The sequence below is a fragment of the Streptococcus sp. CSL10205-OR2 genome (assembly GCF_025660655.1).
Classification (GTDB): domain Bacteria; phylum Bacillota; class Bacilli; order Lactobacillales; family Streptococcaceae; genus Streptococcus.
The window spans coordinates 1-57,671 of sequence record NZ_JAOTIN010000011.1; the positions used below are offsets into that span (position 1 = coordinate 1).

55 protein-coding genes, 2 tRNA genes, 1 other RNA gene, 1 pseudogene and 1 riboswitch (1 of these 60 running past the window's edge) are annotated in these 57,671 nt (G+C 35.4%); of the genes and pseudogenes, 34 read left to right on the forward strand and 25 right to left on the reverse strand.

Features of this window, described 5'->3' with window-relative positions; all coding sequences use genetic code 11:
- The first annotated feature begins 285 nt into the window (after positions 1–285).
- The 8 genes from N7659_RS06025 to N7659_RS06060 all read left to right on the forward strand — a co-directional run bounded on the left by N7659_RS06025 (position 286) and on the right by N7659_RS06060 (position 6,224).
- Entirely contained in the window at positions 286–561 is a 276-nt protein-coding gene (locus N7659_RS06025; protein WP_263276288.1) for a TIGR04197 family type VII secretion effector, read from the forward strand.
- On the forward strand, positions 561–920 hold the full coding sequence (locus N7659_RS06030; protein ID WP_263276289.1) for a hypothetical protein: 360 nt from the start codon (positions 561–563) through the stop codon (positions 918–920). Before N7659_RS06025 ends, N7659_RS06030 begins: the two co-directional genes overlap by 1 nt.
- Positions 910–2,520 (forward strand): LXG domain-containing protein, encoded by a 1,611-nt coding sequence (locus N7659_RS06035; RefSeq protein WP_263276290.1) that lies wholly within the window; start codon positions 910–912, stop codon positions 2,518–2,520. Before N7659_RS06030 ends, N7659_RS06035 begins: the two co-directional genes overlap by 11 nt.
- Before the next feature lie 13 nt (positions 2,521–2,533).
- The gene (locus tag N7659_RS06040; RefSeq protein WP_263276291.1) at positions 2,534–3,217 is read left to right on the forward strand and encodes a TipC family immunity protein; all 684 of its coding nucleotides are present in this window, start codon (positions 2,534–2,536) and stop codon (positions 3,215–3,217) included.
- A gap of 92 nt (positions 3,218–3,309) precedes the next feature.
- A complete protein-coding gene (locus tag N7659_RS06045; protein ID WP_263276292.1) occupies positions 3,310–3,990 on the forward strand; it encodes a TipC family immunity protein in 681 nt (226 codons plus the stop codon).
- A 120-nt stretch (positions 3,991–4,110) separates the two neighbouring features.
- On the forward strand, positions 4,111–4,752 hold the full coding sequence (locus tag N7659_RS06050) for a TipC family immunity protein (RefSeq protein WP_263276293.1): 642 nt from the start codon (positions 4,111–4,113) through the stop codon (positions 4,750–4,752).
- Positions 4,753–4,857: 105 nt separating this feature from the next.
- On the forward strand, positions 4,858–5,511 hold the full coding sequence (locus N7659_RS06055) for a TipC family immunity protein (RefSeq protein WP_263276294.1): 654 nt from the start codon (positions 4,858–4,860) through the stop codon (positions 5,509–5,511).
- A gap of 32 nt (positions 5,512–5,543) precedes the next feature.
- The gene (locus tag N7659_RS06060) at positions 5,544–6,224 is read left to right on the forward strand and encodes a TipC family immunity protein (protein ID WP_263276295.1); all 681 of its coding nucleotides are present in this window, start codon (positions 5,544–5,546) and stop codon (positions 6,222–6,224) included.
- Between the two features lie 74 nt (positions 6,225–6,298).
- Here the strand turns inward: N7659_RS06060 and N7659_RS06065 are convergent, their stop codons facing one another.
- The gene (locus N7659_RS06065) at positions 6,299–7,363 is read right to left on the reverse strand and encodes an FUSC family protein (RefSeq protein ID WP_263276296.1); all 1,065 of its coding nucleotides are present in this window, start codon (positions 7,361–7,363) and stop codon (positions 6,299–6,301) included.
- Between the two features lie 76 nt (positions 7,364–7,439).
- On the reverse strand, positions 7,440–8,732 hold the full coding sequence (locus N7659_RS06070; RefSeq protein WP_263276297.1) for an adenylosuccinate synthase: 1,293 nt from the start codon (positions 8,730–8,732) through the stop codon (positions 7,440–7,442).
- A 261-nt stretch (positions 8,733–8,993) separates the two neighbouring features.
- On the opposite strand from N7659_RS06070, the gene N7659_RS06075 reads away from it, so the two are divergent.
- From N7659_RS06075 to N7659_RS06095, 5 genes are all read left to right on the forward strand, one after another.
- Entirely contained in the window at positions 8,994–9,800 is an 807-nt protein-coding gene (locus N7659_RS06075) for a hypothetical protein (RefSeq protein ID WP_263276298.1), read from the forward strand.
- 11 nt (positions 9,801–9,811) lie between these two features.
- A complete protein-coding gene (locus N7659_RS06080; RefSeq protein WP_263276299.1) occupies positions 9,812–11,077 on the forward strand; it encodes a toxic anion resistance protein in 1,266 nt (421 codons plus the stop codon).
- A gap of 122 nt (positions 11,078–11,199) precedes the next feature.
- Positions 11,200–12,072 carry an Hsp33 family molecular chaperone HslO gene (hslO, locus tag N7659_RS06085; RefSeq protein ID WP_263276300.1) on the forward strand — a complete coding sequence of 291 codons (873 nt, stop codon included), beginning with the start codon at positions 11,200–11,202 and terminating at the stop codon, positions 12,070–12,072.
- Positions 12,059–13,045: a tRNA dihydrouridine synthase DusB gene (gene dusB / locus N7659_RS06090; protein ID WP_263276301.1), complete on the forward strand. Its 987-nt coding sequence runs from the start codon at positions 12,059–12,061 to the stop codon at positions 13,043–13,045. Before hslO ends, dusB begins: the two co-directional genes overlap by 14 nt.
- Before the next feature lie 73 nt (positions 13,046–13,118).
- Entirely contained in the window at positions 13,119–13,763 is a 645-nt protein-coding gene (locus N7659_RS06095; protein ID WP_263276302.1) for a deoxynucleoside kinase, read from the forward strand.
- Between the two features lie 38 nt (positions 13,764–13,801).
- On the opposite strand, the gene N7659_RS06100 is transcribed toward N7659_RS06095, so the two are convergent.
- From N7659_RS06100 to rpsB, 4 genes are all read right to left on the reverse strand, one after another.
- A complete protein-coding gene (locus N7659_RS06100; RefSeq protein WP_263276303.1) occupies positions 13,802–16,252 on the reverse strand; it encodes an ATP-dependent Clp protease ATP-binding subunit in 2,451 nt (816 codons plus the stop codon).
- Complete coding sequence (locus tag N7659_RS06105; protein WP_199568223.1) at positions 16,249–16,713, reverse strand: CtsR family transcriptional regulator; 465 nt, start codon at positions 16,711–16,713, stop codon at positions 16,249–16,251. Before N7659_RS06105 ends, N7659_RS06100 begins: the two co-directional genes overlap by 4 nt.
- Before the next feature lie 135 nt (positions 16,714–16,848).
- Entirely contained in the window at positions 16,849–17,886 is a 1,038-nt protein-coding gene (tsf, locus tag N7659_RS06110; protein WP_263276304.1) for a translation elongation factor Ts, read from the reverse strand.
- Between the two features lie 100 nt (positions 17,887–17,986).
- On the reverse strand, positions 17,987–18,781 hold the full coding sequence (gene rpsB / locus N7659_RS06115) for a 30S ribosomal protein S2 (RefSeq protein ID WP_263276305.1): 795 nt from the start codon (positions 18,779–18,781) through the stop codon (positions 17,987–17,989).
- Positions 18,782–19,080: 299 nt separating this feature from the next.
- Between rpsB and N7659_RS06120 the strand changes: the two genes are divergently transcribed.
- Positions 19,081–19,151, forward strand: a tRNA-Cys gene (locus tag N7659_RS06120).
- Between the two features lie 380 nt (positions 19,152–19,531).
- Here N7659_RS06120 and N7659_RS06125 read toward each other — a convergent pair.
- The 3 genes from N7659_RS06125 to N7659_RS06135 form a co-directional block, all read right to left on the reverse strand.
- The gene (locus tag N7659_RS06125; protein WP_263276306.1) at positions 19,532–22,051 is read right to left on the reverse strand and encodes a Spy0128 family protein; all 2,520 of its coding nucleotides are present in this window, start codon (positions 22,049–22,051) and stop codon (positions 19,532–19,534) included.
- Positions 22,052–22,283: 232 nt separating this feature from the next.
- Positions 22,284–23,174, reverse strand: coding sequence for a diacylglycerol/lipid kinase family protein (locus N7659_RS06130; RefSeq protein WP_263276307.1), 891 nt, complete (start codon positions 23,172–23,174; stop codon positions 22,284–22,286).
- Positions 23,175–23,188: 14 nt separating this feature from the next.
- On the reverse strand, positions 23,189–25,084 hold the full coding sequence (locus tag N7659_RS06135) for a M13 family metallopeptidase (protein ID WP_263276308.1): 1,896 nt from the start codon (positions 25,082–25,084) through the stop codon (positions 23,189–23,191).
- Between the two features lie 133 nt (positions 25,085–25,217).
- Here N7659_RS06135 and N7659_RS06140 point away from each other — a divergent pair, with 133 nt between their 5' ends.
- From N7659_RS06140 to N7659_RS06155, 4 genes are all read left to right on the forward strand, one after another.
- Positions 25,218–25,751: a class IV adenylate cyclase gene (locus N7659_RS06140; RefSeq protein WP_263276309.1), complete on the forward strand. Its 534-nt coding sequence runs from the start codon at positions 25,218–25,220 to the stop codon at positions 25,749–25,751.
- A complete protein-coding gene (locus tag N7659_RS06145) occupies positions 25,735–26,088 on the forward strand; it encodes a tRNA-binding protein (RefSeq protein ID WP_263276310.1) in 354 nt (117 codons plus the stop codon). The genes N7659_RS06140 and N7659_RS06145 overlap by 17 nt, the downstream gene beginning before the upstream one ends.
- A gap of 217 nt (positions 26,089–26,305) precedes the next feature.
- Positions 26,306–29,449 carry an LPXTG cell wall anchor domain-containing protein gene (locus N7659_RS06150; protein WP_263276311.1) on the forward strand — a complete coding sequence of 1,048 codons (3,144 nt, stop codon included), beginning with the start codon at positions 26,306–26,308 and terminating at the stop codon, positions 29,447–29,449.
- A 423-nt stretch (positions 29,450–29,872) separates the two neighbouring features.
- A complete protein-coding gene (locus tag N7659_RS06155; RefSeq protein WP_263276312.1) occupies positions 29,873–30,358 on the forward strand; it encodes a DUF4190 domain-containing protein in 486 nt (161 codons plus the stop codon).
- Positions 30,359–30,491: 133 nt separating this feature from the next.
- On the opposite strand, the gene N7659_RS06160 is transcribed toward N7659_RS06155, so the two are convergent.
- Positions 30,492–30,719, reverse strand: a complete 228-nt coding sequence (locus N7659_RS06160) for a PF20097 family protein (RefSeq protein WP_263276313.1) — start codon at positions 30,717–30,719, stop codon at positions 30,492–30,494.
- A gap of 206 nt (positions 30,720–30,925) precedes the next feature.
- Here N7659_RS06160 and N7659_RS06165 point away from each other — a divergent pair, with 206 nt between their 5' ends.
- Positions 30,926–31,759 (forward strand): M48 family metalloprotease, encoded by an 834-nt coding sequence (locus N7659_RS06165; RefSeq protein WP_263276314.1) that lies wholly within the window; start codon positions 30,926–30,928, stop codon positions 31,757–31,759.
- A gap of 202 nt (positions 31,760–31,961) precedes the next feature.
- Positions 31,962–34,214, forward strand: coding sequence for a heavy metal translocating P-type ATPase (locus N7659_RS06170; RefSeq protein WP_317629568.1), 2,253 nt, complete (start codon positions 31,962–31,964; stop codon positions 34,212–34,214).
- A gap of 113 nt (positions 34,215–34,327) precedes the next feature.
- Here the strand turns inward: N7659_RS06170 and N7659_RS06175 are convergent, their stop codons facing one another.
- The 6 genes from N7659_RS06175 to N7659_RS06200 all read right to left on the reverse strand — a co-directional run bounded on the left by N7659_RS06175 (position 34,328) and on the right by N7659_RS06200 (position 39,528).
- Positions 34,328–35,098: a hypothetical protein gene (locus tag N7659_RS06175; RefSeq protein ID WP_263276315.1), complete on the reverse strand. Its 771-nt coding sequence runs from the start codon at positions 35,096–35,098 to the stop codon at positions 34,328–34,330.
- Between the two features lie 3 nt (positions 35,099–35,101).
- A complete protein-coding gene (locus N7659_RS06180; RefSeq protein WP_263276316.1) occupies positions 35,102–35,974 on the reverse strand; it encodes an ABC transporter ATP-binding protein in 873 nt (290 codons plus the stop codon).
- Between the two features lie 175 nt (positions 35,975–36,149).
- Entirely contained in the window at positions 36,150–36,794 is a 645-nt protein-coding gene (locus N7659_RS06185) for an amino acid transporter (protein WP_263276317.1), read from the reverse strand.
- Positions 36,795–37,105: 311 nt separating this feature from the next.
- Complete coding sequence (locus tag N7659_RS06190; RefSeq protein ID WP_263276318.1) at positions 37,106–38,437, reverse strand: GHKL domain-containing protein; 1,332 nt, start codon at positions 38,435–38,437, stop codon at positions 37,106–37,108.
- A complete protein-coding gene (locus N7659_RS06195) occupies positions 38,434–39,171 on the reverse strand; it encodes a response regulator transcription factor (RefSeq protein ID WP_263276319.1) in 738 nt (245 codons plus the stop codon). The genes N7659_RS06190 and N7659_RS06195 overlap by 4 nt, the downstream gene beginning before the upstream one ends.
- 24 nt (positions 39,172–39,195) lie before the next feature.
- Positions 39,196–39,528, reverse strand: coding sequence for a LytTR family DNA-binding domain-containing protein (locus N7659_RS06200; RefSeq protein WP_263276320.1), 333 nt, complete (start codon positions 39,526–39,528; stop codon positions 39,196–39,198).
- A gap of 201 nt (positions 39,529–39,729) precedes the next feature.
- Here N7659_RS06200 and N7659_RS06205 point away from each other — a divergent pair, with 201 nt between their 5' ends.
- The gene (locus tag N7659_RS06205) at positions 39,730–40,113 is read left to right on the forward strand and encodes a hypothetical protein (protein ID WP_263276321.1); all 384 of its coding nucleotides are present in this window, start codon (positions 39,730–39,732) and stop codon (positions 40,111–40,113) included.
- A 37-nt stretch (positions 40,114–40,150) separates the two neighbouring features.
- Here the strand turns inward: N7659_RS06205 and N7659_RS06210 are convergent, their stop codons facing one another.
- A complete protein-coding gene (locus tag N7659_RS06210; RefSeq protein ID WP_263276322.1) occupies positions 40,151–41,479 on the reverse strand; it encodes an alanine/glycine:cation symporter family protein in 1,329 nt (442 codons plus the stop codon).
- Positions 41,480–41,630: 151 nt separating this feature from the next.
- Positions 41,631–41,737: riboswitch (glycine riboswitch) on the reverse strand.
- Between the two features lie 281 nt (positions 41,738–42,018).
- Between N7659_RS06210 and N7659_RS06215 the strand changes: the two genes are divergently transcribed.
- From N7659_RS06215 to N7659_RS06260, 10 genes are all read left to right on the forward strand, one after another.
- The gene (locus tag N7659_RS06215; protein ID WP_263276323.1) at positions 42,019–43,056 is read left to right on the forward strand and encodes a S66 peptidase family protein; all 1,038 of its coding nucleotides are present in this window, start codon (positions 42,019–42,021) and stop codon (positions 43,054–43,056) included.
- Between the two features lie 73 nt (positions 43,057–43,129).
- Positions 43,130–43,579 carry an ASCH domain-containing protein gene (locus tag N7659_RS06220; protein WP_263276324.1) on the forward strand — a complete coding sequence of 150 codons (450 nt, stop codon included), beginning with the start codon at positions 43,130–43,132 and terminating at the stop codon, positions 43,577–43,579.
- Between the two features lie 329 nt (positions 43,580–43,908).
- The gene (locus N7659_RS06225) at positions 43,909–44,388 is read left to right on the forward strand and encodes a hypothetical protein (RefSeq protein ID WP_263276325.1); all 480 of its coding nucleotides are present in this window, start codon (positions 43,909–43,911) and stop codon (positions 44,386–44,388) included.
- A gap of 36 nt (positions 44,389–44,424) precedes the next feature.
- Complete coding sequence (locus tag N7659_RS06230; RefSeq protein WP_018370396.1) at positions 44,425–44,901, forward strand: DUF2975 domain-containing protein; 477 nt, start codon at positions 44,425–44,427, stop codon at positions 44,899–44,901.
- Positions 44,902–44,914: 13 nt separating this feature from the next.
- The gene (locus N7659_RS06235) at positions 44,915–45,121 is read left to right on the forward strand and encodes a helix-turn-helix domain-containing protein (RefSeq protein WP_018370397.1); all 207 of its coding nucleotides are present in this window, start codon (positions 44,915–44,917) and stop codon (positions 45,119–45,121) included.
- Positions 45,122–45,388: 267 nt separating this feature from the next.
- Entirely contained in the window at positions 45,389–45,697 is a 309-nt protein-coding gene (locus tag N7659_RS06240; RefSeq protein WP_263276326.1) for a DUF6110 family protein, read from the forward strand.
- A 9-nt stretch (positions 45,698–45,706) separates the two neighbouring features.
- The gene (locus N7659_RS06245) at positions 45,707–47,776 is read left to right on the forward strand and encodes a heavy metal translocating P-type ATPase (protein ID WP_263276327.1); all 2,070 of its coding nucleotides are present in this window, start codon (positions 45,707–45,709) and stop codon (positions 47,774–47,776) included.
- Between the two features lie 181 nt (positions 47,777–47,957).
- On the forward strand, positions 47,958–48,713 hold the full coding sequence (locus N7659_RS06250; RefSeq protein ID WP_263276328.1) for a class I SAM-dependent methyltransferase: 756 nt from the start codon (positions 47,958–47,960) through the stop codon (positions 48,711–48,713).
- Between the two features lie 14 nt (positions 48,714–48,727).
- Positions 48,728–49,066 (forward strand): cupin domain-containing protein, encoded by a 339-nt coding sequence (locus N7659_RS06255; RefSeq protein ID WP_199568206.1) that lies wholly within the window; start codon positions 48,728–48,730, stop codon positions 49,064–49,066.
- Between the two features lies 1 nt (position 49,067).
- Positions 49,068–49,382 carry a cupin domain-containing protein gene (locus N7659_RS06260; RefSeq protein ID WP_263276329.1) on the forward strand — a complete coding sequence of 105 codons (315 nt, stop codon included), beginning with the start codon at positions 49,068–49,070 and terminating at the stop codon, positions 49,380–49,382.
- A gap of 48 nt (positions 49,383–49,430) precedes the next feature.
- Here the strand turns inward: N7659_RS06260 and N7659_RS06265 are convergent, their stop codons facing one another.
- From N7659_RS06265 to N7659_RS06280, 4 genes are all read right to left on the reverse strand, one after another.
- Positions 49,431–50,300 (reverse strand): CPBP family intramembrane glutamic endopeptidase, encoded by an 870-nt coding sequence (locus N7659_RS06265; protein ID WP_263276330.1) that lies wholly within the window; start codon positions 50,298–50,300, stop codon positions 49,431–49,433.
- A gap of 74 nt (positions 50,301–50,374) precedes the next feature.
- Entirely contained in the window at positions 50,375–50,890 is a 516-nt protein-coding gene (locus N7659_RS06270; protein WP_263276331.1) for a hypothetical protein, read from the reverse strand.
- A gap of 21 nt (positions 50,891–50,911) precedes the next feature.
- Positions 50,912–52,735 (reverse strand): glycerophosphodiester phosphodiesterase family protein, encoded by a 1,824-nt coding sequence (locus N7659_RS06275; protein WP_263276332.1) that lies wholly within the window; start codon positions 52,733–52,735, stop codon positions 50,912–50,914.
- A 615-nt stretch (positions 52,736–53,350) separates the two neighbouring features.
- Positions 53,351–54,190 carry a C39 family peptidase gene (locus tag N7659_RS06280; RefSeq protein WP_263276333.1) on the reverse strand — a complete coding sequence of 280 codons (840 nt, stop codon included), beginning with the start codon at positions 54,188–54,190 and terminating at the stop codon, positions 53,351–53,353.
- A 268-nt stretch (positions 54,191–54,458) separates the two neighbouring features.
- On the opposite strand from N7659_RS06280, the gene N7659_RS06285 reads away from it, so the two are divergent.
- From N7659_RS06285 to N7659_RS08230, 3 genes and pseudogenes are all read left to right on the forward strand, one after another.
- Complete coding sequence (locus N7659_RS06285) at positions 54,459–54,803, forward strand: DUF4440 domain-containing protein (RefSeq protein ID WP_263276334.1); 345 nt, start codon at positions 54,459–54,461, stop codon at positions 54,801–54,803.
- Positions 54,804–54,827: 24 nt separating this feature from the next.
- A complete protein-coding gene (locus N7659_RS06290) occupies positions 54,828–55,223 on the forward strand; it encodes a bleomycin resistance protein (RefSeq protein WP_263276335.1) in 396 nt (131 codons plus the stop codon).
- Positions 55,224–55,362: 139 nt separating this feature from the next.
- A pseudogene (locus tag N7659_RS08230) lies at positions 55,363–55,474 on the forward strand (antitoxin).
- Positions 55,475–55,613: 139 nt separating this feature from the next.
- Here N7659_RS08230 and N7659_RS06295 read toward each other — a convergent pair.
- The 4 genes from N7659_RS06295 to N7659_RS06310 form a co-directional block, all read right to left on the reverse strand.
- Positions 55,614–56,213, reverse strand: coding sequence for a Type 1 glutamine amidotransferase-like domain-containing protein (locus N7659_RS06295; protein WP_263276336.1), 600 nt, complete (start codon positions 56,211–56,213; stop codon positions 55,614–55,616).
- 182 nt (positions 56,214–56,395) lie between these two features.
- Positions 56,396–56,468: transfer RNA gene (locus tag N7659_RS06300), tRNA-Lys, on the reverse strand.
- A 1-nt stretch (position 56,469) separates the two neighbouring features.
- A non-coding RNA gene (ssrS, locus tag N7659_RS06305) (6S RNA) lies at positions 56,470–56,664 on the reverse strand.
- 198 nt (positions 56,665–56,862) lie between these two features.
- Positions 56,863–57,671, reverse strand: the 3' portion of a protein-coding gene (locus N7659_RS06310) for a replication-associated recombination protein A (RefSeq protein WP_263276337.1). The gene runs 475 nt beyond the window's last position; the window shows 809 of its 1,284 coding nt (coding positions 476–1,284); the start codon falls outside the window, past its right edge; it ends in the stop codon at positions 56,863–56,865.

The following is a 57,671-nucleotide window of genomic DNA, read 5'->3' on the forward strand; positions in this document are numbered from 1 at the left end:
CATATGATTCTTTCTAATGAGTGGTTTTGTCGCTTTTCATTATAAGTCATGTGGGACTTTTTGTCTGCATTGAAAAAGCCCTATAACTTCTGTGGCGGAGTTACCCACTACAGATATTATAGAGCCAGAATTTGGGCTTTTGTTTTGACATTTTTTTCATAGATATTAATATCAAGAGTCACTACTATTGGTACTATGAAAACATTACTCATCGGTTTAATCGGTACAATTTAAGGGTTCTTATGTTATAATAAAAATAATAATATTACCTTTGGAGAATATAAAATGACGCAAATCATTAGTCATCAAGAAAGAGTGGAAGAACACCAGCATACAATTGGTAATGCTCTTTCTCAATTATCTACGACGAGTTCGCCTGTTAAAGATACTCTCTCTACCGTTAAGGGAAATGAAAAAGCACACGTTGTCATAGATAAAGCACAAAATCTAGCCAAGGAAGTGCAGTCAGCGATTACTGGTGCGACTGACCAGTTGCAATTTATGGCTAATCAGTTTAAAGAAAACGACGATAAAAATGCGAGACGGTTTGGAGAAAACTAATGGAAAACCTAGAAAAGCTAAAACAAGAAGAAAAACAAGTTCTTGCTCAGATGGCAGAAAATGATGGCCACCAACAGTCCCTCAAAAAAATATTTGCTAGCTATGAAACCTATGACGATATGACCTATGGATTAGAACAGGCTGTTGGGGAAATCAGTTACCGTAGCCGTTATGCACATCAATTAAGAGATACAGCTCATTTCCTTAGGAAACAAAGCCGACAAACCATGGACAAACTCTTTGACGAGACCATCCGCCTAAGACAATTAGGTCATCAGTTGGAATTAAAGCAAGAAGAACTACGATACCTCACTTTAAAAGAAACCAATAAACTAAAAGAGGACAATCATGAGTATTAACATGTTTTTAGAACAGTCCCACCAGCAGGCAACCAGTGTCAATGACCTCTGTCAAAATCAGTTGACTGCCTATCAAGCTATCCAAAAAGCCATTGAAGGATTTGTTCAAGACACATCAAGTTTAAAAGGGGAGGCTTACACTGCAGCAAGGAACTACTTTGCTAATGTCTTATTGCCTCTGTCACAAGGGGGAGAACTTTACGCCCAAGTACTCTCTCAAACAATCTTCAAACTTCCCAATGAGTATATCGAACGCGTTGACAGTAAGAGCTGGACTGAAGATGAACTTCTTCGAGCGATTGAACAAGAAAATAGACAAATAGCTCAAATTGAAATGAGTAACACCTTGTTGATAAACGCCACGCTCCCAAATACCATTAAACAATACTTGCGTTACAACAATTTGGAACTCCTACGTGGGCATCAAGCTAACAAAAGAACCTATGAAACGATTTTAAATGATCTTCGTTCCTATCATCAATACTCAGCTAGTTTATTTGATGAAATGGCTGACATTGAAGCACTAATGACCAAAGGCTTAAAAGCACTAAGTGCCTCAAGCGATAAAAACAGTCACTTCCAACCATTAACTGATAACATCTGGGCAAGAGAACTCACCAGTCGTTTTGAGACTAGAGCATTGGCCATGACCAAAAAAGATAAACTCTACTTACAACAACTGATGGTCCAATATGGGTTTGATGTGGAAACGGCGGAACAAATCGTTATAGTTAAAAATAATATCGCTGAAAAATTCCCTAACTTTAGCCAGAAGAAAAAAGACTACATTTTTCTCAGATTAATGGGAAATGCAACCTATGATGACTGGAAATGGAGTGAGACCGCTGGTTCTTTAGATCAGTACTTCTATAGTCCAGAACAGATACTATTAGGAAACAATGACACATCAACGATTGGTTTGTTCGAAAAACTCGGACTTTCACCTGACCAAGCTAAAAAGCTTCGATATAATCTAAGACTACAAAATCAATTGGTTATAGGAAATAAACCTATCTCTACAATCTTAAAAGAGCAACAAAAAAAAGATTATAAAGATTATAAACAAAGATATCAAAATATATATGGTAGCGATGCGAACTTCGACCAGTTCTGGGATGACAGGGTAAAAGCCTTTTCAAATCACTCCGACTTTACCCACCAATCTATCACTATGGCTACTCATTTAAATACTATTTTTGGGATACCACATCTTTGGGGACGTGAAACGGTTGAAGATTTATCAGGATGGCGAGGTGATGCAACAGATGATGCCGATGTTAAACCAAGTATGGGGATTGATGACTACCAAGCTGATATAGATGCAGTTAATATTATTGAACGGATGAATAATGGTATTTCATATCAACAAGCTATGACTAGTTATTACCAAGAACTTAATCAACACTCGCCTTCAGCTTACTTCAGAGAAAAAGAGTTTTTAAATCATAAAGACTTAGATGAAGTTAAAAAAACTATTTTCAGTAGTTTGGTGCCGGGAATTGTTTCCAATGATAAAAAACTTGACTATATTGCTAACAACTATAAAGATTCCGGAGTTAAATTCTTTATCGAACAATTAGAGGCAGCCAGTCAAAATTAAGGAGGAAAAAAGATTGCCAAAAACAAATCGCATAGTCATTATTCTTATAAGCCTTTTGGCGACTATTGCCTTAACCGTTACTGGTCTTTATTATTATAATAATCGGATTCAAAATATTTTTGATGAGATGTATTACGATACCGGTGGCACAGGAGAAATCAGTTATGACTTATTTGGGAAGCGTTATGAAGAGGGAAGCTATGTCTTTGGACAGTTTAATGATGTGACGGTTAACTATTCAAATGTTTTTGATGAAGAAATGAATGATACACGAAATAGAGAGCCTCATGTCTATTACCGTGATGAGGTTTTGCCACCACATTACATAGAAACTCAAATTGATTTTAATTTTTTCCATAAAGATATTACTGGAATTGACTTTATTTTTAAAAAAGAAATTGTTCCTGGAGTAAGAGTTCTGATATTTGTTAGATACGATAAAAAAATAAATATACTAAACAGTAAGATTATCGCTCTCTCTTTCGAACAAGGACTAACCTATGATTACCTTGAAGAAGAATCTGCGATTAAAACCTATCTCAAAGAACATGACATTAGTGCAAAAGAGCTAGACAATATCTACGATGAGTTGATGAATGACAAGATTTTAACTGACTGGACAAACCTCTATGACAGTCAGTACTCTCCTAATGATTATGGCAATGTCAAAGTGGTTACCCAGTGGGAAAATTGGTAAAAAATTCAAAATGTAAGCTAAGGTTTCTTTTCAAAGAACCTTAGCTTTTATGCTATAATGAATTAACTTGTGTGACAATAAAAAGGAGTCCTATGACAGAAAATTTTCAAAAAACAAAAGCGGTTAAAAAAGATCTCATGATTGTTTTAGGAACACTGTTGAGCTTAGCTGCTATCATTACTTTTTTTGTCCTTTTAAATTCTGATAAAATTGAAGCCACAAGGGTTCAAAATATTTTTGATGAAATGTATTATGAGGTAAAGGTAGGTAATAGAAAAAGTGTCTTTCATTCCTTTAATGATGTAGCGGTTGATTATTTGCATGCTCATGATGAAGAAATGAATGATACACGAAATAAAGAACCTTATGTCACTTATTATCAAGAAATTTTACCTCATCAGTACACTTATGCTAGAATTTATTTTCAATTTTTTCATAAAACAAACAATGGTGTTGGGTTTTCATTTCAAAAAGAGCTGACTGATGGCACAATCATTTCTATCTATGCTAAATATAACAAAAAGGCAAGTATTCTTAAAAAAGATGTTATCATCATTCTTGAACAAGGACAGGATAATACTCATCTTAGAGAAGAATCTGCGATTAAAGCCTATCTCAAAGAACATGACATTAGTGCAAAAGAGCTAGACAATATCTACGATGAGTTGATGAATGACAAAATATTAACTGACTGGACAAAGCTCTATGACAGTCAGTATTCTCCTAGTGATTATGGCAATGTCAAAGTGGTTACCCAGTGGGAAGATTGGTAAAAAGAATGACAACTTAAGCTAAGGTTTCTTTTCAAAGAACCTTAGCTTTTATGCTATAATGAATTAACTTGTATGACAATAATATTAAGAATAAAAAACAATACGAGAAAGGAAAAGAAATTGCCAAAAACAAATCGCATAGTCATTATTCTTATCAGTCTTTTGGCAACTATTGCCTTAACCGTTACTGGTCTTTATTATTACAATAATCGTATTCAAAATATTTTTGATGAAATGTATTATGAAATAAAGATAAAACATGGTAATAGTGTCTTTACTTCTTTTGATGATGTAACGGTTAACTATTCAAATGTTTTTGATGAAGAAATGAATGATACTAGAGAAACAGAACCCTATGTCATTTATCATGAAGATTCCCTGCCTCCACAATACACTTATAATAGAATTTATTTTGATTTTTTTTATAATGAAGAAAATGGCATTACATTTTTTTTCGAAAAAGAAATTACTACTGGTGATAGAGTTTCTATGTATGTCAAGTACAATAAAAAAGAAAACACTCTAAGAAAAGAGGTTGATATTGCTTTTGAAAAAGGGTTGACCGATGACTACCTTGAAGAAGAATCAAAAATTAAAGCCTATCTCAAAGAACATGACATTAGTGCAAAAGAGCTAGATAGGATCTACGATGAGTTGATGAATGACAAGATTTTAACTGACTGGACAAAGCTCTATGACAGTCAGTATTCTCCTAGTGATTATGGCAATGTCAAAGTGGTTACCCAATGGGAAAATTGGTAAAAAATTCAAAATGTAAGCTAAGGTTTCTTTTCAAAGAACCTTAGCTTTTATGCTATAATGAATTAACTTGTGTGACAATAATATTAAGAATATTAGGAAAACTCTATGACCAAAAGAAAATTTTACCGCCTTCTCTTTATTGGACTACTAGCACCATTTATTATCCTGATTGGCTTATTCTTCTATCATTCGTCTTATAGCAATATTTTTGAACAAATGTACTTCGATGAATACCACAGTGCCACTGGTGTTTTTAGACATTATTCTACCTTAAGAGGATTGCCGGATGTCAAAAACGCAAGAGTACCAGGACCCTTAGAACCGGGGTTAAACATGGACATCATTTCTGAAGAATATGATGAAACCAAACTTCCCCAAGATATCAAACACATTGGCGTATCTTTTTACTATCCTGATTATAAAACAGAAAATGGTAATTTAATAATTGGTATTAGTAAAATCTTAGACAACAATCATTTTTTAACCGCTTTATATCATTATAATCATAAACAAAAAACATTAACCCACGAATTAATACTTGAATCAGATGGCGAAGAGAGCTATGATAAAGAAGAAATAGCCAGTCAATTAGCTTCTTACCATATGACCTTAGAAGACGCTTATAAGGCCACCGACACTATCTTAAAAGAAAAACTATTGAAAGACTGGACACAAAATTATTGGAGCTGGTACTCTCCTGATAACTGGGGTGACGTCAAAAGAATCCAAAAGCAAAGAGAACCAGAGGACATTCCTTAAGAACAAAAAACAATACGAGAAAGGAAAAAAGATTGCCAAAAACAAATCGCATAGTCATTATTCTTATAAGCCTTTTGGCAACTATTGCCTTAACCGTTACTGGTCTTTATTATTACAATAATCGTATTCAAAATATTTTTGATGAGATGTATTATGATACCGGTGGCGCAGGAGAAATCAGTTATGACTTATTTGGGAAGCGTTATGAAGAGGGAAGCTATGTCTTTGGACAATTTAATGATGTAACGGTTAACTATAAAAATGTTTTAAACGTAGAAATGAATGATACTGGAGAAACAGAACCCTATGTCACTTATTATCAAGAAATTTTACCTCATCAGTACACTTATGCTAGAATTTATTTTCATTTTTTTGATAAAACAAATAAAGGCGTTGGGTTTTCATTTCAAAAAGAACTGACTGATGGCACAATCATTTCTATCTATGCTGAATATAACAAAAAGACAACTATTCTTAAAAAAGATGTTATCATCATTCTTGAACAAGGACAGGATAATACTCATCTTAGAGAAGAATCTGCGATTAAAGCCTATCTCAAAGAACATGACATTAGTGCAAAAGAGCTAGACAATATCTATGATGAGTTGATGAATGACAAGATTTTAACTGACTGGGCAACACTCTATGACAGTCAGTATTCTCCTAATGATTATGGGAACATTAAAGTTGTTACCCAGTGGGATGATTGGTAAACAGATCCCTTCTCACCTTTTTTGACAATCATTCAAAAACACACAAAAAAGTGCCACACTTATGGCGCTTTTTATTATTGATTCTTTTCTTCTCTTTTAAAATCATTATTATCTTTAGTAACTGCTAGGTAATGATCAAGCATCAACCACATTAACCAAGCTGTGCCAAAACCGATAAAACTACCTAACAGAACACCAATAAAGCGAGATTGAAACAAGTGAAGCGATAAATCACTGTGATTGGTAACAGATAGTAAAAGAACCATCGGCGTGATAAAAATGTTGGCAACCGCATAATTTCTAGGAACATAGTATTGTGCTAGAGCATAAAAGACAGTAATCAAGGTAATCAAAAGTACTCTAGATAAAGGGAGTATCAATAAAAGACTGGCTCCAACTAATCCAACAAAAGTACCTGCTAAGTATTGTAAGTGCCGGTGTTTCAATGCTTCTAAGTTTTCAGCCAGTAAAATAGACGCACAGGCAAGCGTCACCCAGTAAGGATTACCTAGATGTAAACCATGACTCAGATAAACAGACATAAACAAGGCACTGCTATAAAATATAGCATCAACAAGTGCCAAAGGATCTTTGAAAAACCTTTCTTTAAAAGTATTGTGAGGTATAGCTACTTCTGCTCTGGTTTCCGTTTTTTTGATGATGAAAGCACCAACAAGGCTAATCACAATCCCCAAGAGAAAAAATAAAATAACTTCGGCTAATTTTTTCTCAGGAATCATTATGGTCGTTCCCATGGCTGCCACCATAACAAAAAAGATACCTCCAGGTTTATGTACATTGAATAATCTGGTTAACAATCGACTGATAAAAGCAATAATTCCGACGACTAAAGGTGAAAACCAAGGAGAGTAGGATGATAAAAATCCCAAAAGAAAGACCAGTAACAAAGACCCACCGATAATGCTAAGATTTCTAAGCAAATAAGGCATAGGAAGATTTTGATAGTAAAAAAGAGTAAATAACCCTAATGAGGCAAAATTAGAAATTAAAAAATCGTTTCTCACATAGCCGACCATCAAAACGATAAAAATAGCAAAACCAATCATGACAACACGGTAAGGGTTATCTACCATTGGCTTTAGTTCAAAAAGGGATTTCAATTGTTTAAAAATAGTCATAACCCTATTATAGCACTTTTTTTGAAGGCTCAATAAAAACCATCTCCTTTGTTAGAGATGGTTTCACTAAATCACATTAAATACTTCCCCAAACACTTTCAAGGATATTGGTTTGCTCACGATCAGGGCCAACAGAGAAAGTAGAAATACGAACACCTACTAACTCGCTAATGCGACGGATATAGTTTCTAGCATTTTCTGGTAAATCCTCTAAACGTCTAACACCTGTAATATCTTCTGACCAACCTGGTAGCTCTTCATAAATTGGTTGGCAACGTTTTAACTTATCAAGACTAGCTGGATAATAATCAATACGTTCTCCGTCTAAGTCATAAGCAACACAAATCTTAACAGTATCAAGACCTGATAGGACATCAATCGAATTTAATGAAAGATTGGTAATCCCTGATACACGACGACTATGTCTCATAACCACTGAGTCGAACCAACCGACACGACGCGGACGACCTGTAGTCGTACCATATTCATGACCGATTTCACGGATGCGTTCACCTGTGGCATCAAACAACTCTGTTGGAAACGGTCCATCACCAACACGGCTAGTGTAGGCCTTACAAACCCCTACAACCTTGTTGATTTTACTTGGACCAACACCAGAACCAATGGTAACACCGCCAGCTACTGGATTAGAAGAGGTTACAAAAGGATAAGTTCCTTGGTCAATATCAAGCATGACACCTTGGGCCCCTTCAAATAAGACACGTTTGCCTTTATCAAGGGCATCATTTAAAATGACAGATGTATCGGTAACATATTGTTTAATTTGTTGCCCATATGCATAATACTCTTCAAAAATGTCATCAAACGATGATAACTCACACTCATACATTTTTTCAAAGAGGCGATTTTTTTCTTCAAGATTAACACGAAGACGCTCAGCAAAAATATCTTTATCAAGCAAGTCAGCAATACGAATACCCACGCGCGCGGCCTTATCCATATAAGCAGGGCCAATTCCTTTATTGGTTGTCCCAATCTTATTAGCCCCTTTAGACGTTTCTTGTAGTTGGTCCAACTTGATATGATAAGGTAAAATCACATGTGCTCTATCTGAGATACGAAGATTGTCTGTTGTCACCCCTTCTTCGTGAAGATATTTCAATTCTTCCACTAATGATTTGGGATTAACCACCATGCCATTACCAATCACAGAAATTTTTTCAGGGAAGAAAATGCCTGATGGAATCAGGTGAAGTTTAAATTTCTTACCATCAATAACGATGGTATGACCAGCATTATCACCACCTTGATAACGTGCAATTACTTCTGCATCTGATGATAGGAAATCTGTAATTTTGCCTTTTCCTTCATCTCCCCACTGGGTACCTACTACTACTACTGATGTCATAATAATGAATCCTAGCACGAAATACTCGTGTGCTAAATCCTTTCTTGATAATCATGGTAGGAGTTTCACCTACAAGCGTATCACCTTAACTATTATATGAAATTATGGTTTATTTTTCAACAGACAATAGGAGAATCTTCTGTTTTCTTATCTTTTTATTTTCTAACAAAAAACATGGGCATTTTTCATGCTTTTCATTGTCATAACCATGATATTGCGTTACAATAATAGCAACTATTAAATGTTAGTAAAGGATAAATCATGAGAAAGTCAAGTTTATTTGGAAAAATTATTTTTCTGATTTTATTAGTTTATTTTATACAAATAACGTTACCATTTGTTGTGGCTGGAGGTATTGGTTTTTTAATCTTTCAATGGTGGAAGAAAAGTCAAAAAACACCCATCCAACATAAAAAAGTTGAACAGATTAGTGATAGCTTAGAAATTCAGGAATTGAAAGCCTATATCAAACTTACTGATAAAAAACTTAAAAAACTAGAAGACTATCGCGAAAAAGAAAAATGGGAGGACTACATTGATTTAGTGAGACAAATCATGCCTCAATTAACCCATATTAATGATGAAGCGGATCGCTTAAAAAAAGAAATTGAGCCACTCGTTCATAAAAGAATCATTAAAAAAGTGCATACCACTAGACTAGATATTCAAGAACAGTTGGAAAAACTTGGATTGTCACCTGATTTACCAGAAACAGATGAAGAAAAAAATATCCTTAAGCTTGCACCAGAACTCAGCGAAGCCTACCACAATATTCAAAAAGATAACTTATCTATCCTGGAAAAGATTAAACAAGCAGATAATGAGGAGGAATTAATCGCCATCCACCAAAGCAATATGAAACGCTTTGAAGATATTTTATCTGGCTACCTTAAAATCAAGGCTAATCCCAAAGATTATTACAATGCAGAGGATCGTTTAGCGCAGGCCAAAAAAGCCATTGAAAAATTTGATTTAGATTTAGATGAAACCCTGCGTAAACTCAATGAAAGTGAACTAAAAGATTTTGAGATTAGTCTACGAATGATGCAACATGACAAAACAAACTAAAGGAGATAGTAATGTCAGATACATTTAATTTTGATATTGATAAAATTGCAAATAATCAATTGGTAAAAACAGACAAAACAACTGATATTATTCTGGATGAAAAAGAAAAAACAGGGCAAATATCATTTTTAGAAAAATTAAGCACTAAACAACAAGAAGCCATCAAGGAAAGAACACCTCAATTGGTTGATGGTTTTATCGCTGATCAAAACGCTCTGTTAGACTTTGGTCAATCAGCTGTTGAAGAGGTTAATGCTACCGTTAATCATATTTTATCTGAGCAAAAGAAATTGGAAATTCCTCAGGTTGATGAACTTTTACAAAATACCAACCGTGAACTCAATGGCTTTATTGTTAAATATAAGGATGTCACACCTGCAGAGTTAGAGAAAAAACCAAACTTTATTCAAAAACTCTTCAAACAAAGCCGAAATACCCTCCAAGAGTTTTACTTTGATGCTCAAAATGTTGAACAAAAAATGAACAGTATGGCCGCAACCATTGTTAAACAAGAAGAGGTGCTAGCAAGAAATATTGTTTCTGCAGAGATGCTCATTGAAGACAATACCAAATCCATTGAAAACCTTGTTGGTGTGATTGCTTTTATCGAGTCTAGTCAACAAGAAAGTGCCAATCGTGCTAAAACACTCCAAGAGGCTCTTGCTAAACTAGATAGTGCAACACCAGAATATCATCTTAAATCTGAAGAGTTGGCAAGAATGACCGAGGTTATTAACACCTTGGAACAACAACACACCGAATACATGAGTCGTCTCTATGTGGCATGGGCAACAACGCCTCAAATGAGAAATCTTGTTAAAGTCTCTTCTGATATGCGCCAAAAACTGGGCATGCTTCGTCGCAATACCATCCCAACCATGAAATTATCCATCGCTCAGTTAGGTGTTTTACAACAATCTGTTAAATCAGGAGCAACGGCCGATGCGATCATCAACGCTAATAATGCTGCTCTTCAAATGCTTGCTGAAACTAGTAAAGAAGCCATTCCAGCAATTGAGCGGACAGCTCAAAGCCCAACACTTTCTATCACTTCTGTGACCAGTTTGGCAGAAAGTTTGGTGGCTCAAAACAATGGGATTATAGCCGCTATTGACAATGGTAGAAAACAACGTGCACAACTTGAAACAGCTATCATCAAATCAGCTGAAACGATTAATGACACCACAAAACTACGTGATGAAAAAATTGTTCAAGCCCTTTTAAATGAAGGAAAAGAAACGCAAGAACAAGTTGACAACCATCCTGAAAACGAATAACTATTAAAAAACAAGTCACAATCGTGGCTTGTTTTTTGTCGCTTAAGCTAACCAACGTCATTTCTACTTTTTCAAGAATCATAACCTGCTAAATCAAGAAATATTATGTTATAATATAGGTTATGGATAAATTAATTAAGACAATTTCAGCTTCTGGTTATTTTCGTGCCTATGTACTAGATAGTACCCAAACCGTTAAAGAAGCTCAAGAAAAACATCAAACGCTAGCAAGTTCTACAGTAGCTTTAGGGCGAACTTTAATTGCCACTCAAATATTGGCTGCTAATCAAAAAGGAGACAGTAAAATTACTGTTAAAGTGATTGGTGATAGTTCTTTTGGCCATATTATTTCTGTTGCTGATACCAAAGGGCATGTCAAAGGCTACATCCAAAACAAAGGGATTGACATCAAAAAAACCGCAACTGGTGAAGTCATTGTTGGCCCACTCATGGGAAATGGCCACTTTGTCGTTATTACAGATTATGGCATTGGTAAACCTTATACGTCAACAACGCCTCTTATCACTGGAGAAATCGGTGAAGATTTTGCTTATTATCTCACAGAGAGTGAACAGACACCATCTGCTGTCGGTTTAAATGTCTTACTGGATGAGAATGATCAGGTAAAAGTAGCCGGTGGTTTCATGTTACAAGTCTTACCTGGAGCCCCAGAAGAAGCGATTGCACGCTATGAAAAACGCATTCAAGAAATGCCAGCCATCTCTAGTCTCTTAGCATCAAAAAATCATATTGAAGCCCTTTTAGAAGCTATTTATGGTGAGGAAGCATTTAAAAGACTCTCAGAAGACACCTTAGCTTTTCAGTGCGATTGTTCGAAAGAACGTTTTCAAAATGCCCTAGCAACACTTGGAAAAACTGACTTGCAAGCAATGAAAGACGAAGACCATGGTGCTGAAATTATCTGCCAATTTTGTGGCACTGTCTATACCTTTAATGAAGAAGAATTGGAGACAATAATCAATGACAAATCTTAATAGCCCTTTTATGATTGGAGACATCCATGTCCCACACAGAACTGTTTTAGCACCAATGGCTGGAGTAACAAACTCCGCTTTTAGAACGATTGCAAAAGAATTTGGTTCTGGACTTGTTGTTATGGAGATGGTCTCAGATAAAGGCATTCAATATAACAATGAAAAAACACTACACATGCTTCATATTGATGGCGAAGAACATCCTGTTTCTATTCAGTTATTTGGTAGTGATGGTGATAGCTTAGCAAGAGCTGCTGAATTTATTCAAGAAAATACCAAAGCTGACCTTGTTGATATCAACATGGGCTGTCCGGTTAATAAAGTGGTCAAAAATGAAGCTGGTGCCAAATGGTTAAAGGACCCTGAAAAAATATACTCAGTTGTTAAAACCGTTAAATCTGTTCTTGATATTCCCTTAACGGTGAAGATGAGAACGGGCTGGGCTGATAGCTCACTAGCTGTTGAAAATGCCTTAGCAGCTGAATCAGCCGGTGTTTCTGCCTTAGCCATGCATGGTAGAACCAGAGAACAAATGTACACTGGTCATTGCGACCATGAGACCTTGAAAAGAGTCGCAAAAGCTGTCACAAAAGTCCCATTTATCGGTAATGGTGATATCAAAACGGTTGAAGATGCAGCTTATATGATTGATGAAATTGGAACAGATGCTGTTATGATTGGACGTGCAGCCATGAACAACCCTTATATCTTTACTCAAATTAATCATTACTTTGAAACAGGTGACATTTTACCTGATTTGCCATTTGAGAAAAAATTAGACATTGCTTTTGATCATTTGACACGCCTTGCCTCTCTTAAAGGAGAGCATATCGCTGTTCGTGAGTTTAGAGGACTTGCCCCTCACTACTTACGTGGAACATCTGGCGCTGCTAAAATTCGTGGGGCTGTCTCAAGAGCAGAAACCATTGAAGAAATTGAAAACCTATTTGCTCAAGCTCGCATGAGTCGATAGGAAAATCGTTACCCTCTTGAAAAAATAAGCATTTTTTTATAAAATAAGAACGTCATATAAAGTTAGGAGAAGTATGTTGATTGTATTAGCAGGAACCATTGGAGCTGGGAAAAGCTCCCTCGCAGCAGCACTTGGTGAACATTTGGGAACAGAAGTCTTTTATGAGGCCGTTGATAATAATCCCGTTTTAGATCTCTATTATAAAGACCCCAAAAAATATGCCTTTTTATTACAAATCTTTTTCTTAAACAAACGTTTCAAATCCATCAAAGAAGCCTATAAAGAAGATAATAATATTTTGGATCGTTCGATTTTTGAAGATGAGTTGTTTCTAACGATTAATTATAAAAATGGTAATGTCACAGAGACTGAATTAAATATTTATAAAGAATTGTTAGAAAACATGCTAGAAGAATTAGAAGGCATGCCTAAAAAGAGACCAGATTTACTCATTTATATTGATGTCTCATTTGAAAAAATGCTAGAACGTATTAAAAAACGTGGTCGTGATTTTGAACAGATTGCAGATAATCCTGAATTATACAATTATTACAAACAAGTTCACGGTGAATACCCTGAATGGTATGAAAATTATAATGCCTCACCAAAAATTAAAATCAGTGGGGATGAGTTTGATTTCATTGAAAATCCTGAAGATTTACAAACTATCTTTGATATGGTTGATAGCCAATTAAGAGAACTTGATTTATTAGACTAAACTAAAAAAGCTTGAGAGCCTAATGCTCTCAAGCTTTTTTAGTTATCTGGATGAACAATTGTAAAGCTCAACTGTTTTTTTCTTGTTCCAATTTTCAAAGTATCATGAGAAGCTAATTCTCCTGATAAAATCAATTCTGATAAATGGTCTTCCACTTTTTCTTGAAGGGTTCGACGTAGTGGTCTTGCTCCCATTTCACTATCATAACCTTCTTTAGCTAAATAATCTAAAGCAGATGGTTGGAATTTAAGAGTGATATCTTTTTCTGCCAGTGTTTTAATGAGAGGGGCTACCATAATCTTAACAATAGCACGCATGTGTTCTGGTGTTAAACTATGGAAGACAATTTTTTCATCAATACGGTTGATAAATTCTGGTCGGTAAGCTCTTTTTAATTCTTCCATGATACGTTTTTGCATAGCTTCGTAATCATTAGAATAATCTTTCGCACCAAATCCAACTGTCTTATCATCACGAAGAGCTGTAGCACCTAGGTTACTTGTCATAATGATAATGGTGTTTGAAAAGTCAACCTTTCGCCCCCTACTATCAGTTAACACCCCGTCATCAAGAACCTGTAGTAAAACATTAAAGATGTCTGGATGCGCTTTTTCTACCTCATCAAAAAGAAGAACTGAATAGGGTTTATTGCGAACTTTCTCGGTCAATTCCCCGCCCTCATCGTAACCGACATATCCTGGAGGCGCACCATTTAAACGACTAGCTGAGAATTTCTCCATGTACTCACTCATATCAAAACGAATAAGTGCTGATTCATCATCAAATAAAATTTCAGCAAGCGCTTTTGCCAATTCTGTCTTACCAACTCCAGTCGGCCCAAGAAACATGAAAGAACCAATCGGACGTTTGCCGGTTCTAATACCAGATTGATTACGTCTGATGGCACGACTAATGCTTGATACCGCTGCATCTTGACCGATGACACGTTTATGGAGTTCTTTTTCCAAGTTGAGATAACGCTGAGCATCTGTCTGAGTAAGTTTTGTGACCGGTATCCCTGAGAGCTGACTAAGGGTTTTCTTGATATGATCCTCATCAACAGGAATCGGAGCTAGATTTGTTTTTTCATCTTCTTTAGCTAGCCATTTAGAAACTTGACTTAATTTCCCAGCCATTAAAGCCTTGTCAGCTTTCGTTAGGACTTCTGGATCTGTCTTTTTCACTAAAGATTGCACTGTCGCACTCGCTTCATCTAGTAAATCAATAGCTGAATCAGGTAAATTTTTATTAGTGAGGTAGCGATGAGCTAATTGAACAGCTGTTTTAACAGCAAGATCACTAATAGTAACGTTATGATATAATTCATAACTTTTCTTTAGACCTAACAAAATCTGATAAGCATCATCAACACTTGGTTCATCAACTAAAATTTTAGCAAAACGGCGAGAAAGAGCTGCATCTTTTTCAATGTGCTTTTGATACTCTTCTTGAGTTGTCGCTCCAACTGCTCTTAGAGTGCCTCTTGCAAGAGCTGGTTTTAAAATATTGGCAGCATCAAGTGTGCTATCAATCCCACTACCTGAGCCCATAATGGTGTGAAGTTCATCAATAAAGAGAATAATGTGACCATCTGCCTCAATATCTTCAATAATTTGATTCATTCGCTCTTCAAAATCACCACGAAAACGGGTTCCTGCCACAACACTCATCATGTCAAGCTCTAACACTCTCATATCAGCAATTTCATACGGTACATCACTTGTTACAATACGCTGAGCAAGCCCATAAGCAAGAGCCGTTTTACCAACACCAGAATCACCAACCAAAACAGGATTATTTTTCGTTTTTCGACTTAAAATTTGAATCATTCGTGTGATTTCTTTATCACGTCCAATCACAGGATCAAGATCACCTAAACGTGCCATTTCTGTCAGGTCTCTTGTGAATTCAGATAATTCTCCAACTGATGATGGTGGCTTCATTAAATCAGAAAAATGACTATTTTTATTTTTTTGTGGTTTTAATAATTGTTGAATATTTTTTAAATCTTCTTTTGAAAAACCGGCATGTCGCTCAAGTGATTTGCGAAGATCAATAAGACGTAATTTGGCATCACTATCTTTCATCTTAAAACCAGCCAACTCTAAGATACGAGTTGACAGTAAATCAAGATGTAACAACATGGCAAATAAGACATGTTCTGTCCCAACTTCTTCATCACCCGTCACTTGACTAATGGCCTCAGCAAACCTTAGTGTGTGGGCTAAAGCTTTTGATTGTTCAAAAAAAGTTAATCCTTTAACTCTTTCTTTTGGTGTTTTATTAACAGCTAATCTAGCAGCCTCTTCATAGGCTCTTTCTGGAACAAGATTATCAAACTCTAAAAAAACGTGACCAGCAATCGAATCAGGCACATAAACCATGGCTAGTAAAACATGCCAACTTTCTAAATAAAGGCTATCGTATCTAGCCGCTTGATACTGTGCATGTTTAAAAACATCATGCATTTTAGGAGAATATTGAATCATAAATGAGGTCCTTTTCTATCTAATTGTTGTAAAATTTTTCGAAGCATACGAGCACGAATTTGAGGAGCAAAATTTCCCAGCACCTCATCCATCGAAGTGGCAAGTACCAGGTTACCTTCTCGCTCACTAATAATGCCCTCATCAAATAAAACTTGAATCAAATCTGTGAAGACTTGCTCACTAATGCGCTCACCAATTGTTTCTGATAACTCTCTTAGCATCTGATGATTATCAGAATAACGAACTTTGGCGATTCTGATATAACCACCTCCACCACGTTTACTTTCAACAATGTAACCTTTACTTTCAGGGAAACGGGTTTTAATCACATAATTAATCTGACTAGGAACAACTTGAAAGGTATCAGCCAAGCTAGAACGTCTGATTTCAGCAATACCAGATTGTGCTAATATCTGTTTAATATACTCTTCTATAATATCAGATATATTTTTAGAACTCATTTCAAACTCCTCTCTATCATCTTTGACTATCTCTGACTATTATACCGAAAATACTGTCATTTGAAAACCAAAAAAGCTAGACAGAAAAATGCTGCACGAAACAAAAAAGATGGGAAGTTCCCATCTTTCGTAATATTACTTGTTAAGTGCTGCAGCCATTGTTGCTTGAACTTCACTTTCAAAGTCATTAGCTGCTTTTTCGATACCTTCACCCACTTCAAAGCGTGTAAATGTAACAACAGTTGCATTTTGAGACTCAAGGAATTGTTCTACTGTTTTGCTGTCGTCCATAATATAAACTTGAGCAAGTAATGTGTATTGTTGATCCACTTGAGTGTTGTCAAGTAAGAAGCGATCCATCTTACCAGGGATAATTTTGTCCCAGATTTTTTCTGGTTTCCCTTCTGCTTTAAGTTCTTCTTTGATAGCTGCTTCAGCTTCAGCAAGAACACTGTCAGTTAATTGTGCTTTTGAACCATATTTAAGGAATGGTAAAGCTGGTTTATCAACCATAGCACGACTTTCATTATCAAGTTCAATCTTGTGGTTTAATTGTGCCAATTCATCGTGAACAAACTCTTCACTAAGATCTTTATATGATAAAACAGTTGGTTTCATCGCAGCAACATGCATTGCGACTGATTTAGCAAGAGCACCATCTTCGCCTTCAAGAACAGTGATAACACCAATACGGCCACCATTATGTTGGTAAGCACCAAAAACTTGGTTATCTTCTTTTTCAACAAGTGCAAAGCGACGGAATGAAATTTTTTCACCGATAGTTGCTGTTGCTTTAATGTAAGCTTCTTCTAACGTTTCACCAGAAGCAACAGTTAATTTAAGTGCTTCTTCATTGTTAGCTGGCTTATTGTCACCAATAATTTGAGCAGTTTCATTAACAAGTGAAACAAATTGCTCGTTTTTAGCAACAAAGTCTGTTTCAGAGTTCACTTCAACCAATGCTGCAACATTACCATTAACATAAACACCAGTTAAACCTTCAGCGGCAACACGGCTTGCTTTTTTAGCAGCTTTAGCCATCCCTTTTTCACGAAGAAACTCGATTGCTTTTTCCATGTCACCATCTGTTTCTACTAATGCTTTTTTAGCATCCATAACACCGGCACCAGTTTTTTCACGTAATTCTTTTACTTGAGCTGCAGTAATTGCCATTTTAAATTTCCTCCATGTTATATTAGTTTCTATTGAAAAACGAGACAGAGCGGTTTGCTATTTCTGCCCCGTTTATAGACGTCATCATCAAAGGTAATGATTATTCGTTTGTACCTTCAACAACTTCAACAAGTTTTTCGATTGATTCAGCTGATGCTTCTTCGTTTACTTCTTCAGTTGCCATTTCATCAGCAACAGCTTCCATTGAGTCTTCGCCTTGACGACCTTCAATAACAGCATCTGCTAATTTACCAGTGATTAGTTTAACAGCGCGAATAGCGTCATCGTTTGCTGGAATGATGATATCAATATCATCTGGATCAGCATTTGTGTCAACCATAGCGACTACTGGAATACCTAATTTTTTAGCTTCTTTAACAGCGATTTGTTCTTTATGTGGGTCAACAACATAAATCACATCTGGAATGCGAGGCATATCAGCGATACCACCCAAGAATTTTTCTAAGCGATCACGTTGTTTGTTAAGAAGTGATACTTCTTTTTTAGGAAGAACTTCAAATGTGCCATCTTCTTCCATTTTGTTAATTTCTTTAAGGCGTTTGATACGTTTTTGGATAGTTCCCCAGTTAGTCAATGTACCACCTAACCAACGATGGTTAATGTAGTATTGACCTGCACGAAGAGCTTCTTCTTTAACAGCATCTGCTGCTTGTTTTTTTGTTCCTACAAACAAGATAACAGCATCATTAGCTGCAGCATCACGAACGAATTCGTAAGCTTGTTCTGCTAATTTAACCGTTTGTTGAAGGTCAATAACATGAATACCGTTACGTTCTGTGAAGATGTACTTAGCCATCTTAGGGTTCCAGCGACGAGTTTGGTGACCAAAGTGAACACCAGCCTCAAGAAGTTGTTTCATTGAAATTACTGCCATGAGTATTTCTCCTTTTTTGTTTTTTTCCTCTCTTGGACTTCAACTTGCCATCCCACTCTATCGAGCAACAAGATCACAATTCATCCAAGATGAGTATTTGCCACAATAAATGACCCTACTATAATATCAAAAAAAAACCAAATAAACAAGCCTTTTGTCCTATCTTTTCATCAAATAAACCATCATTTTTCTTATCGTAAAACGAATTATTTTGGATGTTTAAGCAGAAAAGATAACAAAAAATCTTCCTATATTTCTACTTGACGAAATCTTATTTTTGCGTTAAAATAATTACTTGTGGCGGTATAGCCAAGTGGTAAGGCACGGCTCTGCAAAAGCTTGATCGTCGGTTCGAATCCGATTACCGCCTTACAAAACATTTTCATTCATTTTCATAGACAGTAAAAAGCGCTCTGTTGAGCGTTTTTTATTTTTTCTATTCATACTCATTCACACTGATTTATAAAAAATTTAGGTCGGATTTGGGGTGATTCCGGTAAAAATTATTAATCTCTTTTCAATAGAAAGAAAATCCTTCAAGGGTTTATTCCTATTACCAGGATGGCAATCTTGCTTCATAGATGGAAATTAGCTTAAATGAATTTTATTTGTGACAAACTAAGATTGTAAATTACTTTTTTTCATGTAACCATCATCACTATCTGTCAGTGATAAAATAGTCATTCTGAGCCAACAAATTAAAAAAGAGCGTCAATGCTCTCTTTTAATAATTTATCGTGTTAATAGCTATTAACCTTTATTTTTTCTATAAACGTAAAATCCAACTAGACCCAGAATTATAATACCAAAAATGATAAACAGACTATTATTACTTTCTCCTGTTTGAGGAAGTTTTGTTTTTTCAGTTGTTTTTGGGGTTTTTGGCTTAGATGTTGATGATTGTGCTTCCGTAGTCATAGTGGTAGAAGTTGTTGGTACTTCTGTGATTGTAGAAGCCGTTGTTGGTTCTTCTGATGTTGTAGAGGTCGTCGTTGTTGGTGCTTCTGTGGTTGTAGTAGTCATCGTTGTTGGCGCTTCTGTGGTTGTAGAAGTTGTCGTTGGTTCTTCTGTGGTTGTAGTAGTCGTCGTTGTTGGTGCTTCTGTGGTTGTAGTAGTTGTCGTTGGTTTTTCTGTGGTTGTAGAAGTTGTCGTTGTTGGTGCTTCTGTGGTTGTAGTAGTCGTCGTTGTTGGCACTTCTGTGGTTGTAGTAGTTGTAGTCTCAAAAGTATTTTCAAATGGAAGATTTTCAACTGAATCCACAACTGCTAACAGATTCCCTTTGCCATCGTCTGTTACTGTAATAGTAACTGGATAAACAGTATTATCGTAAGTAACACCTTCAGCATTTCCTTGTATTTCTGAAACAGTATAATGAAATACACCTGTTTCATTAAATATTAAATCATTGAAGGTTACTGTACCATTTGCTTTATTTTTAGCCGTAGAAATAACTTGGCCATTTTGATCTTTCAGTTCAAAGGTGAATTCTTCTTCTTTTAAGTCTCGACCGACTAAAGATTTACTTGCCTTAATGACTACTTTTGTTTCTATAGGAGTATAGGTATTTGCGAAAGTAGGTTTTTCAGAAGTGATTTTAGCTACCAATTTCCCATCAAAGTTAGCATCATCTCCTGCTTCATTAGGCATTTTTGTTACTTCTACTGTCACTGATTTACTTGTTTTGTCATAAACCACTCCGCCAAGATTGCCAGCTTTTTCTTCGATGGTATATTGATACGTGCCTTCTTTATTAAAAGTTAAATCAGCAAAAATAATTTTACCATCTGCATCATTAGTGGCTGTTGCAACAACTGTTCCAGCGTCATCTTTAAGATCAAACTCAAATTCATCAGCGTTCAAAAGACGTCCTGTTAGACTTTTTGTTGCTTCAATAGATAACGTCACTGGCTTTGGTTCTTTCTTTTTATTAGTGATAGTGCGAATAGCACCTTTGTCAGACACACTCACTTTAATTGGAGTATCAGAAAGAAGGTAACCGTCTGGTGCTGTCACTTCTGTGATGGTAAATTCTCCAGCAGTGAATTCTTCTTCTGTAAAAATAGGTGACTGTGCTAATCCGTTTTCACTGTCTGTTGGATCAAGTGTTATTTCTGAACCATCTGGTTTTGTGATTTTAAAAACAGCACCACCTAAACGTTCTCCAGTTTTTTCATCAGTCTTATAGATTGTAATACGATTTCCTGTTTCAATAATCACAGTACCGCCAGATGTGATCTTGCTAAGACGTGATGTTGTTCTAACGGTTTCTTCTTTATCGTCAACAATTTTAACAACACCTTCATTTGACGTCAAAGTTGCTGTATTAATGACAGTTGAACCATCTCCTGGTGCTGTTGTATCATAATTAATATAGTGCGGCTTTGTTGGATCTGTAAAAGTAATATCAAAAGCAGTTAAATTATCATTATAAACAATAGTATAACCGTCACCTTCAGTGAGTACCTCTGAATTAGTAAGAGCCCACGATTGTGTTAAGCCATCACCTCTTGTCACAACTAATGATTCTGGGATGAATTGCATTGGAGCACCATTTTCATCTATCTGATCATGCATTACAAGAGAAGTATAAGGTTTTTGAGAAGCATTAACACGCGCTCTCCATGAGTGAACAAATTGACCATTTTTTTCATTTAAAAAGCCACTATATTTAGCAAGATTTTCTTTGGCTACCGCTGCTGAATTATCTTCTCTAGGAAAGGGATTGCGACTAGAAATAATGACGTCAAGTGTCCCTTGTTCTTTAATATTATTAAAAGTAACTTTCTCTTCGGTCAACAATTCTTGAACTCGCATAGAGACAAAAAAGGTTCCCTTAATTTTGATAATATCGGTTCTTTTTTTAACATTTTTATACTCTTCTAAGTTTTTAAGAGTAACGGTGGCTTTGCCTCCTACTTTTTCAACAACAATCTCTCCGATTTCAATACCAGTATCAGAATCGATTAGAGCTATTGTTTCATCTTTTACTTCTATTGGCGATGGGATATCAAGAACAAAGAAATCACCATCTGCTACTTTATTACCATAATCAGATAAATCAAATTCTATTTGTAATTGATAATCAGTATTTCTTGTTAATGTGTATATGCCGTTTGCATTTTTTGGTTCTTGATCATTGTAGCTATTCCAAATGATGATATCTGAAACGACTTTGGTCAGTTCTTTTGCTTCCACAGTACTAGCAGATACAAACATGACACTTAAAAATGTCACTAAAGCTACAATAGCTGTTTTTATAAAATTTTTCATTGTGTTGCCTTTCTAACGCAAACTGTCTATCAGACCTTGAATGACAAAACTCTGATTTTAAGGTGATTCAATTAAGAATGCTTTATCGTAATAGTTTCTAGCAAATATATTGAACCTATTTAAGTTCTATTTACTAAATATCATTTGATTAACGACTAATCGTAATTGGTTTTCTAGTGTTGCAATCATTTTGTTGCAATCTTTCTACCAAACCAGCATTTTCCCGTCAATCTTATGGTCTGTATACTTTTAAGTGTGATGGTAAAACTTTGATAGCTACCGGTAGAGCATCGCCTTCATCACCATCGACATTAACGGTTAACTCCTCATTTGTTTCTTCTAATTTAATCACCAATTCTTTTGGTTTTTCATAGCCAATACGTTGATTAGAATTATCAACACCAAATAAAAGACTTGGGACAGATTGTAGTGTTTCTAATAAATTAGAGTCTTTCAAATAAACAAAGTGCAACAAACCATCATTAACTTCAGCTTCTGGCAAGAGGTGTTCAAAACCACCAATGGAATTGGTTAATCCAATTAGTAAAGTACTGCTTTTAATCTCTTTTTCACTACCATCTACTGTCACTTTAAAGTCATAAGATTGATGGTCGAGTAAACTTTTAAACCCTGACACAAAGTAAGCCATTTTACCTAGTTTGGTTTTATCTTCTGATTCTACATCATTGATAGCTTCAGGAATAGTCCCAATTGCAACAACGTTCATAAAATAGGAATCATTGATTTTACCAATATCTAATGGATGTAAATTGTCAAAGTCAATGGAATCGATAGCTTCTTTTGGATCGAGTGGAATATTAAGGGCACGAGCCAAGTCATTAACGGTTCCTAATGGGAAAAAGCCAAAATTAGGACGGTGGTCTTCTTCTGCTAAACCACTAATGCCTTCATTAACGGTTCCATCCCCACCCATGACAAAAACACTATGGAATTTTTCTTTTGCTGCTTCTTTCGCAAAATCTCTAGCGTCGCCACCTTTTTTGGTGTGTTTGACCACAACATCATCAAAATAGCTAGCCAACTTGTCTTTAGCCATATCTTCAAATGCTTTAGCTTTTTCGCCTCCTGAACTTGGATTGACCACTAATAATACACGTTTCATTTTTCTCTCCTTTATTACCAAATGATTAAACGATCTTCTTTTTTGCGCCACATTTTATCTGTTTCTTTCACATCAAAAGTTGTAAAGAAATCATCAAAATTAGCCACTTGAATATTGGTTCTAAGATGACCTGGGGCATGAACATCAATAGCTACTATCATTTGCATGTATTCTTCACGCGCTTTCATGCGCCAAATTTTAGCAAAATTGATAAAATAATCTTCTGCTGAAAAGTCTGCCTCTTTTTTCGCAGCTTCTAAAGCACAAGCTAGACCACCTAAGTCGGCCACGTTTTCAGAAACGGTTAATTTACCATTAACCTTGGCACCATGAGACTCTTGACCATCAAATTGGGCCACTACTTTGTCTGTTCTTTCTTTAAATGCTGCATAGTCTTCTTTTGTCCACCAATCTTTTAAGCTACCATTTTCATCAAAGGAAGCACCATTGGTATCAAAAGCATGCGAAATTTCATGGGCAATCACTGCACCAATACCACCATAGTTAGCTGAAGAACTTTGTTCTAATGAATAAAACGGTGCTTGAAGGATGGCTGCTGGAAAGACAATTTGGTTTTGTTGTGGATCATAGTAAGCGTTAACCATGTAAGCTGGCATATGCCATTCTTTACGATTCACCGGTTGATTCCACTTACTCCAAGAATAAGCAATCGAAATTTCAGCTAGTTTTTGCGCATTATCAATCAAACTAAGTTTGTCATCAATCATTTTTTTAGCATAGGTTTCTGGCAATTCTTCTGGATACCCGATATGTGGTGTAATCACATTGAGTTTAGTGATGGCTTTTTGGCGTGTCTCTTCTTGTAGCCAGTCATTTTTTTCTAAACGATCCTTATAAACTTGAATCATCGTTGCCACTTTTTTCTCGACATCAGCCTTAGCTTCTGGTGAGAATTTCTCACCTGCATACCATAAACCAAGCGCTTGATTGTAAGGGCCTTGTGCCAGATAAAAGGCTGCTTTTTTCTTATCCATGGCTTGAGGTGTTCCTGAAATGGCACGTTGGTATTCGCCAGACAAGACACGAATCTCATCAGTTAAGTATGATGTCCAATTGAGTGCTGCTGCAGAAAGTAGGATTGCCTTTAAAGCAGGCCAATTTTTTTCTGAATAAAATTCTTTAGCGAATTCTGTCCAAAAACGCCTTTCAGGCACAATGACTTTATCTGGAAGCTGTCCTAAGATTTCTTTAAAGAAGTCATCAAGTGGCAACTCTGGCACTAATTTTGTAAATTCTGACCATTCATAAGGATGGTATAGCTTAGCGTATTCTGAAGATTCTTCACTTGATAAAACGTATTTTGCCAGTTTGGCATCAAGCGCAATCATCTTATCTAGTATATCTTTCACTTCTTCTTCAGAAAAACCAAATAGAGGAAGCATTTTTTCCTTGTTAGCACGCCAAATCGCTAGTAATTCTTTCCCTCTTTCATTATCATCATCATAAAAAGTGGTATCCGGTAAAATAGTGCCTGGTGCATAGGCCCAAAGAACATTTGTTCTTGCATCCATAAAATCTGGTGAAGCACCAAATGGCATTAGGTTTGGTTTACCTTGCATCTCAAGACTTGCTAGCTTTTGGGTGAAATCTTTAAAGCTGTTCATTTCCTGATATTCTTTAATAAGAGGCATAGCAGGAGTAACCCCTAATTTTTCTCTTGTGTCAAAATCAGAGACGAGGTGATGGAATTTGACGAAGTTTTGTAAAATAGCATCATTAGGCACATCTTTACCTTCTAGCCAGCCATCAGTTGTCTTAAGCATGAGTTTTTCAATCTCATCGGCTAAATCATAAAATCCGCCAGTACTTGGCTTATCATCAGGAATAACGGCTGATGCAATCCAGTCACCATTAACTCCATTGTAAAAATCATCTTGTAATCGAACCATATATCGACCTCAATTTCTATTAATATTACTTTACATTTTAACAAAAAAAAGAATAAAACGCATATTAAACACCTCATTGACCGTAATAAAATAATCACTATGATATACTGATAACAACAAGGAGAAAACTTCTATGGCTAAAAACATTGAAATCAAAGCACGCATTAAAAATTATCAAAAAATAAAGCAGCTATTTCACCAATTAACTCAGGTAGAACCTGTCACTTTAAAGCAACGAGACACTTTTTATCATTTTTGGTTTGGCAGACTAAAACTCCGTCAGATTAATGAAAAAGATAGTCAATTGATTTTTTATCAAAGACCAAATCTTTCCAGATCAAAACTTTCCAACTACAAGATATGGACGATTAACAAACCTCAACGATTGGATAGGGTTTTAGGAATAGTTTTGGGGCGCGTTGGCGTTGTTGAAAAGACACGCTTATTGTTTTTAAAAGATAACGTACGCTTTCATTTAGATAGGGTCACAAACTTAGGTGATTTCATTGAATTAGAATACATGATTTTAGATAATGAACCACTCAAACAAGCTCAAGAAAAGGTAGATGCTGTCCTTGAAAAACTTAATGTTTCGGATACTGATTATATATCAGTGGCTTACATCGATTTATTAAACAAGGAGGACTCTTATGACAGCCGACATTAAACCAGAAATGACCTTGGATGACCTTGAAAAAATCGATATTCGTTGTGGCACCATCTTAAGGGTTGAAGATATTGAAGCATCAAAAACTCTCGTCAAATTAACCGTTGATTTGGGAGAAACAGAACCAAGAACAATCCTTTGTGGTCTTAAAGAAGAACGACAAAACCCTTATGAAATTGAAGGAAAACAAGCATTATTTGTTGTTAATTTAAAACCTCGAAAACTATTTGGTCACATCTCTCATGGCATGCTATTTGATATTGGCTATGAAGATGGCATCACACCAGTACTTGCTATCCCGGAAAAACAAATTCCAGACGGGTCTAGAGCTGGTTAAAAAGAAGCATCATTACTTCCAGAGACTGGGTTAAAAGACCCTGTCTCTTTTTTATCGTATCATCTGTAGTGACTGTCGTGAAAAGAGTCTTTATTTGTTTTTTTAATAACAAATAAGCTATCTGAGTGTTAATTCCATCACATTTTGAAAGCGCTTTTAATGTTAAAATACAAGTGAATTCAGCTTAAATTTAACTTAACTTAAAGGAGGATAATTCATGGTGAAAAAACGACGTTTACCTAAAAGTATTGTAGGCCTATCGGCATCATTTTTATTAGCCTTAATGGCAGAAGGAATCATTACCCCGGTTCATGCCAATGATGAGCAACTTTCTACCGTTACAACTACTCAGGTAGAAAATCAATCTGAACCAACTGAGAATCAAAATAATGTTGAACAAGCTGCTGAATTCAACACTCAAACAGAAGTCACTCCTCAAGAAGTGATAGCACCAACAGTTACTGAAGATAGTCATTTACCAAAAGAAACCGCTGTTGAGACAGATACTGCAGCAAATGAAGTTGCTATTGCAGAAACACCAATAGCAACACAACAAGCAGTAGCACCAATCACGTTAGAAAAACAAACGGTTTACCTTTCAGAAACAAATGAAGTTGCTATCTCTGTTGAAACTCCTGAGACTGACATTAATTGGCAAGTCAATGGTTTACCAGATAAAACTTTTATCATTGAAGATGGCACCTTTACAGGTGAACAACTCATTGCTATTTCTAATGTCCAAAACACTAATGGACAATACCAAGCGACTCTTACCATTAAACCTCTTCTAGGAGAAGACTTAGGTCTTCGCTGGCCAAACAATATTAGAAGAAGTTTTCGCGATTACATGGGTACCTACGTTTTAGAAGGTCGTAATGGTGCTGGAGAACTCATTGTTCAAAAACCATTAACCTTTAGACCATATGAGAGCTATCAAACCTATGAAGAAATGGTGGCTTTTGTTGATGACACCATGACTAATCATGCTAGCGACCGTTATGTTGGCTTAGAAATTATTGGTAAGAGTGCGCAAGGCCGAGACTTGAGAATGGGGATTGTTGCTGATAAAGAATCAGATATCTCAGATTACCTTGATCATTTTACACCTCAAATGTTACAAGACCCAGCTAGTCTTATCAAACAAATTGCTGATGGAAAACTTGATTATAAGGTTCCTATCATTATCAACAACACGCATGCTGATGAGCAACCAGGCATTGATATTATCGCCTTTCTCTTTAATGATTTTGCCACTAAAGACACCGTTGGTTACCAAACACTAGATGCTAATCAAAATCAAGTGAGTGTCTTACTAAACGTTAAAGATTTACTGAAACATGCTATTTTAATCTTTAACTTCACTGAAAATCCTGATGGTGATTTGTTAAACACTCGCTCCTTAGCTAATGGCATTGACCCTAATAGAGATGCTGGTTACCAAGCCAATCCAGAAACTCGTGCCATTGCAACTCAAATTTCTAAATGGAATCCTGCATCACTCTATGATGTTCATGGCTTTGTTAAAGAATTTTTAATTGAGCCTGCAACACCGCCACATGACCTTAACTTTGAGTATGACTTATTAGAAAAAACCATGCTGGAACAAGCAAAAGTCATGGGAACTGCTGGTATTACCAGCTCTAAATACACTAGCTTTATCATCCCAAGACTTGATTATGGTGCTGGTTGGGATGATGCCTTTTCAGGTTATACTGCCGTTTACTCAATGCACCATGGTGTGTTAGGTCATACTGTTGAAATTCCTGAAATGAACCAACAATCTTTCTATGCAGGTTATGCTGCTGTTTTAGCTGGTATCAACTATAATATCCAAAATAAAGATGAGATTACAATCAATCGTCTCAACTATTACTTCAGAGGTATTAATAAGATTGAAGATAAAAAGGCTGAAGATCAATTTATCGACCCTAATGGTAACGTTGTTGGTCGACCTAAAGGCGACAATCCTAAATTCTTCCCTGATTATTATGTGATCCCAATGGGACTGTCTACTGAAAGTGATAGTCAACAAGCATTTGAGATGATTGCTTATCTCAAACGTAACGGTGTTGTTGTCAATGAATTAACCAAAGATGTCGGCAACTACAAAAAAGGTGACCTCGTCATTGACATGGCGCAAGCAAAACGTGGTTATGCTAACCATGTTCTCTATAAAGGAAATGATGAGTCTGCTTGGCCAGAAATGTATGCCGAAGTGGTGATGAATTTCCCAGCAATGAGAGGCTTTAAAGCAGAAGCTATCTTTAGTGAAAATCTCTTTAAAGATGTACTAGGACAACCAACTCATCAAATGGCACCTAGAACTGTTGTTGATGAAAAAGCAAGCTACTATATGATACATAACAATTCTCTTAGTAGCATCCAAGCCGTTAATACCCTCTTAAAACAAGGAGGAAAAGTTTACCTAACAACTGATGGCTATGTGGTAAAAACACCTGATTTCAGTCAGCTCTTAATGGATTTTGCTTTATTAGGAACACCACTCTACAATAAAGAACCGATTGGTATACCACTAAAACCAATGAAAGTCTATGCTCCTGGTAATCCAAATAGAAATCTCGGCTATCCTTCTGTTTCTGAGGCAACCTTGTCTCTTACTCAAATGGGATTTGAAATTGTAAACAGTCTTGATGAGGCAGATGTGCTTGTTTTAGATAGCAATCAATTTGATGCAGATCTTCTTGGTAAAAAACCAACTCTTATCATTGGTGGCTCTGCTATGAGAAAACTAGAAAGACTTGGTGTCTTAGATGGCTTTGATGCTGAAACACTAGATAACGGCAACTCTTATGAGGGTCTTCTAAGAGCTCTCGTTAATAAAACCAACCCACTCTCTAGTGGTTATCGCGCTAATGACCTCGTTTATTCCAACTCAGGTAGCTGGATTAAATCACTACCACCAACGTTCAAACAATTACTATCAGTTTCTCCAGACAATGATTTTTACATTTCTGGTTGGTGGCCAGGGCATGACGCCGTTAAAGGTCAAATAATGGCTATTGATGGTACTTATATGGATCACCCACTATTTATCTATGCTGGCAATCCAATGAATAAGCTCCACACCCTCTACTTCTATCGCTGGGTAAGTAATGCCGTTTTACGTGGTGAACTGACTGACTTTAAAGTATTATCAGAAACTCCTGATAAAGATGTTATTGTTATCGATCACAATCACACCCAAATGGCAATCACGACTCAACCGATGGCAAGTCAACCAACAGCAACGACATTACCAAAAACAGGTGATGAAACAACTGTTGTTTGGGTATTAATCGGTCTAGCAGCAACAGCTAGCTCTGGAGTATTAGCTTTCAAGTGGAATAAAAAATACGACTGATATTTTGACATAAAAACAATCATCTGTTAGTTATTAAACCACTCAAAGCTTTTCAATAAAGTCGTCGATAGGGTAATCATTGTGATGAATGATTACCCTGTCTTTTATCCTATTTTATGAAGAAAAACACAACAAGAGTATTTCATATAATATTTTTTGAAAAATTGTTAAAATATTAGTGTATTTCATATTTTTTGTACTTTCAATCATTACAGATTTGGTCATTAAAATCACTACTGTTTATTTTAGAAATAGTATTAACTCTAATTGAGATAAAAAGCTAACAAGGAAATTGAAACAATGAAAAAAAATGAGAAAAAAGGGATTGCTATACTAACTCTAGCACTAGTTATAATAAGCATAGTATTAGTTGTTTTTGCCATGTTAAATATACTCAGTAGATGGGTTCCTAGAATAATTAATATGTCAATCATTATTACTCTAATAGCATTAATTGCAGCTATTATTGCTTTAGTACTCAATCGAAACAGAAAGAAAACCCTCTCTACATTAAGTTTATTATTTTCTGTTTTGACACTTATGATTGTCTTAGGCACTCAATGGTTTCAACAAAAATCTTTTCATGATCTGATTAATGAAAAAAATGAACAACTTAAGAATATTGAAAAAGAAACTGAAGAACATTTCAAGTGGACAAAAAAAGATTATGTTAATCTAGTTGTCGCAGAGGGCCAATCTGAAGTAACTGGTTCAAACTATGATGATATTGTAAAACAATTTGGAGAACCAACCTCTACGCATGAATTGTCTTCTGGAAATGTGACTTACTTAGAAGTTGTTTATGACAATATGAGCTCTAAAAACTATAAATACATCGAACTAAAATTCACTGAACAAGACGATGGCAATTGGTTGCTTACTTCTAAAAACGCCATTGGTTTTGAATAGACTATTTATCTCACTTTTTTATCCCTTAATATCATAGAAAAACACCTCAATCATTAGATTTTGTGTCTAACGGTTGAGGTGTTATTCATTTAGCAAAAAGTTTAAAATAGTTAATTAAATCGATTTAATATTATTAAGCGCGCTCTGTGTTTAAGTCAATAATCAGATGGTCACACGTCTCACAAGCAAAAGTAACCGTTTTAGGCCTTCCGAGTAATTGTTTGTTGGGTTTTAATTTGATGCCATCTGTTACCCAAATACCACCCAAAGCTTTTTTATCAGCTGGACTCCATTTTAAGGCATAACGATCACCATAAATGAAGCCTTGGGTCATTTCTTTGTGACATTTTGGACATTCCATATATATCTCCTCCTTTTTTATAATTAAAGAATATCATAAAAAGACAGCGCTAACAATACTTTTGTTTTGATATTTAGAGTATTTTATTATTTTTATCCGTTATGCACTATTTTGACAATACAAAAGGTGATTTCTTTGTTTTATCCCTAAAATCACGTTATAATAGCTTTAATCATAGATGCTCAAACTTAGAAATGAGGATTGCCATGTCCCAAACACCCCCTACGCCAGATCTTAAAAAACTACGTCACAAGATGGAAATCCCCTTACTAAGATTAGGTTACCTTGCGACTCTTTTAACAACCATTATCGCTATCATATTGCTTTTTTCAGGTATCCCTTTACGAGAATGGATACTGGGTGTTTTAGTGGTATTATTTGCTCCAATAACAGCCTTTATCATGGCAAGATATCTCTATTTTTCAAATGTTGCTAATGGTATTGAAGTGACAAAGAGACAATTTCCAGAACTACATACCACCTATCAAGAAATTGCTTCAAAAATGGGATTTACTAGAGAGTCACCAGCTCCTCCCCTCTATATCAAAAACGGTAATGGCCTTTTGAGTGCTTTTACAGGTAAATGTTCACTTTCAAAAACCTATATTGTCATTCATAGTGATATTATTGCTATTGCTTACCATAACAATGATTGGCGCATTGTTCGCTATACTATTGCACATGAACTAGGACATATCAAGTGCCAGCATTCTCAATTCAGGAGATTATTAGCACAACCTGTTTTAAAATTCTTTCTACTGGATAAAGCATTACATCGTGCCCAGGAATATTCAGCTGACCGAGTGGCCTGTTACTATGATTCAAAAGATGCCTTATCCGCTATCTACCTCTATGCTGGTAAACAATTAGGAAGTTATGTTAACATAAGTGAGTATTTTAATACCATCGCAAAACATGATGATGATTTTTCTTTAAAAATAGCTAATGCGATGAGCAATTATCCTGTTGGTTACCGAAGAATGCAAATCCTAAGACAAATGCAGAGTCAGGGTTATGATGTTCATGGAAAACTCTTATAAAATGACACGCCTAACGCCATCATTATTTACTAAGCCTGATAAACAGGCTTTTTTAATACTCTGATCATACTACATCAATTTTTTCTTTCTATTCTATCAACATTCAAAAACAAACAGTTGATAAATCTACAAATGTAGTCTATAATTAATGAACAGAATGTCATACCTACAAATACCACAACCCTATCAAAGGAGGAGAGTAATGACTAAACATGACGAGCACCACCACAACAATCATGATGATATGCCGATGATACATCATAAACATGAGCATATGGAACATAAACATATGAAACATGAACATATGGAACATGAACATATGGAACACGAGCATATGAAACACAAGCATATGGAACACGAGCATATGGAACACGAGCATATGGAACACGAGCATATGGAACATGGGCATATGGGGCATGGGCATATGGGGCATGGGCATATGGGGCACGAGCATATGGAACACGAGCATATGGGGCATGGGCATATGGGGCACGATCACTCTCACCACATCTTACAGTTTAAACAAAAATTTTGGGTGACTCTGGTGTTAGCCATTCCCGTTATCTTCTTATCACCTTTTATGGGATACCAGTTGCCTTTTCAGTTTCAATTTAGAGGCTCTGACTGGATCGTCGCATTACTTTCTACCATTATCTATTTTTATGGTGGAGAACCTTTTTTAACAGGTGGTAGAGATGAAATAAAAGCAAAGACACCAGGAATGATGCTACTTATTGCTATGGGGATTAGTGTTGCCTATCTTTATTCTATCTACGCCTTTTTCATAAACACCTTTAGTCATCAAGGGCATATCATGGACTTCTTCTGGGAATTGGCCAGTCTTGTTGTTATCATGCTTTTGGGGCATTGGATTGAAATGTCTGCCATCTCAAATGCCAGCTCATCACTCCAAAAACTTGCCGCCTTACTGCCTGATGATGTGATTCGACTTACCAATGGCCAAGAAGAAACCATTGCCATAACGGATGTTCAACGTGATGATGTACTTATTGTTAAAGCCGGTGCTAAAATACCTGCCGATGGTATTGTTATCGCTGGAGAAAGTCTCATTGACGAATCGGCTATTACCGGTGAATCAAAAGGAGTTGTTAAAAAAGAAAATGATCCGGTCATTGGTGGAGCAATAAATGGTGATAGTGTTCTCACCATTAGAGTTGCCGCGGCTGGAGATGACAGTTTCTTAGCACAAGTTATGACCCTTGTTCGTCAAGCACAAAATGATAAATCTCGCTTAGAAATCCTTTCTGACCGTGTGGCGAAATGGCTCTTTTATATTGCAACAAGTGTTGGCTTAATCACTTTTCTTATCTGGTCTCTTCTAACTGACCTACCAACAGCACTTCAATACACAGTGACTGTTTTGATTATTGCCTGTCCACACGCGCTTGGTCTTGCCATTCCCTTAGTCGTTTCTCGCTCAACAACACTTGCCGCTCAAAACGGTCTTTTACTCAAAAAAAGAATGGCTTTAGAAACAGCTAGCCATTTAGATGCTATCTTCCTTGATAAAACAGGAACTCTAACCAAAGGTGCCTTTGAAGTTGTAGCGGTTGAAGCACTTGAAGAAATGAGTGTGACAGACATTCTCGCCTATACTGGTGCCCTAGAAAAAAATTCAAACCATCCGATTGCCAAAAGCATTATGACTTACCTCAAGGAACAAAATATCACTAGCTTTTCTACAGATCACACTGATAATTTGTCTGGCAAAGGTATTTCTGGCACAGTTGAAGGAAAATCCGTTAAAATCATTAATCAAAAAGAGTTGGAAAACCTACAATATGTGATTTCTAACGACCGTTTAAGCAACTATCAAAAACAGGGCTACACCCTTAGTTTTGTGATTATTGATGACAAATTAGTTGGTCTCATTGCCCTTGGAGATACCATCAAACCAGAAGCACTACCTTTCATTCAATCCTTAAAACAAAGACAAATAACACCAATCATGCTAACAGGAGATAACCAAGAATCTGCCGCTAAAGTGGCTCAATATCTTGGGATTACCAACTACTTCTCAGAATTACTACCAACTGACAAGGAAAAACAGATTGCAGATTACGTTGCCAGTGGGAAAAAAGCTGCCATGGTTGGTGATGGGATTAACGACGCACCAAGCCTAGCAAGAGCAAGTGTCGGCATTGCTATTGGAGCAGGAACTGATATTGCCATAGATTCTGCAGATGTTGTTTTAACCAACAGCAACCCCGAAGATATCCTTCATTTTGTTGATTTAGCCAAACAAACACACCGCAAAATGATTCAAAATCTATGGTGGGGAGCTGGATACAATCTAATTACCATACCATTAGCGGCTGGCATTTTAGCCCCAATTGGCTTTACCTTAAATCCTGCTATTGGCGCCATTTTAATGTCCTTTTCAACAGTTATTGTGGCCATCAATGCTATGACACTAAAAATCAAAGAGAATTAAAGAAAAGCAGACGTTTAGAAAAAACGTCCGCTTTTTTTATTTTTTAAAGTAAGCCTTGTAATCTGAGACAATGATTTTCTAAAAATGATTAAGCTATCATCATTTTTTCATCATTAAAACTCCAAATGTTTAAATTTCTTGAGACTAAAAACACTGCCAAGTACTGCATAAAGCAATGTAATGACTAAGGAACCCACAAATCCTATCCACATATCAGGAACAGTTTCTATAAATTGCTTATAGCCACTTGGAAAGAGCATTGCCATTGGTCCGCCAATCATTGGCATAATCATCATCACTATTGTAAAGACAATGGCTGTTGTCATTGTAGCTCCCGTTCCAAAACGAAGAGACACTAAAGAGGCAACAGAAATAGAGACAATTCCTTTCAGAAACACTGTAAACAATCCAAGTAATTCTAACAAAGTGTAGTACAAAGTATCTGACATAAAACGAGTAGTCCCAAAGTCTAAATGAGCAACTCGAGTATAATGTACTAGCAATGATGAGAGAAAAAATAAAGCAAAATAGATGACTAAAATGATAATAAGGCTAAAATATTTAGAAAGATAAATATTTTTTCGATTAATATCTTTATATAAGAACATCGTGTGGTCATCAGTTTCTCTTCTAAAAACCGAAATCGTTAAGAAATAGAGGGCTAATGTCGGTAAAATCAGCATATCCATAGAATTCATCATCATATCTGCAAAATCAAGATAACCGACTTTTATACCATCTGCATTCGCAATTTGCATGAAATTAGATTGTCCAAAAAATGATGCAACAAAATAGATAAGAGGATATAAACTAAATGCTAAAAATAGTTTCGTTTCCTTACGTTTCCATACTGACTCAAACACAGCTGAAAAAATTTGCTTCATAATCTACCCTTTCATAAATACTTCCTTTAAGTGATTTTCTTTCACTTCAATAGAGACAATCAAATTGTTAGTTGCCAAAACACTAAAAATAGTGTTAAGAGCTATACTGTCATTAGCTGTTGAAATCTCTAGTTTGTCTTCATCCAATGTAATAGAATCACTTAAATAATTTAATAACAGTTCTTTATTGCTATGTGGAACCAAATGTACAACCACACTAGGCTGTTCTTTCCTTTCAAATGATTCAGCGAGTTGGCCTTTTTCAATATAAACATACCGATTACACAAGGCTTCTAATTCTCCCAACTGATGACTAGAGATTAACATTGAAATTTGACGTTCACTTGACCACTGCTTAAGGATATCAATTAATTTTTGTACACCAATAGGATCTAGACCAACAAATGGTTCGTCTAGGATAAGAAAATCTGGTTCAGCAACCAGGGCAATTGCTAGGGCGGTTCGTTGCTTCATACCAAACGAGAAGCCTTTAGGTTTTCTATTTCTCGCATCCCAAAGCTCTACTAATTTTAATGTTTTCTCAATATTAGGATATAAGTCTTGTTTACCATGTAATTTCAAGTAGAATTTCAAATTATCAATGACAGACATTTCTGGATAAAACACTGGATCAATCATAATCCCAAAATCTTCTAAAACATTATCTTGGCTGTTGATATCTGTACCCTTATAGATAATTTTTCCTGAAGTTGGTCTTTGCGATTTAGCCATCATTTTCATCAAAGTTGACTTTCCCGCACCATTTTTACCAATTAATCCTACAATTTCTCCTTTGTCAATTTCAAGAGAAACATCTGAGAGAGAATAAAAATCATTCCCAGAGAATTTTTTTGAAAGATTTTCAATTTTAAGCATATTGCCACTCCTTATTAGACATTTTTAGTGAGATAAAATGATAAGCTAGAAAACAAGCAAATGAAAGTATCATCCGGTTGATTTCTTCTTATACAGTAATTGACAGATAAAGATTCCTCCAATATGGTGTTGTTGCTAAATCAATAACAAAAATAAGAACAACATACCAGAGTTTCTAAAATTCTATCTTTTTAAACTTGTTTTTCCCTCTAATATAAAAGAAGACAAAATAAGTGATAGAAATAATAACAGATAATATCACTGCCAGTGGGAAATTAGTGGTTGCTAGTTTTACGTAACCATTAGGAAAAAGATAGTTAATCCCAATTAACATAGGTGCTACCGACGAAGCCAGTGAAAAGAAGACACCAGTTAATACTGATTGAACAGCTCTTGAAGAAACTGAAACCATGACAACTAAAGCAATAGTGATAACATTTAATCCTAACGTTGTTAATAACGAAAATATTGTTGAAACCACTTCAGGTGTTTTTTCTGAAATGAGGTTTGTTGCTACCAATCCTTTGGGAGCCATGATGCCATAATAGGCTATCAAACTAGTTAGCACCGTGCCAACAAAGAACAACCCATAGATAACTAGAAGACCGATTAACTTGGCATTAAAGATTTTCGTTCTGTTAATATCTTTATACAGAAACATTATCCCTGACTCAATTTCATCTCTAAACACTGATGATATGACCAAAGAAAATAACAAGACTGGTAATACAAAACGAAATTGAGTGCTCACAGCTGAATCTAGAAAGGCTAAAAAATTACTTGTCAATTTTGAATTCAAACCATCCATAAATTCTGCCATAATGGGAACCAATATTGGTAGAAAGATAAATGATAAGAATATTTTTACATCTCTTCTGTTAAAAATTGATTTAAAAACTGATTTGAAAAACACCATATTCCACCTCGTTTATTCATTTTTACAATAATCAGTATAGGATAACTCATAAAGAAAAAGTGTTAAATCTAATGAATAGCTTATTTTTTGTCATGAACAGTTGTTTACAAACTGTTTCTTATTTTTTAAGCTTTTATCACTCATAAAAAGAAGACCAGCTAGCTGATCTTCCATGATTAGTTAATTATTATGCCATTTACGGATGGCTTAAACTTTTAGTTCATTATTAATTCCTGAGTGAAGGTATGGTTTGAACTCGTTGTATTTAAGCTAATATCTGGGTATTTAGACAAAATATTTTTAACATTTGACAATCCAATCCCCCTATCAGAACCTTTGGTAGAAATGCCATACTGAAAGATTTCCTTGGTATTTACCTTGTTCTCAGAAGTGCTATTTTCAATCACTAAAATCTTCTGATTGGCTTCTTCAAAATAAGCAAAACGAAGGATTACTTCGTCAGACATCTGACTTGCTTCAATGGCATTATCCAAAAACACCGAAAGAATGGTTAGAAAGTCAACTAATTCCATTTTAGAGACATCTATCGGGTCAGGCACTTCAACAAAAATATTTATCTCTTGGGTTTGTGCCTCAATCAACTTTGCTGATACCAAGCTTTTCATAGCAGTGTTGTTTAAGTTAGAAAGATGGGCAATATCATACTTACTCTGATAAAATTTTTTATCTGATTCTGCTAACACTGACTTGTAAATCGTTTCTATTGACTCTATATCCTTACTTTTAATTGCTTCATTAAAACTGACTAAAATATTGGTGTAGTCATGCCTAAAACTCCTAATTTCCTTATACAAGGCTTCAATATGTTGACTATAAGAAGTTAAATCTTTTATCTGACTGTCTTTTCTTTCAGCCAATTCTCTTTCCCTATTTTTCTTGGCAAGATAGTTGATTTGAAAGACAATTCCAATAATAAAAATAAAGTAAAAATTTAGCAAATGTCTTCTAATGTATACCAAATCAATAGAAGTATAAAATTGATTGCCTTCCATCAAAAAAATTAAATTTGCGATTGTATATGTAGATAAAGCATATACGATTAAAGAACCATTAAAAACCTTAAAGAGTTTTTGCAAGTCCTTTTGATAGTCTAATCGATTATTAATCTCCTTAAACTCAATTCTAAATAGCTTTAGAAAACCAAAACAAAGAGCGACTGCTAAAATATTATCGATCCACTCAGACCAATAAAAATTATACCATTGGTCTGCTGTTAATTTAAATAAGAAACGATTATAGAGATTTGAAAAATTACCAAATATTTCAAAAAAAACAAAGGGAAATAGACTGTAGAAAAAATACTTAATCCAGTTCCACTGATATTTTCGTCTTACAAAAAAGAGGGCAATCGGTAAGAAAAAAATCTCCCCCCAAAAAACAAGGTCATAGTTAAGAGCATAAATCCCCAAAAAAATAAAGGGGAGCGATAAAAAATAAGGATTTAACCTTTGATTAGTAATATAGGATAAAATCAATAGTCTAAAAATCCAACTAATGAAAAATATGCCTTCAAATTCTAATGTCATCTCTTTTCAACCCTCTCAATCAACCCTTTCAGTTTTAACCGCGATACAAAGCAAGATTCATCATTTTCAAAAAAGACCAAATGATTTTGTCGATCAATCTTCACCACATTTTCTGGGTTAACAACATAGGCTCTATGACTTTGGTAGAGTCGCTTGTCAGCTTTAGCGATATCAGAGACCTTACCATAAAACTCCATGTGTCCTTTTTTAGTCGTTAAAACAACCTTGTGAATAGTGGAGGACGTTTCAAAATATAAAATATCTGAAAAAGGCACTTGAATCTGAGAGTGATCTGATTTAAACCGAAAAGAGTCTGCTGCAACTGTTTGATTAACACTTTTTGCAGCATGCAGTAATACTGAGGATATCGCCTCCTGAAAGTCATTGTCACTTAAGCCTTTATCAATAAAATCTAAGGCTGACACTCTGTATTTATAAGTAATCGGCATAAACTCTGAATGAGTCGTTACAAAGACAATCGAAGCGCTCGGGTCTTTAGCTCTAATTTCTCTAGCAATCTCCATCCCTTTTTTCTCTTCTCCTTTGATTTCAATATCTAAAAAGAAAAATTGATGATTCCCTGTTTCTGTGATGGCTTCTAAAAGTTGTTGCGGTTTACCAAAGATTTCTAGGCGTCTATACTTCAAACCATTATCAGACATCGTTTTTTTAATGGCTGTTTCTAAACGCGTTTGCTGAAAAAAATCATCCTCTAAGACAAAAATATTTAGCATTATTCTACTACCTCTTGTGATTTGTTATAAATTTTTCCATTCTCTCAAAACATCTGTCATATGTCGTCTTGAACATTCTATTGGTTCTATCTGATGATTATCAAATATCATTTGACGATTGAGACTATCAATCGCCTCTACCCGTCTTAAATTGACAAGATATTTTTTATGACAACGCTTAAATGTTAAAGTTGTCCTATCTTCAATAGCTTTTAGTTTTCCATACGATTGATATGTTTCTTTATCCGTGACAAATTCTAAGACCCGAGGGCGATTTTCTATCGTACCAATGTATAAAATATCAATCATATTAATTTTAACATTTATTTTATCTTTTTTAACAATGATATAGTCCATAATCCTCTCCTTATAATATTTTTTATCATAACAAAGAAAATACGATAACTAGCCACCATGTCATAAATGGTTAATTAGTGGTAACGAACGGCATTAATATACCATTCATTATAAGAAACAATCTATTCACTACATCAAGGAAATGCTAATAAAGAAACATGATAAAATGAAATAACAGCAACTAAGATAGAAAGGAAAACGATGATTTATCTCATAAAACCAGTATGGTATCAAAGTCAGTTGATAACAATTATCCAAAATTACCTAAAAGAAAAACATCCCAATAAAAAATTAATCATAAAAAGAAATTATACTCATCAACCACTAAATGAGACTAATACCTATATTGTTATCAATGATCCAAAATTGATCACTTGGGATGGTCTTGAGATATCTAAAAACATAAGATTGTATGAACCACAAGCCTTATTAATTCTTGCTTCAACAGAAATCGACCATAACAAATTCTTCAAAAGTCATGTAGGTTTTTTCGGAATTATTGACATCAAAAATCTTTCCAAGAAAGCTATTCAAAATGATATAGAAGACAGTATCAAACTATTAGACAATCAATCTAATGTATAAACGGACGCTTTACTTTTTGAGAAAACGTCCGCTTTTTTTATTTTTTAAAGTAAGCCTTATAATCTGAGACAATGATGGGTGATAATAATAAAATAGCAATCAAGTTTGGCATCGCCATTAAGGCATTCGCAATGTCTGCGATAATCCAGATGATTTCCAGTTCCAAAAAGCCACCAAGTAAAATCATTGCAACAAAAATAATGCGATATGGCAAGATAAATTTAGCACCAAACAAGAAATTGATACAACGTTCACCATAATAACTCCAACCAAGAATGGTGGTAAAAGCAAATAATATCAAACAAATGGTTAATATTGTTGTTCCAATGGGACCAAAATTATCAGAAAAAATCGATTGCGTTAACACAGCGCCATTCAAATCACCCTGCCAAGAACTCGTTACAAGAATAGCAAACCCAGTCAGATGACAAATAATCAAGGTATCAATAAAGGTTCCTGTCATTGAAATAAGCCCCTGCTCAACAGGCTGATTGGATTTAGCGGCCGCAGCAGCAATTGGTGCTGACCCTAAACCCGATTCATTTGAAAAAATCCCTCGAGCAATACCAGACTGCATGGCGATGACCATACTAGCACCCAAAAAACCACCTGTTGCGGCATGTCCTGTGAAAGCAGACTGCCAAATCAAGTGAATGGTTGGCAAAATGCGATCAGCATGCATTGCTATAATAATGATGGTTGTCAAGATATAAAAACCTGCCATCAAAGGGACAACTTTTGAAGAAACACTTGAAATAGACCTAATCCCTCCAAAAATGATGAGTCCCGTTAAAATGGCTAATAAGAAAGACGTCCAATAAGAAGGTAATTCAAAGTTATTTTGAACAGCTTCTGTAATCGCATTAACCTGAGTAAAGCTACCAATCCCAAAAAGAGCTGCCAAGACACCACTAAAAGCAAAAAATTGTGCCAGCGGTTTCCACTTGGGACCAATCCCCTTAACAATATAATACATGGGACCACCAGAATAATCGCCATTACTTTCTTTTTGACGGTATTTGATGGCAAGAAATCCTTCTGCATACTTGGTAGCCATTCCTAAAAACCCTGCCAGTAACATCCAAAATAAAGCACCTGGCCCACCCATTTTAATAGCTGTTGCGACACCCACGATATTGCCCGTTCCAACTGTTGCTGCTAAGGCTGTGCTTAAAGCCGCAAAACTAGAAATCTCACCACTAGCATCGCTATCTTGTGGTTGAGCAATCAAGGCAAAGGCTGTTTTTAAGCGAAACAATTGGAACCATTTCAAGCGAAAACTAAGGTAAATCCCTGTTCCTAACAATAATACTAAAAGAGGTGGCCCCCAAATCAAACTATCTAAATCCTTCAAAAACGGTAACATATCTTCTCCTTCTACCTAAAAAATAATAAACAACAACACAAAAAGGCAACTAACCAATAGATGCCTTTTTTTCTGAAGTGACTAAACGAAAAGATAATACAAAAACGTCAGAAAAACGCTGTTTTTCTTTTGACATTTCTTTAGTAATACTTATGTTTATTCTGTCCTTTTGCCTGAGAGATTGAGCGTTAGCCTTGCCCCTTCGGCGCCTGTTCTAAGATGACAATCATCTCAACAAGTCTCTCCAGAAGTCCATCAGTTTTCAGTCCCGCTTACTATAAGCACCTGAGAGTTTAGCTCCTTCGGCGAAAATCGTGAATGATTCTCTTCTCCTGAACAACGTCTATTGGATATAATTTTTTTAATCATAACGAAAAAAACAACAAATGTCAAGGGATGCTAAAATGAAACCTGTTACTCGATTGATTATCTTTACTGCCAGAACAAGCAAATGGGCAAAGCTACAAAACTCTCGTCATTTCTTGTCTTACCAACAAAACTATACTATAATAACCCTAAGACTTCCAAGGAGAGTATTTATGATTAAAACCATTGAAATTATCAGTTTATCTAGAGGCATTTTAGGGGAAGATTTTATCAAGCATGAACTTGATTTGGGTGTGAAACGTTTGAAGCAACTAGACATAACCGTTACTTTTTCTAAACACGCTTTAAAAGGGGTTGACTTTCTGGACAAGCATCCTGAAAAAAGAGCAGAGGATCTTTTGGCTGCCTTTAAAAATGAAACGGTTGATATGATTTTGTGTGCCATTGGTGGAGATGATACCTATCGGTTGCTCCCTTATCTCTTTGACAAGGATGAGTTAAAACAGGTCGTTAATCAAAAGCCATTCCTTGGCTTTTCTGATACCACCATTAACCACTTGATGCTGCATCAACTTGGTATCAAAACCTTTTATGGTCAGGCTTTCCTACCGGATGTGGCTGAACTCGACAAAGAAATGTTGCCCTATTCGCAAAAATACTTTAAAGAATTACTTGAAACAAAGACTATTTCTGAGATTAAACCAAGTGAGGTTTGGTACGAAGAGCGCACAGATTTTAGCCCTAAAGCCTTGGGTACTAAGCGTCAAAGTCATCCAAATCAGGGTTGGGAGTTACTGCAAGGAGAGAGTACTTTCTCAGGGAAAATCCTTGGCGGTTGCCTAGAATCCCTCTATGGTTTATTTGACGATACAAGACACAGCGATTCGCCAATCCTGGCTAAAAAATACCAGCTCTTCCCAGATCTCTCTGACTGGCAAGGGAGAATTCTCCTACTTGAAACCAGCGAAGAAAAACCAAGTCCAAATCTCTTTCAAAAAATGCTTGAAACGCTCAAAGAAACAGGCATCTTTTCTGTTGTAAACGGCATTCTAGTTGGTAAGCCAATGGATGACACTTACTATGAAGAGTATAAACAAATATTAGTTGACGTGATTGACAATCCTTCTCTGCCAATTCTTTATAACCTTAATGTTGGGCATGCCACACCACGCGCCATTGTGCCATTTGGAGTACATGCAAGCGTCGATGCCAAAGAGCAAGTGATTAGATTTAAAAACAAAGATGAATAACTAAACCCTATTTTTAAAATAACACTAGGACAATATGTTGATAACACAAACACAAATTTATGGAGGCATCAAAATGACAGACAACATCAAAAACTACTGGGAAACATTCTGTACAGAAAAAAATATTCCAATAGACACTCCCTATGAGGCATGGGCTTTTGGCAACACGAAAGAAATGGCTGATGACTTGGCTAATTTAGTAGATAAAAAAATAAAAACAGCGACAACCTCTGCCTATGAACTCTATGAAAACGATGATCCTCTGCCAAAGGTGGGAGAATATAATATTATTTTAAATGGCTCAAACGAGCCAGTTTGTGTGACACAAACAAAGTTAGTCTATATTGTCCCTTATTATTTGGTCTCTCCAGAGCATGCTTGGCATGAAGGAGAAGGTGACAGAAGCTATAACTATTGGAGAAAAGTTCATGACCGCTTTTTTGAACAAGAATATCAAAGGTTTGGGAAAACATTTTATGAACAGGCACCAATGATCTGTGAAGTCTTTGAAAAAGTGTCTTAATCATAAACAATGGAAAAAAATAATATCATTCTAAAAACAGCAAAAAAAATAAAAATTCTTCATTTCATCTCAAAAAAATTTTTCATTTAGGAAAATCTCTTAAAAGACCGTCAAATCTGGGTTTCCCTCTATTAATAGACATTGTTTTTTCAACAAAATAACGAAAAATAATATTTTTTTATCAAAAAACGATAAAAAAGTGTTGCAATTCAAAAAAATTGTGCTATACTATATTTATCGAAAAACAATAAATATATTTCGATAAAGAGATAAGAAGAGCTCACCTTATGTCTAATTAAAAAAAATATATTGAAATAGAGGAATAAAAAATGAAAACAACTAAATTCACTGCCCTTGTTAAAGGATTCATCACATTAGCTGCTACTATTGCCATCGTCATTCTCAGCATTATCAGTATTGCCTCCCTTGTCCTACTGTTTGGACAAGTTGATCTCTCACAACTGTTACCTGCAGGCGTTGAAACAACTTTCTCAGCTCAAAATGCTTGGGGTGGTCCTAATGCTTACGTTCTTACCCTTGTGGCTGGTAACACTCTCATGACTTATGGACTTATCAAACTCAAACAATTCATCACTTCTTTCAACCCAAGTGAGTTAATCTCAGATAAAACAGCATTATTCTTGCAAAAAGGCGCTCTTTTGATGGCTGTTGTTGGCCTTATTCAAGGCATTACTGAATTTACTGCTAATCCTAATCACATCATCGTCAATCTTGGTATTGCTGTTTGGTTATTGATAGCCAGCAAAGTGATTACTTACATCAAAAACCATACCAAACAACAAGCCTAATTAATACAACAAAACACTAGAAAAGAGGACACCATAGTGACTAAAGAAAACACCTACTTAAGATATATCCTTGGTTTTATCAATATCTTACTCATCATACTAGCCATCTCACTTGTTTTTGCCACAATCTTTTTTGCCCTTGGCATTACAAATATTGATCTTTTTAACAATGCTGATATGAGTTTTACGATGTCTTTAAAAGACGCTAGTCCTTTAGCCACTCTCTTAAATCTAGCCAATAGCTATATTATTCTCTTTGTCCTTTATTGTGTTCGACAATTTTTCAAAAATATTATAGCCGATGAAATTTTTGTTAAACAAAATGTTCTCTTGTCAAAACGTGTTGCACTCCTTTTAGTGATTGCATCGTTCTTTGGAAATGGTATTTTCCAATTCCAAGATTACTCCTTTTTCAATCCTACTTATATTATCACTGCTCTTGTTGTTTGGACACTTTCAAAAATATTAGAAAAAGCAAATGACATCGCAGCCGAAAATGAATTTACTATCTAGAAAGGAGTAAACGATGATTGTTGTTAATCTAGACGTTGAACTTGCCAAAAAGAAAATGCGCTCAGGAGATCTGGCAGAACGCATTGGTATTACTCCTGCCAACCTGTCCATTTTAAAAACAGGTAAGGCAAAAGCCATCCGTTTTTCAACCTTAGAAGCCATCTGTAAGGAATTAGACTGCCAGCCTGGTGATATTCTTGAATACGTGCCAGACGAATGATAAGAACCAATCGATGACACTGGAACAACAATGCCACATTTTGATGATTATTATAAACGTCTAATCGAGAGATTAAGTAGACTATGATAGGCTGATAAATCAGCCTTTTTATAGCTCTACTTTTTTGTATAGACACTGAAATCACAATATCGTATCTCTATCAAATGACCAATTGTTAGCTTCTTCTCTTTTTTAATAACCCGTATCAATTGTAATCAGAGACTATTCACGTTATAATGGATTTATCAAAGAAAGTGGAGGGCCCTTATGTTAAAACAACTATTAAAAGCCACACAAGTTACTAAAAGCTCTGGATTATTTTTAGGCGGTGTTCTTTTTGGAACAGTCGGTTTAAAATTATTATCTAGTAAAAACGCGAAATCTAAGTATGCTAAAGTGATTGCGAAATCATACCAAGTTAAAGACGAACTAGATTCAAGTCTTTCAGTGGTCAAACAACACACAGATGATGTTTTAGCCGATGCTAGAGAAATCTATGAAGCTGAAAAACAAAAAGAATTAGCATTGATTGCTGAAGAACTAGAACTCGACCAACCAAGCGCGACAGAAAACTGATAGTAGCAAATGACATTTAAAATATTGCATCAAAACAATAGTCGAATAAGGGTGAAATGCCCTTTTCTTTGTAGTTATGCTGTTAGAGAGTATCTCAAAGAATTGGCTCATCAAAATGAAGCCATTAAGATGGTTCATTTTTATCAAGACGAAAAAACCATAGCTATTACTGTGAACGAAGGCTATGCTCTTTCGTCTGCTCTTTTTTATCTAAAAAGCATTGATCAAAAACAGCTCAAAATAGCTTTAGAAAAACCCTATCAAAAAGAAGAGACCCCTTATCAAATCGTCTCAAAAGAACTTCTGCAATTTGCAGCAAGACGCTTATTTTTACCAATGCCGCTTCAATATGGTTATACGATTTACCAAGCCACTCGCTACATTAAAGAAGCCTTAAATCATTTAACCAAAAAAGAATTGACGATGGAAGTGCTTGATGGTGCCGCTATTTCGACCTCTATTCTCATGGGGCAATTTAAAACAGCCGGATCTATCATGTTTATCATGGGCTTGGGTGATCAATTAAATGATTGGTCCAATAAAAAGTCCATTGAAGATTTAGAAAATAGTTTAAATAATCGTGAACAGATGGTCTGGGTTTTAGAGGACAACCAACAAAAAGTCGAAAAACACAGCAAAGACATCAAGGAAAATGACATTGTCATTATTTCTGCTGGTAACGAATTATTGTTTGATGGTATCGTCACAGCTGGGAGTGGTATGGTCAATGAGAGTTCTCTCAATGGCGAATTTTTCCCCGTTTTTAAAACAAATGAAGATACTGTTTATTCAAACACTATTTTGGAATCTGGTGAACTTTATATCAAAGTCACTAATGCCACACTCAATTATCGTCTGCATGAACTAATGCGACTGATGAGGCAATCAGAAACAAAAAAAGGGAGTGAACAGCGAAAATTTATCAAATTGGCTGACCGTCTGGTCAAATACAATTTTTTAGGCGTCTTTCTCACCTATTTCTTGACAGGTTCCTTCCAAAAAGCCTTGTCTTTCCTACTGGTTGACTTCTCCTGTGCGTTAAAACTGTCGATTCCTGTTTCTTACCTGTCAGCCATTAAAGAGGCTGTTGATCATGACATTATCATTAAAAGTATGGACGTGGTGGAAAACTATAATGACATTGATTTGTTTGTTTTTGATAAAACAGGCACATTGACCGTCTCTGACCCTAAGGTCTTTAAAGTCATTCCTTTCCATCATTATTCTACCGAAAATGTTATCAGAATTGGCGCGTGTTTAGAAGAGCATATTCACCATCCACTTGCTACTGCCGTAGTCCAAAAAGCTGAAGAGCAGCATATTATCCATGAAGAAATGCACGGACAACTAAAACACATTGCTTCACGCGGTATCTTATCAACCATTGACGACAAGCAAGTAGCAATTGGTAGTTATCAACTAATGACTGAACAAGCGATCAAAATCACACCAGAACAAGAAGAGTTGATTGCTTCCTACCAAAAACAATACAACCTTCTCTATCTTGGTTATGATGGGCAGTTAATTGGTATTTTCTTAATTGACACCCCATTAAGAGAGGGTGCAAAAGAAATGATTGCTTACCTCCAACGTCAAGGCAAGGAAGTAGCACTCCTTACAGGAGATACTGTTGAGAGAACCCAAAATCTTATCGGAGATATCACTTTCCAATACATTAAAACCAATGTTACTCCCGAAGATAAATACGATTTTGTCAAAGAACAAATGACGATGGGTAAAAAAGTGATGATGATTGGCGATGGGTTAAATGACTCTGCTGCCATCTCACTAGCAACCATTGGTGCTGTTATGCATGATGCCGCTGATATTAGCAAACAAACCAGTGATTTAGTCCTAGCAAGCAATAAATTAGATAGCCTCTTAGACCTTGAAAATATTACTAGAGAGCTTGAAATAAGAGTTTCAAAAAATGTTAAAGAAACCATCACCATTAACAGTAGCTTAATTTTGCTAGGTGTCTTTAACCTTATCTCACCAAGTCTTCTATCCATTCTTCACAATTTAACCACTACAACGATTATCCTAAAAAGTATGAGTGGTTTCAAAAATAATGGCTAAAAACTAGCTTGTCTCTGAAAAACCTTTACAGATCTGTAAAGGTTTTTTTGTTGTCAAAAGTAAGACTCTTGAGACGATTGATTATTTTTCACTAGAGTGTTATAGTATAGATGATTATTAGACGACGATTAAGAGAGCAAAAGCTTTTAATGGCTCTCATTTAACAAAGGGGGAAAGATTATTGTCAAGTAAAGAAGTTGGACATCAATTTTTAGCACGTTTGGGAAAAAAACGATTGCGTCCTGGAGGGATTACAGCAACCAACTGGTTAATTGAACAAGGTCACTTTTCAAGTAAAAGTAAGGTTCTTGAAGTGGCTTGCAATCGAGGAACGACAGCCATCGACTTGGCACAACGATTTCATTGCCATATCACTGGTGTTGACATGGATAAAAAAGCTTTAGAAGAAGCAAAAGAAAATATTCAAAAAGCACAGTTAGAAGATTATATTACACTCATGCAAGCTAATGCGATGAAATTGCCTTTTGAAGATAATAGTTTTGACGTTGTGATCAATGAAGCCATGTTAACCATGTTAAACAATCAGGCTAAAAGTAAGGCACTTAAAGAATACCATCGTGTCTTAAAACCAGGTGGTGTCTTACTAACTCACGATGTTTCCTATGAAGACCCTAAAACTCAAGCTATCCTCAATCAACTCAGTCAAACCATCAACGTCCACGTCACACCACTGCAATTAGATGACTGGCGACGAATTATTCTTGACTCTGGTTTCTCAAAATCTGACTATACTCACGGGAAAATGACTCTCATGTCACCGTTTGGAATGATTAAAGACGAAGGACTTGTGGATAGTGTTAAAATTGTCTCTCGTGGTTTGAAAAAAGAAAACAGAGAGCAATTTCTCAACATGAGACGATTTTTCAGTAAAACCGGAAAAAACCTCTGCTATATTGCTGTTGCAAGTATCAAGTAACAAAGGAGAATAACATGTCATACATTGAAAAAATTGAAATGAGTAAAGTGCTAGACTTAAAAAATGAAGTCCCTATCGAAGAAGAGCAAATGCTCAGCAAAACCCTCGTCCAGCGAAAAGATTTAGGAATGACTCTTTTTTCTCTTGATAAGGGACAAGAAATTGGTCGCCACAGCTCTCCTGGAGATGCTATGGTCAATATACTAACTGGTGAAGCTCTTATTACCATTGGTGAAGAAAACTTTAGCGTGTCTGCTGGTGAAACCATTATCATGCCAGCCAATATACCACACAGTTTATTTGCCAAAGAAGCCTTTCAAATGTTGCTGATTGTTGTCAAACCGGAGGCTTAAAATGATTCCAAATCTTTTAGAAGCCATTAACTATCATGACCATCAAATTGCTAGTCGTCTTCTCAGTCAAAAACTAGACATCAAAGAAAAGATTGTTTTGTATGCTATGGCAAAAGGAGAAACCATTAGTAGTGAATCAAGTCCCAAGACCAAACTCATCATCGTTCTTGAAGGAAAATTAGTGTTGACCAATAAAAAAGAAAGCCAAACACTAGAAGCAAATGGTCTTGTTTCTATCCCTGCTAATCAAAACCACCACTTTAAAGCAGATGAAAATACTAAATTTTTACAATTAGAATTAGCAAGTGACAACTAACACTAGCAAAAAAGCATCTTTCTTAAGAAAGATGCTTTTTATTTTATGTTAAGCTCTTGTGTAAGCTCTATTTTTTTTCTTAATCGCACTAATCAGTAAGACCATCAAAATAATTCCTAAGAGGGAAGTAATGATACCACCTTCAAAACCAAAGCTTCCTCCTGAGATGAAATCCATCCCTTTAACTGGTGTAGCCGTGAAAATACTTTCTTTAATCGGATTTCCTGACACTAGTGAGCCATAGATGATGCCTTGTGAAAAATTCCAAACAGCATGTGCTGCTCCTACCAACCAAAAACTTTCTGTCAAGTAGTAGATTAATGAAAAAACAAGACTAGCTAGGAAAAGATTGACGATAGGCATAAAACCAATACCAGGATTTAGAGCATGAATGAGAGTAAAGAAGACAGAACTTAGTAAAATCCCTTTGACCATCCCTAACTGTTTGCCAAAATGAGGCATCAAGTAAGATCTATAAACCAATTCTTCTAATGGCCCTTGAAAACCAAACATTATTATCGCAAGAATAATGGTTGGAATAGACCCAAAGTGAAAATTAAAGCTCATGCTAACAGCACCTAGTACAACAAGAACTAAGGCAACCACTGAAATGGCTCCAAAGCCATATAACAAACCTTTTGAGATATCCTTACCAACAGTTTTAGTAAAGCCAAAATCCTTTGCTTTTAATTTAGCTACTGCTAATAGGGCAAATAGTGTTGCAAAAAATGTTAGTGCCATTTGAACAACTGAAGCCAGTGTAATCAATTGACCTTCTTGAGAAGACAATACTAGCCCTACAATCATTTGAACCACTCCTGGTATAGCAACAGAGACCACTAATACCATTAAAATGGGTATCCCAATTAGTTTTAGTGCACCATCAGCCTTAATTGCATTTATTTTACTGTGAAACATATGTTTCCTCCTTTTTCTTTTTTGTTTTAAAAATGTTAAAACCTTATTAATGAATAAAATGTGACGTTATTTTCTTAAATATCATTTTTTCTAATTCTATATAAAATAACCGCAATCCAAATAGAGATGAGAGATGGTAAGACCATAATCATCATTTGAGTCGGATTCGTCACATCAATTTTAGCCACTTGATCAGCTGCCTCCCCTTTAAATAAAGAATCGAAAGTGATTTGATAAACAGTAATATAAATCAATGACCACTGAATAATATATTCTGATAGAACGATAACACTCATCGGTATTTTCAATTTAGGGATTAACCAAACGCCAATCCAATATAAAATAATGCCCGAGATAATCGCGATACTTAAAATCAAAATGAATAAGGAAGCCACATCATTAAGCACAACACTTAACAAGGGCGTCAAAGATGCCAATAAATGGAGTGCTACAAAGTTAATTATCCCGATGGTTAGTGCCACAACAACCAATAGAAAGGCTTTAGGAATATCCATTCGTCTTTCTTTTGGTAGTCTCGTTAAAAATCCAATGCCTGCAATTAGTGCTAAAAATATGACATATATAATCATTTTATCACCCTTTCTTTTCTATCATTTGAATAAGCCCAGTTCATGAAGAATGATTTCGACATCGCTTCTTTTACTTCTGTCTTTAAGGGCTTGTTTAACGGGTTTGACATGGTCAGTAATAATCCCATCAACGTCTGAATTGACAAATTGATCAATCGACTCTTGTGTATTAACCGTCCAGACAATGACTTTTTTACCATTTTCTTTTATGGCAGCCACATGCTCATCAGTAGCTTCTCTTTCTTCCATAATCAGATAATCCCCTTTTAAATCTTTCAGATTTCCGATATTAAAGAAGTAGAGATAACCCGTTTCAATTTCTGGGTAGTTGCTTTCAGTGTATTCGATAATGTCATAATCAAGAGATAAGATAACCGCCTTATCACCAAGATTGTTTTCTTTGATTTGTTTCACCACATCATCAACCATTTGATGATCGGCACTAGCTCCTTTTAATTCAATAAATAATCCAATATTATCTTTTGAAGCGGCAATCAATTCTTCCAATGTTGGCACCTTGGCAGTAGGGGCATTTTCTTCAAATTCATTGGTTAAATCTAGCGCTTTTATCTCAGCCAGCGTCATTTCCATTGGTGTTTTATCAACACCGGCAATACGAGCATAATTTTTATCATGATTAAGAACATAATAACCATCTTTGGTTCTTTGAACATCGATTTCAGTCCATTCTGTTCCTTCAGCAATCGCATTTTCTATTCCCTCAATCGAATTTTCAACGCCCAAGTCACCACCACCTCTATGAGCAATGACATCAATATGAGGATTGATTTTAAAAATCTCGTTGAAAAACAGGGTAAACATAATAGAAGCTAGTAAGATAACAAGGGCTGTTCCTGACATAAAGACTTTAAAAGCATAACGTTGTAGGAATCCTAGTTTGACAGGTTCTTCTGAAGTTCTAATCATGCGAGACATTAATGGGGTTAAGACCACTTTATGACCATCTTCTTCATTAAATTGATAGAACAAATCTGTCAACGTATGAATGAAAAATGGGAGAACAACAGCAGTCACCATAAAGACGATAAAGGCTACTGATAAAAGGAGTAACCAGTTAAAGAAACGATAGAGTTCTGTGTTAACATTTTGTAACGTTAAGAGAACTAATAACCCAGCTCCAACAATCAAAGCGCCAATGAGTGAAATGGCTAAGAGAAAGCCAAAAAAGTTGACCATTCTCTTAAGAAATGCTTTCCAGTGGCCTAAGAATAACTGTCTAGCTTTTTTTAAGGCACCAAAAATATTATCCCCTGTGAGGGTAATATAATGAAAAGCGAAGATATGTAAAATTGTAATGAGTGTAATAACGATAACAACAGCAGTATAAAGTGCTAGATAAAGCGGTTTGCTATAAATCACCGAAGTGACAAAATTAGGAATTTTAATATTCCCGATAGAAGAAACACCCATTCCTGCCCCTGCTATTGGAACTAAAATCGTCAAGTAGAAAGCCACAAATAACCCAGCAGGGTTCAGCAAATTTCTTATCGATTGTAAGCCAATCTTTAGAAGTTGAGTACTCTTGATGTAGCCTTCTTTTTCTCTTTGTATGGTACTGAGAGCAATAAATGAGCTGACGTCAATCCCTATAATACTCACAAAGAGAATTAAACTAAGAATTAACATCCCTACACCTTGTAGACTAAACACAAAACTCAAATAATCCCCACTTGAGAGATTATCTCTACCGCTAGATGCGATTAAAAGATTGAGTAAAAAAGTATAAAGCGGGAGAATAATAACAGATAAAGCGAGCTTCGTCACAATCTGATACTTGAGATAAACCCAAAAATTGTCGCGATTTTTTGTCATGAATGATATCATAGTATTTTCCTTCTATTTTTAATTAAGTTTTGTAAGATTAGTTATCCTAGGACTTCTATTACAACACTGGCTGAGTCACAACCGTTTAACATCGCCTCCTTATGATTAAAGATATTTCAACTGCTATATTAAAAGGGTGCGTTCGTTGAACACACCCTTTGTTACTACTTAAAACTCTTTAAATAAAACGCCAAATGCCATTCAACAACGAACTTTAAAGTTCTCACTTTTCCTTTAATTTTAAATGACATATCATCTAGCAAAATGAAAGATTACAATATTCAATGGATTAAACATCAGTTGTTATTAACAACAGTTAACCCTTTAAAACTAAAATTATTTTAACTCTTTCATTCATTGTAATGTAAAATGGTAATAATTGCAAATCATTTAATTTGATTATCGAAGTTTTTTTGAAAAATATCTTTAGAATAATTATCAAATCTATTATTTAGCTAAGAAAATGAAACAATGCTGTAAAAAATACTGATCTCAACTCATTTTTGAATAATTAAAAATCTATCGCTCAAGATAATGAAAAAGGAATCACACTCATGATAACTGAGAAAGGAGATTGATACTTCCATCCTCATAGCAGGTCTTATCTTTTACGTTTTACCAAGCGTAATTAGGTTCCTCACAAATCACCATTGCTGATAATAATTCCTCTGGTGTGATGACTTTAAGCCCACCATAATAACTATCTTGAGAAACAGGGGAAGGATCAATATAATATAGTAAAGCAATGTCCTTGCCGTCTGGTGTCTCCAGATAACCCGTTCCAATCACATTATGCTCTCCTTTTTTCCCAGGATATACTTTGGATAATTCGATAGTATAATACATCGGATAGCCATCTGCGATGTTTTGGATGAGACGTTCTTTAAATAGCTTCATATCTTGTGAGTTTAGTGATGATGGCGTAACGGTTGCTAAACGATAGCCAGCTTGGTTTCCTGAAGGGTATTCATAGCCAAACAAATGCTTGTTTAAGATGCGAATCGCATCTCGATTATGAGTGCCAAAAGGCTCATAAGTGCCCATTTCTTTTGCTAGCTGGAATTGATCTACTACCACCCCTCTAGAAGACAGCATCATACTAACAGTCGTTGGCGCGCAATAATTCCAGACTTGTTGCACTTGACCCTCAACAGATAATTGATGCTTTGCACCAACAGGAATGCCTGCAATCACTTGTGGGTTTTGTGTTGCCTCTTTTTGAGAATTCTCTGGTTTATTATTCTCTGAGGGTTTCTTCTGACTTTCTTTAATGGTGACAGAGTCTGACTGACTAGGATTTTCAGTCGTCTCTTTTGTCTTCTCAAGTTTAGTTTCAACAGTTGTAGAAGCATTTACTGACTGATTTTTTTGATTGTTGTCTTTACGACAACCAAATAAACTCAGCAAAGAAAAAACAGTCGCTATGAGCACTAAGATGTTATAACTTTTTTTCATGCTAAACTCCCTCTTTTTTAAAGCAATCATCCTATCCTTCTTACTATCATTTTATCATGAAAAGACTAAATAGCGCTAATCTAATGGTAAAATACCGTTGCTGAAAATAGGTTTTGAAATGATAACTATATAGCAACTAGTAGCATGACGATTTCATTTCTCTTATCATTTATGATATAATGAAGCAACATCAAAATCATAGTTGAAGCCTTAAAACATATGATTAGATAATCATTCTAACAAGAAATAGTAGAAAAAAAGAGAGATCATGACTAAAATACCCGATATCTTAGCTTATGAACGGCGTCATTTAACGAATGACAAGAGAAAAGACCAGACTTATCTCGATGTCCTTCATCCTGACTACAAAGAATTTGGTGCCTCAGGCAGAATTTTCCATAAAAAAGATTTTGAAAAGATTGACCTGTCAGACAGTGATTACCAAATCATTGACTACAATGTTTTAGCCTTGTCTGAAACATCATACCTTGCTACTCACCAGTTGATTGATACCCTGACTGGACAAAAAACCAATCGCAGTTCTATCTGGGTTATTTATCAGGATGATTGGAAATTGTTGTTCCATCAAGGAACCGTAGTGAACGAAGACTAAACAAAAACTAGAAAAGAGTATCCTATGACACCACTAGAATACAATGATTTGATACCAGAATTGATCGTTAGCGATATTGACAAATCGAAAGATTTTTATGTGCGTTTACTCGGGTTTAGCGTTACCTATGAAAGACCCGAAGATCACTTTATTTTTTTATCCTTGGGCAAGATTCAACTCATGCTAGAAGAAGGGGGAAAAGAGGACTTAGAGTTGCTCCATTATCCCTTTGGCAGAGGAGTCAATTTTACCTTTGGTGTTGATAATATCACTGATATTTATCAACGCTTGATTGAAAACAACTACCCGATAAAAAAAGAGTTGACAACACTCCAGTTTAGAGTTGATGATCAAATGGTGACACCTAGAGAATTTTCCGTTTTAGACCCAGATGGTTACTTCATTAGAATTAGCGACTAGAGAGAATCAAGAAAATCTATCAATCAGTTGAAAAATATAAAACAAACTCTATGATTTAGTATGTAACTTTTTTAAAAAAGATATAATAATAGATAATATTAGGAAAATTTTAACGTAAAAATTTGTTATTGCAAAAATTATGGTAGAACAAAAAAGTATTAGTAAAAAAAATAGATATCAATAATAAAAAGGATATAGAAGAATTTTTTGGTGATGAAGATTTTTCGGAGTATGAGGAGTATTTCAAATAAGTAACCAAGTAAAAAAGCCTTAAAATTAAGGCTTTTTTCTTATTTGGTAGATAGACTAGAAAAATTTCTATATCTTATGTATTAAAAACAGTTTTCAATAACTTTTTATCCTAAACTGCTCCTTAATGATAGTCATATTCTATAAACTCATCTTCGTTTTTTGACCATTTTCAACCATTATAGCTTCAGAATTTGTGATAGCTTCTATATTTAATTTGGAATTTTCTTCAATGACTTTTTTAGAGCTTTCTGTGAACGGTGGACACAAATAATGAGGAACAACATAAAAATCTATCAAATTTAATCCCGTATAATCTTTTTGAGAGAAATCTTCCGGAACTGCATCCATAGGCTTGATATATGACAGTTCATTTGCACAAATAATAGCACCAGCAGATTCTCCTACATACAGTTTCCCATTTGATAACTCTTTTTTTACTAACTCATCTACTCCTGTTTTTTTCAACTGGTCAATTAAGAAAAAGGTATTTCCACCAGTAAAATATATAATATCTGCTTTCTCAAAAGTTTTATGAATATCATCAAATGATGCGGTTGAAATTTCAAGTTCAAAAATATTTGCCTTCAATTCTTTCCATAGATTTCTTGCTGAATCTACATACCCTTTATATTCTTCATTTATAGAAGCTGTTGGTATAAATACAACATTCTTTCCTTCCACTTCATTTTTTAATAAAGTTCCTACTTGTTCAAAAGCCGAACATAAAAATAATTTCATCTATTTTTCTCACCTTCTATTATAGTCTAGTTTTATTTTATCACAAAATTGAGTAATGAAATAAAATCATGTAACAAATAAGCAAGTAAACAAATTATGTTTCATGGGGACAAATGATGGGACAAATCTCTTTTAACCAAGCAAAAAAGCCTTGAAATCAAGGCTTTTTCTTGTGTGGTAGATGCCCCCTACAGGGATCGAACCTGTGACCCACGGATTAAGAGTCCGCTGCTCTGCCAGCTGAGCTAAGAAGGCAAAAAAAGCTGTATTGGTACCGTTTATTCACGGCTTGTATTGAACCCGCACGCTATACGCAGGTGGGCAACGTGTTCCCAACTTAGTTGTTTCCGCGTGAAACGGCCTACATACTGTCGGGAGATCTTTGTTTCCCTATAATACAAAAAATTAGTCGGTCAACACAGTAATGTGAATTCGTATACCACAGCATTTCTTTATCCTTATCATATCATATTTTAGGAAATTTTCAAGTTTTAGAAGCATCTCAAAGTGCTTTAGACTAGCAATATCATTAAAGATAGCCTTGTTTGAGACACTAATTTCCGAACAAAATCAAAAGGGTCATTTCTTTTTAATCTATAAATTAAAAACAAAGAAAAGCTATTTGGAACTTTCTCATTTTAAAAAACGATTATTGTGAAGAAGATTGTTTTTTTAATTTTTCAATCGCTTCTAGTCTTCCTTTTAAAGCTCTTTCATACTTTCCAGTTTCATTGCCTTCAAAATAGCTAGCTTGTTTAAGCTTATCAGGTAAATATTGCTGATTCACCCATTTTTCTGGATAATGGTGAGGGTATTTGTAATTTTGCGCATTACCCAACTCTTTACTACCACTATAATGCCCATCACGTAAATGCCTTGGGATAGGAAGATTCCCGTTTGAACGTAAGTCAGATAGTGCTTTGTCAATCGCTAGGTAAGCTGAATTGGACTTAGGTGACAAAGCCAAATCAATCACGACGTTAGCAATCAAAATCCTAGCTTCTGGAAAACCAATTTTCTGAGCCGCAGAAATAGCGGTGACAGTATGCACTTGAGCATCTGGATTGGCCAAACCAATATCCTCATAAGCAATCACCATCAAACGACGTGAAAGACTTTGAAGATCACCACTTTCAATCAATCTTGCCGCATAATGAAGACTAGCATTAACATCACTCCCACGAATCGATTTTTGAAGAGCTGACAAGACATCATAGTGCCCATCCCCATTTTTATCCATGGTAATATAACTTCTTTGCAGACTATTTTCAATAATGTCAAGCGTGATGTGACGACTCCCGTCTTCATTTGGAGAGGTTGACATCACCGCCAAATCAAGCGAATTATAGGCAGAGCGTAAATCGCCATTTGTTGCTGTTGCAATAAAATCAAGGGCATCATCATCTAATGTGACGTCAAATTCATAGCCTCTTTCCTTATCATTAAGGGCACGTTTGA

Coding starts and splice junctions, on each gene's coding strand:
- N7659_RS06025 (WP_263276288.1), top strand. CDS start 286: ATGACGCAAATCATTAGTCATCAAGAAAGAGTGGAAGAACACCAGCAT.
- N7659_RS06030 (WP_263276289.1), top strand. CDS start 561: ATGGAAAACCTAGAAAAGCTAAAACAAGAAGAAAAACAAGTTCTTGCT.
- N7659_RS06035 (WP_263276290.1), top strand. CDS start 910: ATGAGTATTAACATGTTTTTAGAACAGTCCCACCAGCAGGCAACCAGT.
- N7659_RS06045 (WP_263276292.1), top strand. CDS start 3,310: ATGACAGAAAATTTTCAAAAAACAAAAGCGGTTAAAAAAGATCTCATG.
- N7659_RS06055 (WP_263276294.1), top strand. CDS start 4,858: ATGACCAAAAGAAAATTTTACCGCCTTCTCTTTATTGGACTACTAGCA.
- N7659_RS06065 (WP_263276296.1), bottom strand. CDS start 7,363: ATGACTATTTTTAAACAATTGAAATCCCTTTTTGAACTAAAGCCAATG.
- N7659_RS06070 (WP_263276297.1), bottom strand. CDS start 8,732: ATGACATCAGTAGTAGTAGTAGGTACCCAGTGGGGAGATGAAGGAAAA.
- N7659_RS06075 (WP_263276298.1), top strand. CDS start 8,994: ATGAGAAAGTCAAGTTTATTTGGAAAAATTATTTTTCTGATTTTATTA.
- N7659_RS06080 (WP_263276299.1), top strand. CDS start 9,812: ATGTCAGATACATTTAATTTTGATATTGATAAAATTGCAAATAATCAA.
- hslO (WP_263276300.1), top strand. CDS start 11,200: ATGGATAAATTAATTAAGACAATTTCAGCTTCTGGTTATTTTCGTGCC.
- dusB (WP_263276301.1), top strand. CDS start 12,059: ATGACAAATCTTAATAGCCCTTTTATGATTGGAGACATCCATGTCCCA.
- N7659_RS06095 (WP_263276302.1), top strand. CDS start 13,119: ATGTTGATTGTATTAGCAGGAACCATTGGAGCTGGGAAAAGCTCCCTC.
- N7659_RS06100 (WP_263276303.1), bottom strand. CDS start 16,252: ATGATTCAATATTCTCCTAAAATGCATGATGTTTTTAAACATGCACAG.
- N7659_RS06105 (WP_199568223.1), bottom strand. CDS start 16,713: ATGAGTTCTAAAAATATATCTGATATTATAGAAGAGTATATTAAACAG.
- tsf (WP_263276304.1), bottom strand. CDS start 17,886: ATGGCAATTACTGCAGCTCAAGTAAAAGAATTACGTGAAAAAACTGGT.
- rpsB (WP_263276305.1), bottom strand. CDS start 18,781: ATGGCAGTAATTTCAATGAAACAACTTCTTGAGGCTGGTGTTCACTTT.
- N7659_RS06125 (WP_263276306.1), bottom strand. CDS start 22,051: ATGAAAAATTTTATAAAAACAGCTATTGTAGCTTTAGTGACATTTTTA.
- N7659_RS06130 (WP_263276307.1), bottom strand. CDS start 23,174: ATGAAACGTGTATTATTAGTGGTCAATCCAAGTTCAGGAGGCGAAAAA.
- N7659_RS06135 (WP_263276308.1), bottom strand. CDS start 25,084: ATGGTTCGATTACAAGATGATTTTTACAATGGAGTTAATGGTGACTGG.
- N7659_RS06140 (WP_263276309.1), top strand. CDS start 25,218: ATGGCTAAAAACATTGAAATCAAAGCACGCATTAAAAATTATCAAAAA.
- N7659_RS06145 (WP_263276310.1), top strand. CDS start 25,735: ATGACAGCCGACATTAAACCAGAAATGACCTTGGATGACCTTGAAAAA.
- N7659_RS06150 (WP_263276311.1), top strand. CDS start 26,306: ATGGTGAAAAAACGACGTTTACCTAAAAGTATTGTAGGCCTATCGGCA.
- N7659_RS06155 (WP_263276312.1), top strand. CDS start 29,873: ATGTCAATCATTATTACTCTAATAGCATTAATTGCAGCTATTATTGCT.
- N7659_RS06160 (WP_263276313.1), bottom strand. CDS start 30,719: ATGGAATGTCCAAAATGTCACAAAGAAATGACCCAAGGCTTCATTTAT.
- N7659_RS06165 (WP_263276314.1), top strand. CDS start 30,926: ATGTCCCAAACACCCCCTACGCCAGATCTTAAAAAACTACGTCACAAG.
- N7659_RS06170 (WP_317629568.1), top strand. CDS start 31,962: ATGACTAAACATGACGAGCACCACCACAACAATCATGATGATATGCCG.
- N7659_RS06175 (WP_263276315.1), bottom strand. CDS start 35,098: ATGAAGCAAATTTTTTCAGCTGTGTTTGAGTCAGTATGGAAACGTAAG.
- N7659_RS06180 (WP_263276316.1), bottom strand. CDS start 35,974: ATGCTTAAAATTGAAAATCTTTCAAAAAAATTCTCTGGGAATGATTTT.
- N7659_RS06185 (WP_263276317.1), bottom strand. CDS start 36,794: ATGGCAGAATTTATGGATGGTTTGAATTCAAAATTGACAAGTAATTTT.
- N7659_RS06190 (WP_263276318.1), bottom strand. CDS start 38,437: ATGACATTAGAATTTGAAGGCATATTTTTCATTAGTTGGATTTTTAGA.
- N7659_RS06195 (WP_263276319.1), bottom strand. CDS start 39,171: ATGCTAAATATTTTTGTCTTAGAGGATGATTTTTTTCAGCAAACGCGT.
- N7659_RS06200 (WP_263276320.1), bottom strand. CDS start 39,528: ATGGACTATATCATTGTTAAAAAAGATAAAATAAATGTTAAAATTAAT.
- N7659_RS06205 (WP_263276321.1), top strand. CDS start 39,730: ATGATTTATCTCATAAAACCAGTATGGTATCAAAGTCAGTTGATAACA.
- N7659_RS06210 (WP_263276322.1), bottom strand. CDS start 41,479: ATGTTACCGTTTTTGAAGGATTTAGATAGTTTGATTTGGGGGCCACCT.
- N7659_RS06215 (WP_263276323.1), top strand. CDS start 42,019: ATGATTAAAACCATTGAAATTATCAGTTTATCTAGAGGCATTTTAGGG.
- N7659_RS06220 (WP_263276324.1), top strand. CDS start 43,130: ATGACAGACAACATCAAAAACTACTGGGAAACATTCTGTACAGAAAAA.
- N7659_RS06225 (WP_263276325.1), top strand. CDS start 43,909: ATGAAAACAACTAAATTCACTGCCCTTGTTAAAGGATTCATCACATTA.
- N7659_RS06235 (WP_018370397.1), top strand. CDS start 44,915: ATGATTGTTGTTAATCTAGACGTTGAACTTGCCAAAAAGAAAATGCGC.
- N7659_RS06240 (WP_263276326.1), top strand. CDS start 45,389: ATGTTAAAACAACTATTAAAAGCCACACAAGTTACTAAAAGCTCTGGA.
- N7659_RS06245 (WP_263276327.1), top strand. CDS start 45,707: ATGACATTTAAAATATTGCATCAAAACAATAGTCGAATAAGGGTGAAA.
- N7659_RS06255 (WP_199568206.1), top strand. CDS start 48,728: ATGTCATACATTGAAAAAATTGAAATGAGTAAAGTGCTAGACTTAAAA.
- N7659_RS06260 (WP_263276329.1), top strand. CDS start 49,068: ATGATTCCAAATCTTTTAGAAGCCATTAACTATCATGACCATCAAATT.
- N7659_RS06265 (WP_263276330.1), bottom strand. CDS start 50,300: ATGTTTCACAGTAAAATAAATGCAATTAAGGCTGATGGTGCACTAAAA.
- N7659_RS06270 (WP_263276331.1), bottom strand. CDS start 50,890: ATGATTATATATGTCATATTTTTAGCACTAATTGCAGGCATTGGATTT.
- N7659_RS06275 (WP_263276332.1), bottom strand. CDS start 52,735: ATGATATCATTCATGACAAAAAATCGCGACAATTTTTGGGTTTATCTC.
- N7659_RS06280 (WP_263276333.1), bottom strand. CDS start 54,190: ATGAAAAAAAGTTATAACATCTTAGTGCTCATAGCGACTGTTTTTTCT.
- N7659_RS06285 (WP_263276334.1), top strand. CDS start 54,459: ATGACTAAAATACCCGATATCTTAGCTTATGAACGGCGTCATTTAACG.
- N7659_RS06290 (WP_263276335.1), top strand. CDS start 54,828: ATGACACCACTAGAATACAATGATTTGATACCAGAATTGATCGTTAGC.
- N7659_RS06295 (WP_263276336.1), bottom strand. CDS start 56,213: ATGAAATTATTTTTATGTTCGGCTTTTGAACAAGTAGGAACTTTATTA.